This is a genomic window from Marinimicrobium locisalis (assembly GCF_039822625.1).
Lineage (GTDB): Bacteria > Pseudomonadota > Gammaproteobacteria > Pseudomonadales > Cellvibrionaceae > Marinimicrobium > Marinimicrobium locisalis.
Window position 1 is genome coordinate 57,672 of sequence record NZ_JBDLLG010000016.1, and the last position, 57,671, is coordinate 115,342.

Here is a 57,671-nt window from a genome sequence, read left to right on the forward strand (position 1 = left end):
AGGCGAATTCGCCAGAATCACTGCCCTTGAAAACTCATCCGGCATGGGAGCGCCCTCAACCGCACCGCTTTGGTGCAAAATATTAAATGAAACCATGAGCGATAATAGAATCAGAAAGATTGTGATCCTCGGTGGCGGCACCGCCGGGTGGATGACCGCCGCCGCCCTGGCGAAGTTTATGGCACCTCAGTTCTGCAGCATTGAGCTCGTCGAGACTGAGACCATTCCCCCCGTTGGCGTGGGCGAAGCCACCATCCCCCAGGTTCAGGTGTTCAACCAGACCCTGGGCATCGACGAGGATGACTTCATCCGAAAAACCCAAGGCACATTCAAGCTGGGTATCGAATTTCGGGATTGGGGCGCGTTGGGCGAGCGCTACGTCCACGGTTTCGGCGGATTGGGGCGCAATATGGAAGCCCTGCCGTTCCACCACTTTTGGTGCAAAATGCAGCGCGAGGGAAAAGCCGAACCATTGGGCCAGTACTGCCTGAGTGCGTTGGCCGCGAGTCAAGGGAAGTTCATGCGTTCGATTAAGGCCGGAGACTCCCCCTTATCCACTATTCAATACGCCTACCACTTCGATGCCGGCTTGTATGCGCTCTACCTGCGCGAATATGCCGAAGCGCGGGGGGTCACGCGCACCCAGGGGGTTGTGGAACGCGTTGAAAGCGATTCAACCACCGGGCATATTACCGGCCTCACCCTTCAGGACGGGCGCTTTGTGGAGGGAGAGCTTTTCATTGACTGCTCCGGCGCCAAAGGCCTGCTTATTGACGGCGTTTTGGGCGCGGGCTTTGAAGACTGGAGGCACTGGTTGCCCTGCGACCGGGCCTGGGCCCTGGCCAGCGAAGTCGCCAATCCCTTGCCGTCACATACGGTATCGCAGGCTCAAGGGGCCGGCTGGCAGTGGCGCATTCCCCTCCAGCACCGCACCGGGAATGGTCACGTTTTCAGCAGTGCGTTCATGGACCCAGAGGAGGCGCGCTCAGTACTGCTGCGCCAACTGGGGACCAGCGCGACCGGCGAACCGAGACTGCTGAAGTTCAGGGTGGGTAAGCGGACCTCCTTCTGGGAGAAAAACTGCATCGCCATCGGCCTGTCTAGCGGCTTTCTCGAACCCCTAGAGTCCACCGGTATCCACCTCATACAGTCGTTTATCGGTAAACTCATGGCATTTTTCCCGGATCGGGCCTTCTCCGAGATAAACCGACACTATTTCAACCGGGAGGCCCACACCGAGTACGACCGGATCAGGGACTTCATCATCTTGCATTATCATGCGACGCGCCGCACGGATACGGAGTTCTGGAATTATGTCAGAACCATGCCCATACCCGACACCTTGCAGGAAAAACTGGCACTTTTCCGGGCCAACGGCTATGTTCACAAAGAGGGGAACGAGCTGTTTAGTGGCGTGAGCTGGGCGGAGGTCTTCATCGGTCAGGGGGTCCTGCCGAAGCGTTATCATCCACTGGTGGACACCATTTCCAGTACCGAGATTGAACAACGGTTGAAGCATATCGAAAGCGTTATCGCCCAGGCCGTTGATTACATGCCCTCCCACCGGGATTTCGTCGCCGCCCACTGCCAGGCGTCTTCCGCCTAAGTCCTCGGATCAGCCCTCTGGGCTGGCGCCGGATCAGAGATCCTGGAACAGCCTTTACGCCCGGAGGGATTATGGTATTCTGCCGGCCCGAAACCGCGGGCGCCGGGGTCGCCTATGCCTCACCCTGCGTCAGCTCCCTAGCGGTATCAAAGCGATTCTAAGTAAAGTGAACCGGGGCCGATGGAGTCTGCAACGTTTAGCCACAATGCGGTGATTTTTAATATCAATGACCTGGTGCTGCTGATGGCCGCCGGTCAGTGCTTGGTGTTAGCGATACTGCTGATACTGGCCAAACAGAGCGCCAGTCGAAGCAATCAGCTATTGGGCGCTTTTTTGGTGGTTAAGGCCATTCAGTCCCTGGATATGCTGGTTATCTGGAGCGAGCATCTCAGAACCCTGGTTCTGCAGACCCACCCGGACTTACTGTTCACCGGTACCATTCTAAGCCTCCTTCAGGGGCCCTTGTTGTACTGGTACGTCGCCAGTGTGCTATACCGAAGTTTCCGCTTTCGCTGGCTTGACTTGCTGCACTTGATCCCCGTGCTTGTCGCAGGCATCGTCATTACCTGGAACTACTACTGGCTACCGGAGACCGAGCAGGTTCGGGCGATGACCCACCTGGAGTTTATGTGGTCTGCGGTCATGAGGGATCTCACCACGCTCTGGCACTTCAGCGTTATCAGCTACGGCATCTGGTCACTGGTTGCGATCACCCGCTACCGCGAGTTGCTCAAGCAACGCTACGCGAACGTGGAAGTTCGCAAGAAAAGTTGGCTGAAAGGTATCGTAATCGCAATGATTACTATTGCCGCCTGGCGGCTGGGGGTCCACCTCCTGGGGGAAAGCATCGGCTTCGCCCGAGCGGATATGCTGGGTGTTGTGGGGAACTATATTGAGCTGATTTTCGTGAATGTTCTGGTGTTTACCAGCATTCGCTACGTGCACCTGTTCGATCGCGTAGACGAACCCGCGCAAGAGCCCGCCCTCGCCCGAGGGTACAAGGACGAGCAGGTGTCCAGAGTGAGCCGCTTAATGCGGGAACAAAAACCCTACTTGCAGCAGGATATTACCATCGAGACCTTGTCCCGCAAGGCCTCCATCCCAGAACGGACTCTGTCCCGGATTCTGAATCAGCATTTTGAGAAGAACTTCTTTGAGTTCGTCAACAGCTACCGCATAGAAGAGGCCAAGCAGCTGCTGTCAGATCCTCAACAGTCCGGTAAAACCATCCTGGAGCTGATGAACGACGCCGGTTTCACCAGTAAATCGACATTCAACACCCTTTTCAAAAAGCACGTGGGGCAAACACCGTCTCAGTTCCGAAAATCCCAAGGTCAATCATCAGCGTCTACCGCCTAGCCTTATTTCGTTTTAACCGGAATTTCGGCCACCTCGCTCACCAATACTTATAAGAGAGGGCCGAACTTACGTTCCCACCCATTCTCGAACGATCCATTCCCTCTTTGGCGCTAACTTATGGTCCCCTGAATCGATTTGGCGAGCACCCTCAACGGCTCGGTTCAGGGAAAACCCATAAAACGACTTATATCAATAACGAGAGGTCATAAAATGGTCACTTTCATCCGTCGCACTCTGGTGCTCACCTCCCTCCTGCTGTTAGCCGCGCCCACCTTTTCGCAGTCCGGCTACTTCAAGGACGACTTTTCCTGGGGTTTTAACTCCGGCATCTGGCAAGCTCGCAGCGGCAGCAACGGTACGCCCTTTGGCTGCACCTTCGACCCCAGCATGATTACCCCAAGCTCCCACGGCATTACGCTGGGCGTGAGCCCGGGGCAGTGCTCAGAGCTTCGAACCAACAGCCTGCTCTCCTACGGGCGCGTCCAGGGCAGCCTCAAAACCGGCAATGCGCCGGGAACCGTTTCCTCCATCTTCACTTACACCTCTTGGCACGACGTGCCGGGGCGCGCCTGGCAGGAAATAGATATCGAATTTCTCCCGACCCTGGGAAATGTGGTGCACACCAACGTGATCTACCAGCCCCAAGGAGGCACCTACGAAAGCTGGGAGCAGGACATTGACCTGGGGCAGTATGGCCTGAACATCACCCGGGATTTGGTCCACATCGGCTTTGACTGGAGCAGCTGGAGAATTCAATGGTTCGTCACCGACGCCTGGGGCAACCAGCAGGTTATTCGAACGCTCTACCGGGACAACGGCGACGGCTACGTGGCGAACAACGAAATCCCCCAGTACGCGTGGCCTTCAGACCCAACGCGGCTGATGATTAACCATTGGCATGGGGACAATTCCACCGACGGCTATTACTTTCCGGGCGAATACTTCTGGGAAAACACCTGGGCGTACTATGACTATATCGAGTACTCCCCCCACTAAACCACTTAGGCGGGCGCCTCGCGCCCGCCCTGAACCAAACTCTTGTCAGCAGGTATGTTCATGATGTTTATTTCTCGTATTTTGTTCGGCACCAGTGTTGTTTTGCTTACGGCCTGCGGCAGTAGCGGGGGCACATCACCCACCTCCGCCAGCTCGGCGTCCAGCGAGGCCTCCTCCAACTCGAGCAGCTCGGTCTCCACCGCCGCTTCCAGCAGCGCCAGCGCTCGTTCTTCGGGCTGCCCGAGCACGACCATTTCGGTAGAAACCACGCGGGTGGAGGCCGAATCAGCACTGGAGTGCGAGGAGCCTACCGCCTCCCCCATCACCGATGACTCACTGTCCGGTGGGGCCGCCATTGCTCCTGAAAGTGGCACCGTCCTTTACGAGCTTGATGTGGACACCTCCGGCCAGTTTACGCTGAGTTTTTATGCTCGCGCTGGCGAGAGCGCCGCCAAGTGGACGCTCGCCGTCGACGGCGAAGCGATTCCCCTAGCCGCCGTCGAACTAAGCGGCAGTGAAGCCGGGCAGTGGCAGACGCTAACCACCGAGGCTTTTTACTTGAGCGACGGCCCCCAAACACTGCAACTCAGGTTCGAAGCGCCGCCCGCCGCGCTGGACTATTTTGAGCTAGGTTACGCGGAACCTACCACCTTAGCCGCCCATGACACGGTGCTCGATATGGGCGTTGGCATTAATCTAGGCAACACCCTGGACGCCTACCCCAACGAAGGTGACTGGGCGCCCAAGGCCCAACGTTCCTACTTTGTGGCTTTTAAAGAAGCGGGGTTTCAGCACGTTCGCATTCCCGTCACATGGGACGACCATACCGCCGAAACGCCTCCTTACCGCATAACGGACGCCCGCCTGAACCGAGCCGAGCAGGTGGTTGACTGGGCCCTCGCCCAAGGCTACCCGGTCATACTCAATGCCCACCACGAAATCTGGTTGAAGGAAAACTACAACGACCCAGAGGCGAGAGCGCGCTTTGATGCAATCTGGACGCAAATCGCCCAACGTTTCTCGAACAAGTCACCGCGGTTGCTGTTTGAGATGCTCAATGAGCCCGTGGGCATGACGGCCGAACAAGTGAATGATTTGAACCCGCGAATACTGGAGATCATTCGCGAGCAGAACCCCACGCGCTTAGTGGTTATTGCGGGGAATGACTACACACCGGCCTCTAGCCTCAACGACATCACCCTGCCGCAGGATGATTACTTGATTGGAAACTTTCACTCCTATGACCCCTGGCCCTTTGCGGGAGAGTGCACCCGGCGGTGGGGCAGTGACAGCGACAAAGCGGAACTGAGCGCTATTTACGAGAGTGCGAATGACTGGTCCATTCGCACCGGCGTGCCGGTCATGGTGAATGAGTTCGGAGCCCCTCACTACGACTACAACAACCCGGAAAACGAATGCAATGCGAGCGACCGCCTGGATTACCTAAGGACCCACGTCAATTTGGCGATCGAGCACGGCATGGCGGCCACCGCGTGGGACGATGCCGGCGCGTTTCAAATCTACGATCGCGGTCAGGACTCATGGGATGCGGCAAAAGATGTTCTGGTGGCCCCCAACCCCTAAGCCGCTACGGGTTTCCATCACCTGCGCCCTGGCAGCCTCTGGTTAACAGAAGCTGCTGGGCCAGCGCCTCTTATTTTACGAAAAGGTACACGGTCGCTATTTTTAAGGTCGGCAACAATGGTACGGTAATAGTACTTAATAAAGATTTGGCGCAAATTTCCCCAACAATTCGCAGATAACAACTCCAATAAAATGCTGACATTTTATCGCAAGGCTTTGGTTACCCTACTGATGCTACTGGTGCTGACGGCCGTCGTAATGTACGGCGGCTTTCTGCAATCCCGGCTGAGCCTTTCGCTCTTCCCCGCACGAGACGAGGCACTGCCGTGGGCGCCGGCGATTGAGCCGTCATCCCCCGTGGGCGATACCCAACTGACCGTTAAGAGCGAGGTGGGGACCATCGATTATGAGTTTACCCTCGACTCCGAGCAGCTGTTCCCCTATACGCACTATTCCTTTTACTTTATTCAGCCCGAACTGGCGTATCGGGTGGTGGACCTGACGGATTACAGCCACGTGTCGTTCCGCATTCTGTGCGACCCGCGCAACGTGCTGCTGTTTGTATTGTTCAGCTTTGACGAGGAAGTCACCGACCCCTTTAAGCCCCCGACCCGGCGGGTCTCTTCCAAGGCCTTTTCGTGCAGCGCCCACTGGAAAGAGATGACCATTGATTTTGCGGACCTGGCCACCCCCCACTGGTGGTTGGATGAGCATGGCTACGAACTCAGCAATCAGGATTATCGGCTCGATAAAGTGATGGGGTTGGCATTTGTAAACTCCCTACAAAGCCCGATGGACCAGACATCGAGAGTAAGAATCACGGACGTGACGCTTAAAGGCACAAAACCGATGTACTTCTATAGCGCCGCGGGCATTACCGCAGCGGGCTGGGTACTCTTTTTTGTGTGGCTGGTCCGACTTTATGTTCGTGCCCTCACCACGGGACTGAAGGAGAAGGTCAAGCTGGACCAGCCGTTGATGGCGTATAAAAAGCTCTCTATCGAGCCTCAAAAAGACAAGGAAAAAGATGCCTTACTCCGCTATATGGCCACCGAGTACGCCAACTCCGAGCTGAACCTGGACACCACCGCCGCGACGCTCGGCATCAACCGCACCAAGGTGAATGAGCTTTTAAAAGAGGAGCTGGGCCTAACGTTCACCGCCTACCTGAAAAAGCTGAGGCTGACCGAAGCCGCCCGATTATTGTCCGAAACCAGTGAAGCCAACATTTCCGAAATTGCCTACTTGGTGGGTTATAACAACGTGTCGTATTTCAACAAACTCTTCAAAGCGGAATACGGCTGTACGCCCAAAACCTTCCAGACCCTGTACCGCACAGAGAACGAGCCCTAGTGGGCCACCCGCCAGACTGACGCTTAATAATACATGACTGGCGGATTTTTCCTTGAACATCCTGCAGAATCCTTTCAACTTCCTGCATCGTGCTATAAACCTGCCTAAAACTTCCATCGACTTGGAGCGGCTTTCCCTATGCTGTCTGGCTCACAGCCAGTGGCCTTGGGCCACGCCGATAACAACGTTTAATAACCAATAACCTTCAACAAGAGGTGGAAAGATGAAGCTGACACGCACGAGGTTACTGACCTCGCTTCTGCTGTCCGGCCTGTTCACGACAGCGCCGCTAACAGGGTACGCCGATAACCCCATCGTCTCGCACGTTTACACCGCCGACCCGGCGGCCCGGGTCATCGACGGGCGGGTGTACGTGATGGTCACCCACGATCAGGATGACCAATCCGACTACAGCCAGCTGGTGGACTACTACCTGTTCTCCTCCGATGACATGGTGAACTGGCAGGACCACGGCATAGTGTGGAATTCGCAAACCGACAGCCCCTGGGCGAGCCTGGCCTACGCGCCGGACTTTATCGAGCGCAACGGCCGTTATTACCTGTACTACCCCGACGGCGCCAATGCCATTGGGGTGGCCGTGGCCGACAACCCCGAGGGCCCCTACACGGATCCCTTGGGCGAGCCCCTGGTGGACCGCAACACCCCCAACGGCAACGTGGACTGGGTGTTTGACCCCGGCGTATTTATCGACGATAACGGCCAGGCCTATCTCTACTTCGGCGGTGGTGGCCCCGGTAATGCCCGGGTTATTCGACTGAACAACGACATGATCAGTACCGATGGCGCGGCCATGGCAATCGATGCCCCCAACTTTTTTGAAGCGCTTTATATGAACAAGCGCAACGGGACTTACTACCTGACCTACTCCACCGACACCTCCGGTGGGCTCAGCATTGATTATATGACCAGCGACAACCCCGCCACCGGGTTTGCCCATCGGGGCACCATTCTGCCCAACCCCTGGGAGAACAATAGCAACAATAACCACCAGTCCATGGTGCAGTTTGATGGCCAGTGGTACATGTTCTACCACAACCGGGCCGTCGCGAACGAGCGAGGCGACAGCACCTATCAGCGCTCCATCAACGTCGACCGGCTTTACTTCAATGGCGATGGTTCCATTCAAGAGGTGAATGCGGGCCCCGCGGGCGTACCGCAGCTGCAGTTTGTGGACGCCTTTGCCATTAACGAAGCGGAAACCTTCGATACCGAGAACGGCATTGAAACCGAACCTGCCAGCGAAGGTACCCAGAACATTCAAATGGGCCCCGGCGACTGGGTGAAAGTAACCGGCGTTGACTTCGGTTCAGGCGCGACTGGCCTAGACGCGCGCGTAGCCGCCAATATTAATTCCAGCCTGGAAATTTTGCTGGACGATGTGAACAGCCAGCCCATCGCCACGCTTCAGGTGAGCAATACCGGCGGTTGGCAGACTTGGCAAACCCAGTCCGTCTCCTTTAGTGAGGTCACCGGCACCCACGATGTGTACCTTCGTTCCACCGCCGGCCACAACCTCAACTGGTATCGGTTTACCGGCGGTTCGGGCAACAACGCTTCCAGTAGCGAGAGCCGCAGCGACAGTTCCAGCAGCTCGGCCCAAACCTCCTCTGAGGACGGTGGCGATAGCAACGTCGCGGGCAGCATCGAGCTGACGAATGACTGGGGCGGAGGCTACTGCGCTACCCTAACCGTGACCAACAATACCGCAAGTGCGGTGGACTGGAACCTGAACATCACCGTTGAAGGTACCGTCACCAACCTGTGGAACGGGGAGTGGAACCAGAGTGGTTCAACACTGCAAGTCTCCGGCGCGGGCTGGAACAGCACGCTGCAACCGGGCCAGAGCGATTCCAACATCGGCTTTTGCGCCGACCGGACCACTCCACCGGCCACCTCTTCAAGCTCATCCAGCCAGCAATCTTCCAGCGAACAGTCCTCCAGCGTACCCGATGGCGATGGCGATGGCGACAACCTTGCCACCAACGGCGGCGTGGAAAGCGGACTGACCCACTGGTCCACCACCGCCGGGGACGTTACCCGCAGCACCCAGGAAGCGCGCAGCGGTTCGGCCAGCGCACTGATCTCCGGGCGCACGGATACCTGGCACGGACTGACCTTCGCCCCCAGCGGCGTGGCTGATGGCAATGAGTACGACGTTTCGGTGTGGGTGAAAATGGCTTCGGGTTCCTCCAGCGCCACGGTATACCTGACGGCCAAACGCGAGGAAGACTCTGACTCTTCCACCTACGAAGAGTACTCCCGCGTGGCGGAGGCCACCGTTTCCGCCAACGGCTGGACCCAACTGAGCGGCACCTATACCCAGAGCGGGACACCGTTCCAGCATTTCATTATCGAATCCGAGAGCAGCGGCGCCAGCTACTATGCCGATGACTTTTCAGTCATGGGAGAAGCCGGTGATGGTGGTGACGGCGGCAATGGCGGCACCATTGATCACGACTTCTTCGTGGGCAATATCACCACCTCCGGCAGCGTTCGCTCGGACTTTGTTCAATACTGGGACCAGATTACGCCCGAGAACGAGGGCAAGTGGTCCTCAGTGGAAGGTACGCGCGACCAGTACAACTGGAGCGGGGTGGACGCCGCGTACAACTACGCTCAGCAGAACAACATCCCCTTCAAGCAGCACACTTTCGTTTGGGGCAACCAGTCCCCGAGCTGGATCAACAACCTGAGCCCGGCCGAGCAGCGCGCCGAAATTGAAGAGTGGATTCGGGATTTCTGCACCCGTTACCCCGACACGGAAATGATCGATGTGGTTAACGAATCCACGCCCGGCCACGCCCCGGCGCAGTACGCCGAGCAGGCCTTCGGCAGTGACTGGATCATTAACGTGTTCGAACTGGCGCAACAATATTGCCCCAATTCGATTTTGATTCTGAACGACTACAACGCCCTGAGTTGGAACAACAGCGAGTTCATCGAAATGGCCCGCCCGGCCGTGGAAGCGGGCGTGGTGGATGCACTCGGTTTGCAAGCCCACGGCCTGGAAGACTGGTCCCTGAGCGACCTGCGCAACAATTTGAACAACATTGCCGACCTGGGCCTGCCGATTTACATCTCCGAATACGATGTGGCCGAGCCCAACGACCAGGCGCAACTGCAAATCATGCAGGAGCAGTTCCCCATGTTCTATGACCACCCCTCCGTGGTGGGCATTACGCTCTGGGGTTATGTGGTCGATCGGACCTGGGTCGAAGGCAGCGGGCTGATTTACGACAACGGTACCCCTCGCCCCGCCATGACCTGGTTGCTGAACTACCTGGGACGGTAGGGCCCCCTGAGCCATAATGATTGGGGAGACGGACCTCCCCTTTTTTGCTCCCTCCGCTTTTTTATTCCTTCCCCGCGAAAGTGACCAGCTTCGCCAATGTCATCAGCGCCCGCTCCACGCTCGCGTCCCACCTCACCGCGCAGTTTAACCGCAGACAACTGGAAAACTTGCCCGTGGCCGAGAAGAGTTTACCCGGGGCAAAGCTCACCCCTGCGTCCAAAGCCGGTTCAATCAGTTCCGATGTGTCGATTTTAAAGGGCAGTTCCAGCCACAATACAAAACCACCGGTGGGCCGGCTGATTCGGGTGCCCTCGGGAAACAACTGAGCCACCTTATCGGTAAAGCGGGCCACGGAGCTCGCGTGCTCGGAACCGGCCTGGCGCATCAACCGATCATAACGCCCCTGTTTCAAAAGGTGAGCCAGGGCCAGTTGCGCGGGCGTATTGACGCACACCGTGTTAATAAACTGAAGGTACTCCGCCCGCCCCGGGTTTTGTCCCGCCACCATCCAGCCGACACGCAAGCCCGCGGCCAGCGTTTTGGAAGAGGAAGAGCAGTAGTACACCAGGCCGTGAGTATCCCAGCTCTTCATGGGCCGGGGGCGCGGACCATTGAAGGGCAGGTCCCCGTATATGTCATCTTCCACCAGCGGAACTTTGTGTTGGGCCAGAATTTTCAGCAGCGCCTGCTTGCGCTCGTCGGACAAACACACCCCCAGCGGGTTGGAGAAGTTGGTAACCAGTATGCAGGCCGCAACGGGCCAGCGCTCCAGCGCCAGTTCGAGGGCGCCGAGGGAAATTCCCTCTTCCGGATCCGTGGGAATTTCCAGTGCTTTCAGGCCCAGCGCTTCCACCACTTGAAGCAAGCCGTAATAGGTGGGCGATTCCAGTAGCACAATGTCACCGGGCTTGGTGACTTGCTTGAGCGCGATGGCGATGGATTCCTGACAGCTGTTGGTAATCAGCACCTGGTCCGGGCTGACGTCGCAGTGCAAGCTGGCCAGGTTGCGGGCAATTTGCGTTCGCAGCTCAGGCGCTCCGGGCGGAAACTCGTAACCGATACAACGGCGCCGCTGTTCCCGCCAGACGTGACGAAAGGCTTTTTCGATCGCGGCCGCCGGCATAAAGCTGGGATCGGGTATGGCCGCGCCCAGGTTGACCATCTGTTTGTTATTGGCGGCCTGTATCAATTGCAGTACCCGCTCCTGCCCGGTCACCGCTTTTGGAGAGCGGCTCGCGGTTCGGGTGCGCGGCGGTTTGGTAGAGCTCGGGGGTGTTTTCACAAAGAAGCCGGAGCGGGGCCGCGCTTCCAACAGCCCCAACCGCTCCAGTTCCTGGAGGGCATTCACGACCGTGGAAACGCTGACGCTGTGTTGCTGGCTCAACCGACGAACGCCCGGCAGGGCCGTACCCGCTGGGTATACCTGTTCGTCAATCAATCGCTGTAAACGGCTGGCCAATGTTCGGTAAAGCATTCGCACTCTCCTCCTGGCCTCAGGGTAAGCCGAACGCCCCGGGTAAACACGGTACAGTTGTTTTCCAATCGGGCAGTACAGTTTATTCTAAAGCACAACTGTACCGCTTCATTTTCCTTTTTCTGAATCTGTATCGTTGGGCATTGTGCGCTTACTCTGAGCATGACTCAAGCAAGGAGTAAGACCATGCAAAGTGAACTCGTTTTATCCACGGCCGGCATTGTGCTGGTAATGGTCGGCCTGCCCGGCCCCAACAACCTGATGCTCATGGCTTCCGGCGTGAACTTCGGGGTGCGCCGGTCCATTCCCCACATCACCGGAATTGTGCTCGGCTGCCAAGCCCTGCTGGTGGCCATGACGGTTGGGCTCGGCCAACTGTTGGTGATATACCCTCGGGCGGAATTGGCTCTTAAAGTCTTGAGTGTGTTATTTCTCTCTTACGTGGCCGTGCTGTTGTGGCGGGCCGGGGGACGGACCGCTCAGAGGCGTGCCGAAGCCCGCCCCATGTCGGTCTGGGAAGCGGCGGTGTTTCAGTGGGTAAACCCGAAGGCGTGGATGATGTGTTTGACCTTGGTCGCGGCCCTGGGACAAACCGCCCTGAGCGATGGGTCGCTGCTCTGGGTGGCACTGACCTTTGCGCTACTGTCGACCCCACTACTGGTATTTTGGAACGTGGGCGGACAGATGCTTAACGCTTGGTTACAGAAAGGCACCCGATTGCGGTGGTTCAATCGGGTGATGGCCTTACTGCTGCTAGCGTCGATGGGGTTGATCGTCGCTTAACGGAAGTCGCCTCCGGCGAGCTGGTTTGAGCCACCCTCTTCCCGCGGTTCCGGAATTGACAGAACGCTTTGCGAGGTAGTGGCCGCCTCCTGGCGATTAACCGTTAAGGTGACGGTGTAGTCACCCGGCGCCGAATAAGTGTGGTAAATGTGGGGCTGGCGCTCGTCGGTGGTGTAGACGGTGCCATCGCCCATGTCCCACTCGTAGCGAAGAGACCGGCCCTCGGCAGGTGGCAGGCACGAGACCAAGCCGCTCACGGCGGGGTTGATCAAGCAATCAAATTGATCGAACGATCGGTGGCCCTCCTCGCTGGAGGTTTGGGCTCCGGCCAAGGCCGGCACGACGAGCAAACTCAGGCACAAACGGTGGAACAGTGATGTAGGCATGGCGCATCCCTCCTGACGAGCATGACGGGCGAGTCGCAGAGCAAGTCAACTCCGTCAATGCTAGTGAAAAATGGTCGGCAATATCGTGACGGGCCCCACAGAATGATCAGTAAGGGGTCACGTTTTTGCTCAATACCAGGGAACTATGTGCTATGCCGGTGAAAAATCGGTGAGTCACTCGAAAAAAGTGGGCCGTGGCCCACTTTTTTGCTCGTTTAGAGAATGGCTGAAAGGAATCAGACGTCCGCCACCGCTGGCCTCTTCAGCGGGGGGTAATCCACATAGCCCAAAGGGCCGGAGGCATAAAAGGTTTCCGGGTCCTGTTCGTTCAGCGGCGCGTCTTCCGCGAACCGGCGGGGCAAATCCGGGTTTGCAATAAACAGCCGGCCGAACGCCACCGCATCAGCCTTGCCTTCCGCCAGCCACTGGCTTGCCTGTTGTTTATTGAACCCTTCATTGGCGATGTAGACGCCACCAAACTGCTCCTTGAGCTTGGGGCCGAGGCTGTCTTCACCGGCATGCTCGCGGGTGGCAATAAAGGCGATACCCCGCTTGCCCAGTTCCTTGGCAAGGTAACCAAAGGTTTGCGCCGGGTTCTCGTCTCCCATGTCGTGGCCATCTCCACGCGGCGCCAGGTGCACACCGACCCGGCCCGGTGCCCACACGCTAAGCACGGCATCGGTAATTTCCAGAATCAGCCGGGCACGGTTTTCCAGTGAGCCACCGTACTGGTCCGTGCGTTGGTTGGTGCTGCTTTGCAGAAATTGGTCGAGCAGGTAACCGTTGGCACCGTGAATTTCCACTCCGTCAAAGCCCGCCTTTTGGGCGTTTTCCGCGCCTTTGCGGAAGGCTTCAATCAGCGCCGGGATTTCCTCGGTCTCCAGGGCACGGGGCCGGACGTACTCTTTCTGGGGGCGAACCAAACTCACGGTGCCCTCGGGTTTGATAGCGCTGGGGGCCACTGGCGGTTCGCCGTCCAGGTAAATAGGGTCGGAAATCCGGCCCACGTGCCACAGCTGCAGGAGCATTCTGCCACCGCGCTCATGGACCGTTTTGGTGACCTTTTTCCAGCCCTCCACCTGGTCGTCGGACCAGATGCCGGGGGTGTTGGGGTAACCTACGCCCATGGGCGTCACCGAGGTAGCCTCGCTGATAATCATGCCGGCGCTGGCGCGCTGGGCGTAATATTCGGCCATCATGTCGTTGGGGACCCGGCCAACGCTGGCGCGACAGCGGGTGAGCGGCGCCATGATCATACGGTTGGGCAATTCCAGGTCACCGACCTGAATGGGGTCAAATAGCGTGGGCATGACAATCTCCTGGGGTGACAAAGGGCTCAAACCTGGCCGAAGTTTGAGCAACTATTCAAATTCTAACACGTACGTATAGAAGGATAAATTAGATGACACCCCTCGCTCTGTGTAAATACCCCCTAAGGGGGGACTCGTCGCTTTGAGGCCCCGCAACCAGCGTTAGCCCACCGGTGATCCCTAAATCTGCTATCGTTACCCACCAGCAACAATAATGATGATTGAAGGAATCGGTAAAATGAAACGGTTGTTAATGAGACAGTGGGCAGTGGGGTTACTCTGTGCGTTCGCCGCCCTGGCCAGCGCCCACGAGATTGATGTGCGCACAAACGTCGGCCTCACTCCCGCCCACTCTGCGCAGAACGGGGTACCGCGCGGCACTTTAAAGGGCCCATTTGAGTTTCACAGTGAGATCTTCGAGGGGACTGTGCGGCGCTACTGGGTGTTCGTGCCGGCCCAATATGACGGTAATACCCCGGCAAGTCTATTGGTTTTTCAGGATGGCCAACGGGCCACCAACCCGGATGGGTCACTGCGTGTGCCACAAGTCATGGAAAACCTGATCGCCCAGAGGGCTATGCCGGTCACCATCGGCCTGTTTGTCACGCCCGGCCACCTGGCGGATGACTACCCCACCGACCTGGGCATGAGCAACCCCAACCACCGGGCGGAAGAGTACGATGCGCTGAACGACCGCTACGCCCGAATGCTGATCGATGAGCTGATTCCGCTCCTCGAGGCGGACTATCGTTTAACCGATGACCCCCAACAGCGCGCCATCGGCGGCACCAGCAGCGGGGCCATCGCGGCCTTTACCGCCGCCTGGGAGCGGCCGGATTACTTCCGCAAAGTGTTCAGCGGCATCGGCAGTTACGTTTCCATCGGGTTTAAGCCGCACGCCGACCCCATACGGCTGGGCGGACAGGACTACCCCGCGCTGATCCGGCGCGAGCCCATTCGCCCGTTGCGACTGTTTTTCCAGGATGGCACCAATGACCTGGATAACGAGTGGGGCAATTGGTTCATGGCAAACCAACGGATGGTGGCCGCACTAGGCTATGCCAACCGCACCGCTGAGACGCAAGAGGAAGAAGGCCCACGCTATGAATTCACCCACGTCTGGACCGACGGCGGTCACAGCGACGAGCACCCCGGCGCCCTTCTTCCCGAAGGGTTAAGATGGCTATGGAAGCAAGAAAAAGGAGCGACGCAATGACAACTCTAGCCCCACAACGACTCGCTCCCCTCTTGCTGCTGGCAGTGACCCTGGCCAGCGGTTGCGGGTTTACCCACCGCGAGGGCTATGACGGCAGCCGACAGGCCAAGATTGAGGAGTGCAACCGCTTGCCTCACGGCCAGAAGGAGGTTTGCCTGGAGCATGTACCGAATAAAGGTGACAAACGCCAGCCCAACAAGGAGGCGCCGGGTGAGGGGTGAGCCGCCGATCAGCAAACGGAGCGTTCTCCCCGCCCAAGCGCCACTCGCCTTGTCATCCGGCTTCACTGCGGTAAGTGGTGCGGGCGGAGGTCAGAACACGCGCCGCCGAGCGCAGAAACAGGAGTGCCAGCAAAAAGGCCACCAGCAAATCGGGCCAGGCCGAGTCGGTTAACCAGACGCCGGCCGCCGCCAGAAACACCGCGAGGTTGGCGGCCACATCATTGCGGCTGCACTCCCAGACCGAGCGCATATTCACATCGTCTCCACGATGACGCCACAACAGCGTCAGGCAGGTACCGTTCGCCACCAGCGCCAGCAGACTGAACAGCCCCATGATCTCAAACAGGGGCACCGCCGGGTGCACTAATTTGTAGCCAATTTGCGCCAGCACCGCCAGGGCTGCCAACAGAATCAGGCCGCCTTTAAAGAAAGCGACTTTCGCTTTGGCCCGGGCACTCAGGTGCACGGCCCACAAACTCAACGCGTAGGTGAACACATCGCCGAGGTTATCCAGACTGTCCGTCAACAACGCGGAGGAGCTGGCGTAAAGCCCCGCGCCAACAATCACCACAAACATCACGGCGTTAATGCCGAGAACGATTTTTAACACTCCGCTTTGACGTTCCCGCAGCGCGGATAGCTCTTCCCCATCGTGTTCACAACAGCCCGCCATTTACGACTCCCGTTCCAGTAACATTTTTTTGCGTTCCACCCCCCAGCGGTAGCCAGACAAGTTTCCGTCATTGCGCACCACCCGGTGGCAGGGGATAACCACGGCCAAGCGGTTGGCCGCGCAGGCACCGGCGACGGCGCGAACCGCCTTGGGGTTGCCCAACCGCTGGGCGACTTCAGTGTAACTCAAGGTTTGGCCCGCCGGTATTTGCCGCAACACCTCCCATACCCGCTGTTGGAAAGCCGTGCCGCGAATATCCAGCGGTAAATCCAAGCCCAGCTGGGGGGCTTCCACAAAGCCAACCACCTGGGCGACCAGCCCCTCGAAGCTCCGGTCGCCAGCCATCAGGTGGGCGGCGGGAAACTGATCCTCCAGTGTGCGAACCAGCAGGTCTGGGTCGTCTCCCAAATAAATCGCGCAAACGCCTTTCGCGCTTCGCGCCACCAGGATACTTCCCAGAGAGCACTCCCCCACCGCAAAGTGAATATCGGTCTGCGCCCCACCCGCCCGATACCGGCTGGGGGTCATACCCAGCATTTGGTCAGAGGCCTCGTAAAAACGGCCACTGGAGTTGTAGCCGGAGCGATAAATGACCTCGGTCACCGAGTCTCCCGTTTTCAACGCTCGCCGGACCTTACCCGAACGCACGGCCGCCGCATAGCCGCGAGGGGTTAAGCCGGTAATGGCCTTGAACTTGCGCTGCAGGTGGTAGCGACTCCACCCGGCGCGCCGGGCCAGCTCCTCCAGCGTCGGGGGCTGCTCCGAGGCTTCGATGTAGCGGCACAGGTCGGTGACCACGGCCGTCCAGCGGGGCAGCGGGCGTTCACTGGTGGTCATGTTCAATACCTCTATGTAACCCTGGAAACGGTTATAGTGCCCTCTGCTCCGAAGGGCCGACACTCCGCTGATTGCGCTTTCACGCTCCGGCATTCATCAGTGTACCACCGCCCCAAACGCCCCTTGGCACTCCGTCCGGCGGTACTCGGTCACACAAAGGTTTTGAACTTGTCAGCAGAATAGAGATTTATGCGCCACTACTATGCCAGGGTGTGGCGCCCTACGCAGTTTTTTAAGCAAAAGCGGTTCACACTCTCGTTCATTGATTCCCTTCACAGAGTGGACTACGGGAGAGCACGCATGGGAGCCATTTTGGCCTTCATTTTGGGTATTTTGCTGGGGACGGTGGTCACCGCCGGCCTGTTACGCACCAGCGAGGCCCGCAATGTGCGCAATGCCGTGGCCAGTGTGCAGAGGTATTTGCTCAGCGACGATGGCGGCAAGCCCTTGGGTAAAATGACCACCAAGCTCAAGCTGCATCTGGATGTGATCAACGAAGCGGACGAGTTGGTTGCCCGCAGCCCGTGGGCCAGGCGCCAGAAACACCGCTTTGTGTCGTTGGCCGTGCAGATGATCCGGGCTCGGAACAAAGCCACCAAAGGTTTGAGCACGGTCCAGAAAATGCAGCTGGAGCAAGCCCAGGAGCGGCTGAAACAGTCGGGGGATTATTTGCTGGGCTACTGGCAGTTCCCAAGCTGGCTGTGGGTGCGGGCCACCATCGCGCGCGCCGTGGCGGCATTGAAGGCGCGGCAGGGGAAGCCGGCGGCGAAGCAGCAGGCCGGGGCCTGAGGTAGCGGAGAGTCATTTGTCAGGTCGCGCTTCGCTTATTCGACCGATATCTCGCTGACGATCAACGACGCATTCACCCCGCCAAACCCAAACCCGTTGCACAATACGTGCTTCGAGGCCCGCTGTCTGGCCGACTTGGGCACCAGGTCTAAATCCTTCACGACCTCATCCGCCTGGCTCAGGTTCAGTGTCGGCGGCAGGGTGCCGCTGCGCTGGGCCATAACGGAGAAAATGGCTTCGATACCCCCGGCGGCCCCCAGCAGATGCCCGGTGGCGGACTTGGTAGCGGAGATGGGAATGTCCCGCAGCTGCTCACCGAACACCCGCCGCAGGGAGGCCACTTCGGCCCGATCCCCCACCGGGGTGGAGGTGGCGTGAGCGTTGATGTGGTCAATCTCTTCGGGCTGCAAACCCGCCATCGCCAGCGCTCGCTCTATGGCCCGCGCCGCGCCCGAGCCGTCTTCCGGGCCGGAGGTAATGTGATGCGCGTCGGTGCTGGTGCCATAGCCGCTGATCACCGCCAGGGGCGTGGCGCCCCGGGCTTGAGCATGCTCCAGGGTTTCAATAACCAAAAGCCCGGCGCCCTCGCCCATCACAAAGCCGTCCCGGTCCCGGTCGAACGGCCGGGAGGCTTCCGAGGGGGCTTCGTTGTGCGTGGAGAGCGCCTTCATGGCATGGAAACTGGCCAGGGACAGCGGGTCCACACAGGCCTCCGCGCCACCGACCAGAGCCACTTCCGCTTCGCCGCTGCGAATCAGGCGCATACCATCGCCAATGGCTTGCAGGCCGGCGGCACAGGCGGTGACCGGACAACCCATGGGGCCCTTGAGGCCATGGCGAATGGAGACATTGCCGGCGGCCAAATTGGCCAAAAACGCGGGCACGGTAAAGGGCGAAAGCCGCTTGTACCCCCGCTGATTCATGGTGGTTTGCGCCTGGGTGATGGTGGGAAAGCCACCGATGCCGCTGCCAATCAAGGTCGCCGTATTTGCCTGATCGTGCTCGGACTCGGGGGCCCAACCGGCTTGGGCCATGGCCTCCTGAGCGGCCGCGAGCGCATAGACGGTAAAGCGGTCCATCTTCTTGCGCTCTTTGGGGCTGATTACCGAGGCTTCATCCAGTCCCGCCTCCTCGTCCTGTTCATGGCTGGGCACCATGCCGGCAACGCGAATAGGGAAGTCTGCCGTATCAAAGTGGTCAATGAGGCGCACGCCGGATTCAGCGGCCGTCAGCCGACGCCAAACCGCCTCCACACCGCAGCCCAGTGGGCTCACAAGGCCCATTCCGGTAATAACAATGGGTGAGTTCGCTTTCATTTTTCCTACCTCTAACACACGGGAATAAAGAGTAATGGAAAGCAGGCTACGCCAAGTTAATATATGATCAAGATAATATAGTTCGTCCCTGTTCGCCTCCCAGCGCCCAACGAGAGCCCTGACATGCCCTATTCCAAAGCGCACAAGTCCCGCTCAAAAGATCGTATTTTGAAATCCGCCAGCGAGCTGTTTGCCCGCTACGGTTTCGACAAGGTCTCCATCGGGCAGATCATGAAGCTGGCACGGATGACCCATGGCGCCTTTTACGGGCACTTCGAGTCGAAACAGGCGCTGTTTAAAGCTTACTTGGCCGATGCGTTTCAACGAAGCCCGCGCGAGCGGCTCGCCAAGGAGCCGTTTTCCGTCAAACACCTGACTGCGCTGGTGACCGACTATCTCAACCTTGGTGCCCTGAAAGATAGCACCGAACCGGGCCCGGAGTCGGTGCTGTTTAACGAAATCAGTAGCGATAAACCGGAAATTCGCCTGCTTTACGAGCAAGCTTACGAGCGAATGAAGACCATGCTGGAGCGGCGCATTACCGCCCTCAGTCGGCTGAAAAAGCTGCCATTCAAACCGGAGCCGACCATCGTCACGGAGAAGTCCCGATCCATTCTGGCGGCCATGGTCGGGGCGGTGGCGATTGCCAAAAGCATTTCCGCCGAGGAGGAACAGCAGCGCGTTCTCGATGCCGCCCAGCAACAGATTTTGACAATTTTGGGGCTGCAGGGCACCGCGGCAAGGCTGCAGGGGTAGCGGGAAGCCCAGCGGTGGTAGAATTGTCAGGGTATTTTGTCAGGTGGCGCTTCGCTTACCTGACCTACGCGGTAGGAAAGTACGTAGGTCAGGTAAGCCTAAGCGCCACCTGACAATCAGCTCATGAGCTAACTTCGGGTTGCGCACGGGTTCGCTGTACGGCCGCGTCCCAACCTTTGACCATTGCACTGCGCTCTTCTTCTGAAATCATGGGCTCGCAGCGGCGGTCCAGGGTCCAGTGTTGGGCCAAGTCGTTCAGGTCGTCAAACAGGCCCAGTTGAAGCGCCGCCAGCCGGGCGGCGCCCAAAGCGGTGGTTTCGATGATCTCCGGCCGCTCCACCGGCACGTCGACAATATCCGCCAGTGCCTGCAACAGCCAGTTATTGGCCACCATGCCGCCGTCCACACGCAAGGTTTCCGGCCGCTCGCCGGCGTCCTCCTCCATGGCTTTAAACAAATCCCGCGTCTGATAGCAGACTGCCTCCAACGCCGCCCGGGCCAGCTCCGCACGGCCGCTGTCGCGGGTCAGGCCGCAGATAACGGCGCGGGCGTCGGGCTCCCAGTGGGGCGCGCCCAGGCCGGTAAAAGCCGGCACGAGATACACCCCTTTGTTGGAGATCAGGCTTTTCGCCAGGGCTTCGGTTTCCGAGGCCTCGCCAATGACGCCCAGCTTATCTCGCAGCCACTGCACCGCGGCCCCGGCGACGAAAATGGCCCCCTCCAGCGCGTAGACCGGTTTGCCGTCAAAACGGTAAGCGATGGTGGTCAGCAGCCGGTGCTGAGAGAGCCGGGGCGCATCGCCGATGTTCATCAGCGCAAAGCAGCCGGTACCGTAGGTGCTTTTGATCATGCCCGGTTCAAAACAGGCCTGGCCGATCATGGCCGCCTGCTGGTCCCCGGCGACCCCTGCGATGGGTAGCTCGAAACCGTTTAGCCCTTCTATGGCCTTGCCGAAGTCGGCCGCACAGTCTTTGACTTCCGGCAGCATGGCTTCGGGCACGCCGAAGCGCTCCAGCAGTACCGGGTCCCAGCACTGGTCGTTGATGTTGTAGAGCATGGTGCGGGAGGCGTTGGTGGCGTCGGTGGCGTGCACCCGCCCCCCGGTTAACTTCCAGATCAACCAAGTATCCATGGTGCCGAACAACAACTGACCCTGTTCGGCCTTGGTGCGGGCGTTTTCGACGTTATCGAGTATCCAGCCAATTTTTGTGGCGGAGAAGTAGGGGTCGAGCAGCAGCCCGGTTCGAGCCCGGGTATCGTCTTCCAGCCCTTCTGCCGCCAGTGCCCGGCAGCGCTCGGCGGTGCGCCGGTCCTGCCAGACAATGGCCGGGTAGGCGGGCGTGCCGGTGTCCTTATCCCAGACGACGGTGGTCTCCCGCTGGTTAGTGATGCCAATACCCGCCACTGTCTGGCCTACAGGGAGCTGCTCCAGTACCTCCTGGCAGACGTCACAGGTGACCTGCCAGATTTCTTCCGGGTTGTGCTCAACCCAGCCATCATCGGGGAAATGCTGGGAAAACTCCTGCTGGGCCCTGGCCACCATGCGACCGTTCGGGTCAAAAATGATGGCTCGGCTACTCGTAGTACCCTGGTCAATCGCCAGAATCAGTTCGGACATATCAGGCTCCCTTTGGCTGTGCTTATCGTTGCCCTAAGCATAGCAACCCTTCACGTCGGTCAGGTCTCCCGCAAGGCAGTGGCAACCGGCAGGCGCGCCGCACGAACGGCGGGGAAAAAGCCCCCAACCAGGCCAATAAAAACCGCAGCGATAATGCCCTGAACGAGTAAATCCCCCGTAACGGCAAAATCAAAGACCACCTGACTAAAACTGGTGCTATTAATGGTGGAGACCGTGTAGCCGTTGAAGATCAAGTACACCACCACAGCCCCAAGCACCCCGCCAATCAATGCCAAAATCAAGGACTCAAGCAGCGTGGAGAACGCCACGGGGAAGGCCCCAAAGCCAATTGCGCGCAAAGTGGCAATTTCCCGTGTACGGGCAGAAACCGAAGCGTACATGGTGTTGATCGCTCCAAACACGGCCCCGAGCGCCATCAGCATCGCCAGGGGGTAGCCGACACCCTTGATAAACTTGCTGAGCGGCTCGGCCTGATCGGAGAGATAATCCGTTTCCCGTTGCACATCCATATCCAGTTGGGGGTTACCTGCGACTTCGGCCTGTAGCGCTTCCAAAGCGTCTTCCGAAGCGAGTTTGACCCTGAGACTTTGGAACGAGTTGCCCCGCCGGTAAGCCGACTGCAGCACCCGGACGTCGGTCCAAAGCTCGGACTCGGAGAGCCCGCCCCGGTCGGAGAAAACCCCAACCACGTCCCACTCCATTTGTCCGAAACGTATGGTGTTGCCTACATCCAGGCCGGCAAACTGTTGTTGGGCCGCACGCCCGACGATCAACTCATTGCGACCGGTTTCAAACCGACGCCCTTCAATGATTTCAATGCCGTCACGCACTTCAAACGCCCCATCCTCCACGCCCCTCAGCGGCACGTTGGAGGAGTTGTCGGTGCCGCGCTTGGGAATATCGACAATGACATAGAGCTCGGCGGAGGCCACCGGCTCGCCGGCGTCACGGCGCACCTGCGGCAACTGAGTGGCAACCTGGATTTCCTCAAACCCGAGGCCGCTGCTCATTTCCGAGGTGGCACCGGAGCGCATCAGAATCGCCGTGTCCGGCGAGCCGGCGGAGATCATGGTGCGCTGAAACCCGGAGGCCATGGACAACACACCGATAAACACACCCACCACACATGCCACCCCGAATACCGCCACAGAGGAGGCACCCAAGCGCTGAGGCAAATTGCGCAGGTTCATGGCACTGACGGTAAAAATTTGCGTAAAACCTTTCATGGTTACCGCCTCCCCAATGCTGTGACAATATTCAAGCGCATTCCCTGTATTGCGGGTATCGCGCCGGACAACAGGCCGAGAACCACAATGGCGACCAGCCCGTTGATCCAGACTTCAGCCGGCATGGCAAAACCGGGCAAAAACGCCTCCACTTGGCTGGCCGCGGCACCAATCATCAACCAGGCCAACCCAAGGCCGATCAACCCACCGATCAACGCCAATAGAATGGCTTCCGCGAGGATCATGATCAGCACTGATCGATCGGTAAAACCGAGGGTTTTCAGAATCGCCATTTCCGGAATGCGCTCGCGCACCGCCTGCGCCATGGTATTGGCGGTCACCAATAGCATGGTGAAAAAGACGGCCGCCAGAATCAGCCCAGTGATGGTGCCGATATCCCCGAACTGTTTCATGAACGATTCCATAAACGCTTTTTCAGTACTGGTTTTGGTTTCCGCCGGAGAGTTGGCGAACATGGCGTCGATACGGTCCGCCACCTCGCCCGCATTCTGCGGGTCGCTCACCTTTATCATCAACCAGCCCACCGTGCCTTTATCCCACTGGCGTGCTTCATCGAAGTACTCATAGTGAAAAAGTAGGCTTCCGCTGTCGGCGCCGGAGCCCTCAGCGGAAAAAATGCCTTCGACTTCAAACTCCCAGGTGCGGTTGCCGTTTTCCTGCGGAAACATGGAGGTCACCGGTACTCGGTCCCCCACTTCCCAGTCAAAGCGTTCAGCCAAAGAGGTCCCGATGACGGCGCCGATACGGTTCTTCTTCCAGGCCTGCATCTGCTCCTCGGGAAGACTAAGCAGATCGGAATACATTTCGAAGTAGGAGTCGGCCTCTACGGCAAACTGGGCGAATTGGTTTTTCGGGTCCTGATAGTAGCCACCTAACCAGTTGGCAAAGGTGACGGCTTCCACACCCTCGGTATTGCGCACCCGATTGACATAGCTATAGGGCAGGCTTTGTATCAGGGACACCTTGTGAATGGTAATGAGTCGATCCGCTCCCGCGATCTCCGCGCCCTGAGTAAACGCCGCATTCAACGAGCCCAGTGCGCCAAAGAGAATAAACGCCACCACAATGGACATGACGGTCAGCCACGTTCGTAGCTTCTTGCGCCCTAGATTTTTCCAGATGAAATAAAAATATTTCATGCCATCACTCCCCCGCCATCAGGGTACCCTTGTCGAGGTGCACGGTACGCTGGGCATACTCGGCGGCCAAGGGGTCGTGAGTGACCATGACAATGGTTTTACCCTGTTGCTGATTGAGCAACTGCAACAGAGACAGAATTTCATCCGCGGTCGCGCGGTCCAGGTCACCGGTGGGCTCATCGCACAGTAGCAGGTCTGGGTCGGACACAAGCGCCCGGGCAATCGCCACCCGCTGCTCCTGCCCACCGGAGAGTTCACCGGGCTTGTGTTTGGCCCGGTCTTTCAAACCTACCAACTCCAAGGCGGTGGCCACATGGTGTTTCCGCTGTTTCGAAGAGAGTTTGGTTAACAGCAGCGGCAGCTCGACATTGCGCTCCGCACTCAGTACGGGCATAAGGTTATAGAACTGAAAAATAAACCCGACGTGGCGCGCTCGCCAGCGGGTGAGTTGGCCGCGGCTGAACCGGTCGATACGCTCCCCGGCAATTTCCAGGGTGCCGTCAGTGGGGCTGTCTAGCCCACCGAGCAAGTTCAGAAGAGTGGTCTTACCGGAGCCGGACGGCCCCATTAGCGCGAGGAAATCGCCTTTGGGAATAGTCAGGCTCAGGTCGGATAAAACGGGCACGGACTCCTTGCCCTTACGGTAACTCTTTCCCAGGTTGCTACAGCGAACCAGCGCCGTGTCACGACCGGCGGCAGTAGCCGACGCTTGCGGATCGAGGGCCGCTTCATTGGCTTCAGACATAAGAGACTCCTTTACATTATTAAGGGTTAATTCGTGCTAACCGCCGCGCCTTCAACCAACCTGGACGGCGGATCCACGACATAGTGCTCGCCCGGCTCGAGGCCGGAGAGCACCACCAACTCCCCACCGGACCGCTCGCGGGCTTCAATCACACGTTGATGCGCCACCGCATCTTTTACTACAAACACCACGGGTTGACCGTTGCGCTCAACCAGCGCACTGCCGGGTATCAGCAGTGCGCTGTCTGATGAGCCCTGGCGGCGTTCTTCCTCTTCGAGAAAGGCCACCCGCACTCCCATGTCCGGCAGCACGCGCGAGTCCAACTCTTTAAAGCCTACACGCACTTTCACGGTGGCTTTTTGTCGGTCGGCGGTGGGCACAATGGCAATCACTTCAGCGGGGATAATCCAGTCCGGATACGCTTCAAGCGTGGCCTGCACCGGCTGACCGGAAAACACCCGCTGAATGTAGGCTTCGTTGACGTCGACTTCGATTTCGAGAGAGCCCATATCCACCAGACTGCAAATCCCCGTGCGGGTAAAGCCACCGCCGGCGGACACCGGTGAAATCATTTCCCCTGGTTGGGCGTCTTTAGAAACCACCACACCAGAAAAGGGCGCTCGCAGCACCAAGTCTTCCAGGTGTTGCTGTTGCAACTCTACCCTGCGCCTGGCGCTCAACACATTGGCGTCACGGGCAGAGAGCTGAGCCTTGAGAGAGTCGTAATTGCTGGTGGCTACGTCCAATTCGGATTCGCTGACGAGCTCGCGCTGGTGCAACGTCGCCACCCTATCCCGCACTCGGCGGGCTTCGATCAAGCGCGCCCGGATTTCTTCCAGTTGTGCCTGGGCAAGCGTCAGGTTGGCCTGTTCCACGGCAAGGCTCTTGCTGGCATTGGAATCATCAAGGCGGGCCACCACTTGGCCTTCGTCCACCGACATGCCCTCTTCCACGAGTACTTCCACGACTTTCGCGGTTACCTTGGAAGAGACGGTGGCATAGCGGCGCGCCGTCACATAACCGGTGGCGTCGAGTACGCTGGCCGCACTATTGCGCGCCTGGGTCACTTTGGCCATGCGAGTCTCGACATTGATGGGATCGGGCCGAGTCAGGGCCCAGCTAGCGCCAACCAGCAGCAGCAACAGAAGCGCCCCCCCAAGCACCCATGGCCATTTGGGAGAGGCGGAGTCGGCGTGCTCGTCGCGGTCAATCCGTAGCTGGGAAAGCAAGTCGCTTTTGTCGTTCATCCAAACACCGTCCCGGGGCTCATCGTTCTTATTACAAATAGGAATTGAGCGCCAACCCTTCGGCGCCCCGAAGCCTAGTGTCGCATTCCGCTTATAAATCCACAACGCTCAAAACGTACACAATTGTATTCACTGTTAAGTTCTTGTTTTTAAAAGAAAATGTGTGGATATACTGAAGGAGAGGAGCTAGGCGGGAAAACGCTTTGCCGGAATGTTTTAGATTGGATTGCGGTGAGGCATGAAACGCCGCACCTCGGAGGGGCGCGGCAAAGGAAGGCGAATCAGGCAAGCTCTGCGAGCACGGACTCAGTACTATCCAGGCCTTTTCCGGCGACCGCCCTCTGCCCAGCCTCTATATCCAAGACCACCCGAGCGCTTGTGTTGACGCGAATCCATGACGCCACAAAAACACAACTCGTATGCCCGATACAACCCCAAATATTATGCATAGTGTTCACTTCAGTCCGTCAAATCGTTTAGTTCTTTCACTTCATCGCTGCAGCAAACTTTTAAGCCGGAAATGTTTGCCATTTGATGGGCCAGGGATTGCATCTTCGCGAAACTATGAGGGTGGCCTACATCGTTTCTGAATCGTACAAAATCAGTAACACCCAAACGTTTAGAACCACCTACAAAACCAATATTATAATGACGAGTAGACCCTTGACCTTCCGACACAAGGGACCAACTAGTTTCAATGTATATTTTTTCGAAGTCACTATAGTTAAATTTATCTTCCCGAAAAACAAAGCCCAGCATTTTTCTGACAAACACGCCATAACCCCGATGTAAATACAGGCATGAGCGGTAGCCGCAGGCAGCGATGCCAATAATCGAAAACACCACCCCCATTACCAGCCAAGAAATCTTGAACCCCTCATCAAGATGTGTGATCACTTTGGTTAAACCTGCCACTCCCACTACAAGAGGCGTGATGCCGACCAACGTAAGGGCTATGGCGATATTAGTGCATCCAACTTTCATATTTTTATCACTCATTTTTATACATCGGCCCTGCTATACAATAATTATTAAGTGACGTGGATCATGATTTCTTTATAAAGCCAACTTCTATGTGGCCTTCAACACTAATATCCGCCTCGATGACGCCATCGCCGGTAGCCGGCCAACACTTAAGCTCTTGCAAGCTTTTGTTGACTCAAGGCCATAGTACTCCAAGTGCACAATATTGAAATTTTATACAACCAAACAATTACCTATAAACGTTACTTCAATCCGTTAAATCGTTTAGTTCTTTCACTTCATCGCTGTAACAAACCTTTAGGCCGGAAATACTTGCCATTTGATGGGCGAGGGATTGTATCTTTGCGAAGCTCTTAGGGTGGCCAACATTCTTTCTGAACCGAATAAAATCACCAATATCCACAGATTCGGACCTTCCAACAAAAGTAATGTCATAAAAACGCATAGAGCTGCTTCCCTCCGACACCATGGACCAAAAGGTTCCCACATATATGTGATCGAAATCGCTGTAGTTAAACGTTTCTTCCTTAAAAGTAAACCCCAGCATTTTCCTGACAAACACGCCATAACCCCGATGTAAATACAGGCATGAGCGGTAGCCGCAGGCCGCAAGACCCAAAACCGTCATAAGTAGAGCTGTCGCCAACTGAACGTGGGTCAGGCCCTCACCAGGATCCACGATTTCTTTCGCCAATCCACTCAGACCAGCCAGCAAAGGTATGATGCCGACCAGAGTTAGAGCGATGGCAACATTAGTACACCCGACCTTTTTAATATTGTGAATACTCATTATTAGACCTAGGCTCATCTATACGATAACTTTCAATATTGATGGAGCACGCCTTCAACTTCATACCTGGAAGACAGAATCCTCTCTTCGACGACATGAAATACAAAATCCCGTAGACGTTGAGTCACTGTCGCCCCGCCCATTGTCTTTGGGAAGAAGTGGGAGCCCCTGTCTTTGTCGCGAAGCTCTGCAAATTCTTCACCAACCCGAACGCACCCTACAAAACAAAAAAGTAGTAAGCGACACCACCAGTGCCATCCATTTCAACCAACTCCTCACTTTCACAATCGAAGTGCGCAACTTTTGACTCAACAAATAAGGGGTTATGGTACATAAACTCCAAGAAGCAATCACTGCCACTTGCGACAACGGATTTTACCTCAACCTCAACCTCATCCGCCCTGCGATCCAGTGACTGATACTCTTTCTCATCACTCGCCAACTTGGCCCGAAGATTGTTCAACAACCTCTCTTTTTTCGAACTTGATATTATATCTTTAAAGACAATGCCCTCTTTAGTGGAGCAAAACGAGAAGCAGCGAAAAATATCGTAATAAATAAAGTCTACAAATCCTGCTCTTTCAACTGAAAAATTTCCGTTGTTTCTGCAGTCGTTAACTACGGCCCCTGCAACGCCGTGGACGACCAACGCCGAACTGTCAACGAATTCATAGCCTCCGCTCTCCAAACGGTATCTCAAGACAACACACTGAAACCTTCCGTTGAGATCGCCCGACATAACTAGCGCCCTCCCAGCTCCAGCCTCCAAATCTAAGACATTGTTCGCACCAGACATGTCTCGGACGTAGTCGTAGGTCTGATGCTCAACCGAATATTCGTCTGCTTGGGATAACTCTTTTAAAGAGTCAGAAAACCAAGGGTTCACCTTTTTGAACTCTTCTAGAGACTTTGGAACCTTCTCCATGTAGTAGCGCGTATAAAACGAGCTCCAGTGCACGCCAGTCTTATCAAGATAGGGCAAATATATAGGCTGTTTTTTACTAAACAACAACCAACTGACCCCCAAAAAAATTCCAATCGTGATAATACAACAGATAACAAAGTAGCTATATTTTTTCATTATAAGAAGCCTTTAAAAAATTTCTGTTCCCCAACTACACTCTACTTTTCGAAGATGCACCATCCCTATACTGAAGTCTTCAACCCCAGCGCTTAGCTGGCCCTTGTCTATTTTAAAGCACCCCCCGCCAGCCGGTACATCGGGAGTTGAGCTCTGTTCTGGATTGAGGGTTGGCTTTTCAAGATTGCGCGGATATTCAAGGAAAGAGAACGCCGCGCCTCGAAGGGGCGCGGCAAAGGAGGCGAATCAGGGAAGCTCTGCCAGCACGGACTCAATAATATCCAGGCCTTCTTCCAGCACGTCGTCTTCGATGGTGACGGGCATCAGGAAGCGGATGGAGTTGCCGTACATACCGCAGCTGAGCAGGATCAGCCCTTTTTCCTTGGATTTCTTTAACAGCTCCGCCGCCAAATCCGGACGTGGCTTGCGGCTCGACTTGGAGTCCACCAGTTCAAATGCGGCCATGGCGCCGGCGTTGCGGGGGTTGTCCACGATGCTGTAGCGGTCCCGCCACTGACCCATTCGGTTGGCCAGTTTCTCACCCAGGCGCTGGCTCATGCCTAGAATGTCTTCCTCTTCGAACACCTCGAGCACGGCCAGTACGGCGGCACAGGAAACGGGGCTGCCGGTGTAGGTACCGCCCAGGGAGTTGGGGCCGGAGCTGTCCATGATTTTGTCCGTACCGACCACGGCGGAAATCGGCATGCCATCGGCCATGCTTTTGGCCATGGTCATCATGTCCGGCTCGATACCGCTGTGCTCAACGGCGAACATCTTGCCGGTGCGGCCGAAACCGCTTTGCACTTCGTCCACCACCAGGAGGATGCCGTGCTCGTCACAAATTTTGCGAAGCGCTTTCATAAAGCTTGGCGGGGCGGGGTAAAAGCCCCCTTCGCCGAGAACCGGCTCGATGAAGATGGCCGCTGTGTGCTCGGGGCTGGAGTCGGTCTTCAGAGTCATTTCCAGGCCGCGCAGCGCCTCTTCTTCGAAAACGCCATGGTAGGGCACCGGGAACGGCGCGCGAAATACCATGCCGGGCATGGGGCCGAAATCGCCCTGGTACGGATTGACCTTGCCGTTCATGGCCATGGTCATAAACGTACGGCCGTGGTAACCACCGTCGAAGCAGATGACGTTGGTGCGACCGGTGGCGGCGCGGGCAATTTTGACCGCGTTCTCCAGCGCCTCGGCCCCGGAGTTGGCCAGCATGACTTTGGCGTGACCGCGTACCGGGGTGATTTGGCTCAGTTTTTCGGCCACTTTCACGTAGCCCTCATAGGGCATAACGGTCTGGCAAGTGTGCATCAGTTTATCGAGCTGATCCTTGACCGCTTCCACCACTTTCGGGTGACGATGGCCCAGGTTGAGTACACCGATACCGCCGGCGAAGTCGATCATGCGATTGCCATCGGCATCCCAGACTTCGGCGTTTTTGGCATGATCGGCAAACAGGTTGTTGGGGCTGGCCGCGCCGGCCGCCACGTAGCGGTCCTTCAGGGCTGCCAAGCTCTCATTGCTTACGTTGCTGTCTTTACTCACTAGTTAATCTCCTGTTGTCGCACGTCGAGCAGAGGCGTAAAGCGCCTGCCCTAGGTGGGTAAAATAATCGGTAAAGGCGGCGTTAATGCGCTCTCGCTGCGCCCCCATTGGGTAGAGTCCGAGTTGTGCTTCCTCGGTCTGTCGGGTGCCCTGCACTAGAAACGAATTTTTAATCGGGGCGTCCTGTACATACGCCTCAAAGGCCCGGGCGCAAAGTTCCTCGGGCAGGGCGTAGTAAACGGTGCCAAGGCGCTGGTCCTGCGCGGCGGATTGCTCAAACAGCGCGCTCGGAGCGGTGCCTTGCTCATTCAATAACACGGCTTGGTAACAATTACGCAAATGCTCATTGAGCGGATGACTGACCGCTTCGGCATTGGCCAGCCAGGCTTTGGAGCCGAAGCTCCGCCCGGCGTGAAACGCTTTATCGCCAATATAGTGATCAAAAGCGTGAAACCATTCGTGGGCAATACTGCCCGGACCGGCGTTTTTGGCAAGCGCAAAGGTGTGAGTAGCGGGCTCGTAGTGCGCCGCGACCCCCCGCTGGCCGCCCTTGCCGTATTGCAGGGCCAGAGAGCCGCGCAGGGAGATGAGCGCCTCCGGCCCCTTCAGTATAGCCATCAAGTCACACAGGGCGCCGTAAAACAGATCCGCCGCACGCTGCTTTTCAGCCTCGGAAACCCAACGGCCCAGCGCAATGGAGCGAAACTGAAAGCGACGACGGATATCCAGAAAGGTGCGGCCGGTCTCGCCGTAAGCCGGCGCGGCACTGCGGTGAAAACGACGTGTCAGCAGCGAGGAGCCCGCCCGAGCGGTACTCTTATCCTCATTACATGCGGTCATGAAGTTGGTTTTTTCAGCAAAACAGGCGGACAGTATGACCGAAATCGCCGCAATTCACCAACCGGACCGGCTCACAGGGGCCAGACCCACAGCAATACTGGTGTGCCCACCGCCACCACAATAATCTCCATGGGCAGGCCCAGGCGCCAATAATCCCCAAAGCGGAAACCGCCCGGCCCGAGTATCAGAGTATTGTTCTGGTGGCCAATGGGCGTCAAAAATGAGCACGAAGCGCCGATGGCCACGGCCATCAGCAGCGTATCGGGGTTCACCCCCAACATCTGGGCGCTACTGATCGCAATTTGGCACATCACCGCCGCCGTGGCGGCGTTGTTCATAAAGTCGGAGAAGGTCATGGTAATGACCATGACAATCACCACCGCCGCCACAGCGTTGCCCTGGGCCAGGTTTTCCAGCAGCAGCCGCGCCATTAAATCCGCCGCGCCGGTGCTGGCCATGGCCCCCGCCACGGGAATCATCGCGCCCAGGAGCACAATGACCGACCAATCCACCGCTTGGTAGACGGACCTCAGGGGCACCACCCCCGTGGCCATAAACGCCAGCACGCCGGCGGCGAACGACACGGCCGCCGGCACCAGACCGAAGGCGGCCGCCAGGATCGCCACTGCCATGATGCCTACCGCCAGCGCCGCCTTGCCTTTGTCCGGCACGCCGATGGAGCGCTCGGCCAGGGGGATGCAGCCAAAGCTCCGGCCAAAGGCGTTGATGGCCTCACTGCCGCCCTGTAACAGCAGCACATCGCCCGCGCGGACCCGAATGGAGCGCAGTCGCTTGACCGAACGCTGCCCCTGACGGGAAAGCGCAAGAAGGTTGATGCCGAAGCGGCTGCGCAGTTGGATATCGCTGGCGCTGCGCCCCAGCAGGGTGGAGTCGGGCAGCGCCACCCACTCTTGCAAGGTGATGTCGCTCTCATCCTTTTCCGGCTCTTCTTCCGGCTCGGCCTCGTTTCGTAGAGACTCCGCCTGCTCTTCCTTGGCCGCTTCAGCTTCTTCGGCCGCTTCCTCGGCCTCAACTTCCTCTTCCAGCGCCAGACCTAGGCTGGATAACACAGAAGAGAGCGCTTCGGGCTCCGCTTCCAGCACCAGAACGTCCCCCTCCCGTAGTACCCGGCCGGGGTGCGGTGCCTGAACTCGCAAGTCATTGCGCACCAAGCCGAGAATCTGGGCTTCCTCTTCGTTGAGCAGGGCTTCAGCCTCCGCCAGGCGTTTGCCCACCACTTTGTTTTTGTCAGTGACCCGCACTTCGGTCAAGTATTTGCCGGTATCGAAGCTGTCCGCACCGGCCGGCTCCCGGCGCGGTACCAGTCGCCAGCCGATCAGGGTAATGAATACCACCCCCGTGATGGCCACCATGGCGCCCACCGGGCTGTAATCGAACATGCGAAAAGGCGCCTCGCCAATTTCGGCGCGGAAGCTGGAGACGATCAGGTTGGGCGGGGTACCAATAAGCGTGGTCATGCCGCCGAGGATGGTGCCAAAGGCCAGGGGCATCAGCACCCGACCCGCCGGCACTTCCTGCTTGCGAGCCAGTTGGAGCGCCACCGGCATCAGCAGCGCCAAGGCTCCTACGTTATTCATAAACGCAGAGAGCGTCGCCCCCAGGGCCGTCAATGAGGCTATGCCCACCGCCAAGCCGGCCTTTTGCGGCAGCAGCTTTTGCGCCACCACGTCAATGGCACCGGTGGTTTGCAGCCCCCGGCTCAAAATCAACACACAGGCGACCGTCACCACCGCGCCGTGGCCAAAGCCGGTAAAGGCTTCGTTGCCCGGTATCAGACCGGCAAACACACAGGCGAGCAAAGCCGCCAGCGCCACCATGTCGTGTCGCCAGCGGCCCCACAGAAACAGCCCCATGCTGGCGCCGAGAATGGACAGAATCAATAGCTGTTCGTGGGTCATAGCGGCTTTCTCGGAAGGCTCTTCGTAACAATTTGTGGCATGTTACGACAGCATATCAAGCTTTCCGAAGAAAAAAAGTAGGCGAGCGACGCCAGCTTTGCGACTGCGCTGGATAAGCCCGGGGCGTGATGGCCCCGGGTTACTCGTTTCTCCCCGTTACGGCTGTAGATTTAGTTCGTAAACCACCTCACCTTTTTCATTGACCTCCAAGACCAGTGCGCTGGGGGCTTGGTCGGCCACGAAATTGCGCGCACGCTCAGTATTTGGGACGCTGAAAGTGAGCATCAAATCGGTGCTGCTCTCAATGGGCGCAAACGACCAGTTCCCGTCAGCGGTAGGGGTGACTGGGCTGTTATCCCGAATATAATTAGCCAGCACGGTGCGGTTGGCGTCAGGGGAATTAATTACCACATGGTCGCTACCCGTACCGGGAAAGGTGCCGCCGTTTGCGCGGTAGTTGTTCGTGGCGATAATAAACTCTTGGTCATCCGCCACGGGTTCATCTTCGTACCGAAGGCTAACAATACGTTCGGCGCCCTCGTTAACCAGGCTGCAACTGCCGTCAAAACGTGGCGGCTGCGTGACATCTATTTGGTATTCCACCCCATCAATGACATCGAAATTGTAGGTGGGAAACCCCGTGTAATTGACCAGGGCTTGACGCTCGGTTTCCGTGGGGTCTATTTGGTGAAACTGCGACGCCGAACATTCCAACCAGCCTTTTAACTCCTGGCCAGTGACCCTTACCGCCACCAAGGTGTTGGGGTACAAATACAGGTCGGCGGCATTTCGCAGCGTTAGCTCGCCCCTGGGGACGGTCGTAAAACTGCTTTCTTGGCTACAGTCGCCCTCTCTGTCGCAGGCTTTAAAGGGAGCGGCGGCAGACAGCACTGGCAGATCCTGCAAGTTGACATCACCCTCGATGAGGTCTTCCACATAAGCCTTTTGCGCGTCGCTGACAATCTGAATCGACGGGTCGTCCTTCACCAGCGCCAGGAAGCTAAACATATCGTCAGTTGACTCACCGATAGGCGTGTTCACATAATCGCGAGTGGCCCTGTGGTCGTCTGCCAGCTTGGTGGCTATTACGCCATCGGGCTCCACCGTAGGCTCACCATCCGCCATAATGGGGCGCGCTTCGACCTGAGAACCAATGACGCTCCAGGTATCCGTCTCAATATCATACTCCAATTCAAGATCGACAATACCGAGATGACTGCCCCAGTAGCCGGGCATTACCGCCGGCACTCCTCGAATGGTGCCGCTCTCAATATCGACGCCGGGCGTTTCAGCGAAACTATCTGAGGGGAAAACCAAGTGGCTGTGACCGAACATAATGGCATCGATACCGGTCACATCGGCCAAATACCAACTGCTATTCTCCGGCAGGCTCTCTTTCGAATACTCTTTAGTGCTAATGCCTGAGTGTGCAATCGCCACCACCAAGTCGGCGCCTTCTTCTTTCATTTTCGGCACGTAGCGCTCGGCCATGGCTCTAATATCCTTGGTGGTTACCCGGCCCTCGAGGTTGCCTTTATCCCACTGCATAATTTGCGGCGGAACAAAGCCGATAAAGCCAACCGTAATCCCGTGGGCGGCTCCCTGCTCATCTTGCACCGTTTTATCGACGAGCTTATACGGCTCAAAGTACAGTTCATCATTTCTTGGATCATCGTCGCCATCGTCTATAAATATATTGGCACTGATATACGAAAAATTGGCGTCGTTAACACTTTCAGCCAAAAATTCCAGTCCGTAGTTGAACTCGTGGTTGCCGTAGTTGGCGACATCGTAGTCCAATTCGTTCATAGCCTTATAGACCGGGTGTACCTCACCGGACTCAATGCCTTTGGCGCGCCGCCAATCGCCCATCGGGCTACCCTGAATCAAGTCGCCATTATCGACCAGAACTGAATTACCCACACCGTCCATTTCATCCCGCGCCTGGCGAATCAAGGTCGCCGTGCGCACCAATCCGATGCCTGAATCTTGCTGTCCGCTGTAATAGTTGTAATCCACAACGTTCGCGTGGATGTCTGTGGTTTCCATAAGGCGGAACGTCACCGCGGCCGTTTTCTTTTCCGGTGTTGGCCGGTCGCCACTTTTGTCGCTTTCGTTGTCATCGTCGCCGCCGCAGGCCGTCAGTAGCAACGTGCCGAACAATGATAGTACGACGAGTGTCTTATCGATGCTTATCATAAGTGTACCTTATCTATTAGCCGTATTTAGGGGCAGCCACTGGCCACAGCCAGGTTGCTGACTGACTCGATACTGGGGTAGTTCATATAATCATCCCGAACGCCCTGAACCTCTATCACTTCCTCGATAATCTCTGGATTGTTCGCGGGACTGAATTCGGCACGCTGCGCGGATTCGAGTTTTACATACACGGTGGTGCTCGAGTTTAGGTCTGAAAGCTCTAACGCATACGGGTCGTTTACCCCACCGATAACTTCACCCATGACCGACAGGGGCGTGCCGATGGAGCTGGCATACGCCTCACTCACCGAAACAGAAGTGGAGGAAGCACAACCGCTTCCCTCCGGTTGCACGAGCTGCATGTGAGTCACCGCCTCGATACTCGGCTCGGTCATATAGTCATCCCGTGTACCGGTCACCTCCAAGGTCTGGCCGATGACGCCCGGGCTGTTTTGGGGGCTGAACGGGTCGCGGTACTGACTTTCGAGCTTGATATACAGCGTGCTGGAGGCGCTGTGTTCATCCGCCACTTCCAGTGCGTACTCACCATTGATGGCTTGAGTGATAACGCCAACAACGGTCAGTGTTGTGCCATTGGGTTCGGCCAGGGCGTCGCTCACGCTTTGGCCGCCCGTCGGAGCAGAGGAACCACCCCCAACCGGGTTAGGCGCCCCATAAGCACCATCGGCAAAACTGGCCGGACTCCAAGGTTGGTAACCACCACTGGGGCTGGACCAGGGTTGACCGTTGTCGGGGTCGCTTTGCTCCTCCTGGGTTTTGGGATTGGGCGTGGCGGTACCGGCCGGATGCGCGCTGCTGCCGAAGTGGGTATAGTTCTCTGGCGTAGCCAACCAGTCGACCATGTTAATCGATAGCTGCGCCGCATTGCCCGCATCGGTCCAGCCGGGGTAAGTCGTTTTCACACTGCCACTGTCTTGACGCCGGTAGCGAGGCGAGTTGTCCTCAATAGGGCTGGAGTCACCGATGAATGCCGCTTTACCCGCACCCGCTTTGGCGATAGCAACGTAAGGCCCTTCGGCTTGACCGCCAAAATACAAGCCCGAGTCCACCGCATGAGCCCATGGCGAGGGGTTGTCCGAAGGCGAGAAACGCACCAAGCCTTTGGCCTTGCTAGGGTCGGTAATGGCCAGGGTCCCTCCGCCGGCCATTAGCACAGGCGTAACGCCCTGGGTAATGCCCTCGCTTTGCGCGAGGGTAACAATGTCGCTCACGCCCGACTTATAGTCCACTGCATTAAAGCGAAAGCGAATACCAAAGTTCTGGGCCAACCAACCCGTCGTTCCACTGCCTGGGTTGCGCAAGTCGCCGTAGGCGCCGCCAATATTAAATTGGCTGAGGGAGGAGCGATTATATCCGTTGAATACTTCAGTGCTATCCCAGCTATTTAGGTTGCGATCGGCGTTGTAGTGATCGCTGATAAAGAATATTCCCTTGCCATTTTGAACAAACGCCTCGAGTGCCGATTGCTCGGCCTGCGTGAAAGGCCGATTACTCTCGGCCAATACCAGCACATCGGCATCCGCTATGCCGGCTGAAGTAATTACCGCCTCATTGGCGGCGCTGCTGGAGGGGCTGGGATTGGTGTAATCATCGACAAAATCAATCACACCGTCGGCGTCTTTATCGACCCCGCGATACTCCTTCACCGTATAGCCGGCGGACACCAGCGCATCGGCAAAATCTGAAAAGGCCCCGTCAATGACCCAGTCGGCATTGCCTTCAGTCCCCCCGTGAGAGACGTCAAACAGTACCATTTTGCCATTGTCGCTGCCTGGTGCGGGGGTCTTTACCGGCGCCGGATAGTTCCATTGATAGGCAAATGCGTTTGCGCAAAAAGCCCACACTAGTGCCGCTGATACCAACGACATTCTGAAGCCGTAACGTTGAAACATACATTACCCTTGCTATTGGTCGAATCAATGAATAGGCCACCGTAGAGCAACAATGTGAATGGTTTGTGAAGCTAAGGTTATCGTTGGTTTACTGGGCCGGTACGATGGCGACAGTTTCAACGTGGGGACTATTATGCAAAGGCGGGACTCGTTGAATAGTGCGATAAAAGCTAGCCCCAAAGGCGCCTCGATCGGGCAAGGGCCGCTACTCCAGACGCAGGTTATCGAGGTATATCCAGCGGCTGTGTTCAAGGCCCGAAGCAAAGAGCATCAAACGCTCAACACTGGCCATATTCATGGCTCGCTGCTCCGGCGCCCGCTCAACATCGCGCAGGGCAATCCGAAATTCATTCCACCCCGGTTGCAGCAATAGTCGGCCGTTATAGCGATCCTTAAAAGCGCCCTCCCCTCGGTCGTGCCGGGTATCGTTAATGCGGAGCGTGAGTGCCAAGGGGGATTCATCGGGGTTATACAGCGAAAGCTTGAGCGCCTGGTAGCCTCGCCAGTTGCCAACCAGCTGCTTGAGGTGAACACCGGAATAGCGGGTATTGGGGTCGCCTCCAAGCTTTACCGCCAAGCTGTATTGGCCTTCGGCCACCGGGGCGGGCACGCGCTCGACCGCCCCCTCCCAAAAGGGCAGTGCCAGGCGGCTTTCGAAGTTACCCAACACCGGAAACTGATGTTGCTGCTGCCACTGTGCCAACCCCACCACCAGCACCACCTTCACTTGCCAGAGCACCAACCCGGCGGCCAGAATCCGACCCATCCAAACTCGCCGACTGGCATGCTGCCCCCAGAAGAGGCCGAGCCAAGTACCGGTGACATTGCACAGCACGTCATTCCAACCGGCCTGGCGCCCCACCAACGTCTGAGCGCCTTCGATCACGGCACTCATCACCAGTACCACCAAGGTCACCAACAGCCACTGCCGGGGGTGGGGCAAGGGCCAGCGGGCCTGCCACCAGAAAAACAGGCAGCTAAAAAACAGCCAATGCCCTTGATTCCAAAGCTCGCGCACCACCGGCGGGGAAAGCCAGTCCGGCCCGCCGATGAAAAACAAAGGGGAAGCTGCCAGTACCAGCAACAGCAGAGCATCGCGGGGGCGCCAGCGCGAAGCCGCAGAGGCGGGACCCATTCAGTACCGCACCTCACCCATGCCGTTGAACTGCTTTGCCAAGTTGGTGGCGTAGTTGTCGGTCATGCCGCTGATGTAGTCGATCACCGCCATCAGGGCCTGATATTTGTAACGACCGGTTTTAGCGAAGACCGAAGGGTGGAAGTTGTTGTCGCCGATCAGTGCAAGGACTCGGTTGTCCTTGTAGGTCGCCCGACCGGGATCACCCAGCAAGGCATCCACCGCGCCACACAATGTGCCGAGCAAAGTGCCGATGGTGTTGTAGGCCCCGATCTCCAGCTCGACCCGCTTGGCGTGGTTGAAAATACGCTGTTTTGCCAAATCTTTCGCGCCCTGCACCGCCTCGCGGACGTTGTCCTCGCACAGAGAAATCAAGTCGCCCTCAATACGGCCGGCGAGGAAGTCCGAGCGGTGTTTCATAAATGCCTCGGTGCCCGCATCAATCAACGCTTCAATAACCTTGCCTCGCAAAATCGCCGGTTTTCGGCCATCATCCACCCGAGCCAGGTTACGCTCGAGGTCGGGAATCTGAGCCGGTTGAATCACTTTGCGGAGAATTTCATAAATTTCCGGCCAGGCGAGGATGCCCATTTCCAAGCCGTCTTCCAGGTCCAGAATGCCGTAGCAAAAATCGTCGGCGGCCTCCATCAGGTAAACCAGCGGATGGCGGCAGTACCAATTCTCACCCACGGGTAACAGTCCGGTTTCATGGGCGATCTCATGAAAGTAATCAAGCTCGGTCTGAAATACACCGTACTTGTTATTCTTGGGCCGCCGGTTCTGCACGCTGGGCGTGGCCGTCCAGGGGTATTTGATGGAGGAGGCCAGGGTGGCGTAGGTCAGCCTCATGCCTTCTTCGTATTGGTAGTATTCTAGGGTGGTCAGCACCCGAAGGCTCTGGGCGTTGCCCTCGAACAGGCGGACATCGTCGCGCTCGTCTTCACTCAAATCCCTGAGGTAGACTTGGCCTTCTTTTTGAAACCAGTTGCGAATGGCCTCTTCCCCGGTGTGGCCGAACGGGGGGTTACCAATGTCGTGGGCGAGGCAGCTCGACTGGACAATGTCCCCGATATCGGTCGGCACCAGCGGTTTGGGTAGCTCGCCCCTCGCCTGCAACGCATTGCCCACCCGCATTCCCAAGGTGCGACCGACACAGGCCACTTCAAGGCTGTGCGTTAGGCGATTATGCACATGGTCGTTGGCGGCCAGCGGATGCACCTGGGTCTTGCGAGCGAGCCGACGAAACGCCCCGGAGAAGACAATCTTGTCGTGGTCGGAGTAGAAAGGGGAGCGCCCCTCCTCGCTTTTGGCCGGGCGACGCCCCAGCCGTTGTGCGCACAACAGTTGTTCCCAATTCATCGCCATTGGCTAATCCCCGCCTACTGTCTGGGCTAATTTAGTAAAGTACTCGCAATGTAACCTAGCACGCTGCTGAAAAACTACCCGAGTCGGTCACTTTCGCCGCCCCTCGGCCGGCCTGCCATTGACCACAAGGAACCACAGTGGGTTCGCCGAGCCTTGCACCAACATTGCCCGCCCGAGCGCCTCGCTGCCCAAGCGACGCGCACCCAAGCCATGATGCTGGGCCCGCCCGCATCCTCCACTTTCCCCAGAAGCCTGGCTAACCCTCTGTTTTTACAGAACTTTCCTAACCCTCGCTGGTAAGCAATGGGCGCTGGCACAGTTCCTGCTGAATACCATCTTGCATACAAGATGGTATTTTGAGGAGCCGCAATGACGCCACAAACCGGCTGGACCCTGAGCGACTGGCAAAAAGCCTACCGCGACGACGCCCTAGACCCGAGCGCTACGCTGCACGCGCTGCGCGAGCAATTCTCCCCCGAGGACCCGGCGTGGATTTACATCCTCACCGAGGCCGAAGTGGACGCTCAGCTTCAGACGCTCACCTCCCCTGAGGAGCAACCCCTGTACGGGGTGCCGTTTGTGATTAAGGACAATATCGACAAAGCCGGCGTGCCGACCACCGCGGCCTGCCCCGCCTTTCGCTATACCCCCGATGAAGATGCCACCACCGTGGCAAAGCTTAGGGCCGCAGGCGCCATCCTGCTCGCCAAAACCAACCTGGACCAGTTCGCCACCGGCTTGGTCGGCACCCGCTCCCCTTACGGCGCGGTGCCCAACAGTTTTGACCCGGCGTATGTCTCGGGCGGCTCCAGCTCTGGCTCGGCGGTGGCGGTCGCCCGGGGCCTGGTGCCCTTTGCCCTGGGGACGGACACCGCCGGTTCGGGCCGGGTGCCCGCCGGCTTTAACAATATTGTCGGGCTCAAACCCACCAAAGGCCGTTTCAGTATCAAGGGCGTGGTGCCGGCCTGCAAAAGCCTGGACTGCGTTTCAATTTTTGCCCTGAGCGTGGACGATGCCGAAACAGTGGCCACACTGTTGGAAGGGTTCGACCCGGAAGACGGTTACTCCCGCGCCCAGCCCCGCCCCGCCCGCTATTGGCCCAAGGCTCTGCGCTTTGGCGTTCCAGACAGGCACGACTGGTTCGGCGATCACAGCGCCCAGCTGGCTTGGGAGAAAACCCTCAAACAAGTGGAAGCCCAGGGTGCCGAGTTGGTGCCCATGGACTTCACCCCCATGCAAACCCTGGCGCAGCTGCTCTACGGCGGACCCTGGGTGGCCGAACGCCACGCCGCCATTGCGGAGTTCATCGCCGAGCACGCCGAGGAAATGAATCCGGTGGTGCTCGGTATTATCGAGCAGGCCTCCACGTTCAGCGCCACCGACGCCTACCGGGCGGAATACCAGCGCGCCGAGCTGGCCCGGCGCATTCAACGGGCCATGGCCGCCGTCGACGCCCTGCTGGTGCCTACAGCGCCGCGCCTGCCCACCATTGAGCAAGTGGAAGCCGACCCCGTACGCATTAACAGCCAGCTTGGCACCTGGACCAATTTCGTTAACCTGGCCGATTGCAGCGCTCTGGCTCTACCCGCCGGGCTTCGCGGTGATGGCCTGCCCTTTGGCATCACCTTAATCGGCCCGGCCTGGCAGGACGCCGCCCTGGTCGACTTTGGCCGGCGCTGGCAGAGCGCCGTCGCCGGAAAACGCGGCGCCACCGACCTTCCGCTACCCGACCCCGCAGCCCATTATGAACCCCCGGCCGGCCACCTGCGCCTGGCCGTGGTGGGCGCGCATTTGAGTGGCATGCCCTTGAACTACCAACTCACCGAACGCGGCGCCCGCTTTGTTGAGACTACGGCGACCGCCTCTCATTACCGCTTGTATGCCCTGCCCGAAACCACCCCGCCCAAGCCCGGTCTGGTTAAAGCCGAGAGCGGCGGCGAGCTGATTGTCGAGCTTTGGGATGTGCCGCTGGATCAATTCGGCTCCTTCGTTGCACTGGTCCCCGCGCCCCTGGGCATCGGCACCCTGACGCTCAAAGACGGGCGCGAGGTGAAGGGTTTTATTTGCGAAACCATCGCCACCGAGGGCGCCGAGGACATTACCGAGCTGGGGGGCTGGCGCGCCTACATGGCCCAGCGCTAGGCGCACAACGCTAACGGGCCACAAACAACCATTTTCCGATGAATGACACGGAGAGAAAGAAGATGTTTCAGACCGTCCTTATTGCCAACCGCGGGGAGATTGCGGTTCGCATCGCCAAAACGCTCAAGACCATGGGCATTACCTCGGTTGCGGTTTACTCCGACGCCGACCGCAACAGCGCCCATGTGGATGCGGCGGATATCGCCATCGCCCTCGGGGGTGAAAGCGCGGCGGACAGTTACCTGAAAGTGGATAAGATTCTCGCCGCCGCGAAAGAGACCGGCGCCCAGGCCATTATTCCCGGCTACGGTTTTCTGTCGGAAAACGCGGAGTTCTGTGAGCAATGCGAAGCCGCCGGTATTGCTTTCTGCGGCCCCACGCCGCAACAGATTCGTGAGTTCGGCCTAAAACACACCTCACGCGAAATCGCGCAAAAAGCCGGCGTACCCTTAACGCCCGGCACGGGTTTGTTGGAATCGCTGGAGGAAGCCAAAGCCGCCGCGGCCAAGATCGGCTACCCGGTGATGCTCAAAAGTACCGCCGGCGGTGGCGGCATTGGCCTGACCCGCTGCGACAACGAACCCGCCCTGGTGGAGGCCTTTGAAAGCGTCAAGCGCCTCGGGCAAAACTTCTTCAGTGACAGCGGTGTGTTTCTCGAGCGCTTTGTCGACAACGCCCGCCACGTAGAGGTACAGATTTTCGGCGATGGCAAAGGCAAAGTGCTCGCCCTGGGCGAGCGCGACTGCTCCCTACAACGGCGCAACCAGAAGGTTGTGGAAGAAACCCCCGCGCCCCATCTGCCCGCCGCCACTCGGGACAAACTGCTGGCCGCCTCGGTCAGCCTGGGCGAGGCGGTCAACTACCGCTCCGCGGGAACCGTGGAATACATTTACGACCCCGTTCGCAATGACTTCTACTTTCTGGAGGTGAACACCCGGCTGCAGGTGGAGCACCCTATTACCGAAGCCTGCACCGGGGTGGACTTGGTGGAGTGGATGATTCTAACCGCCGCGGGCGAAGCCCCGGATCTGGAGCAGACCATTGAACCCGAAGGGGCCGCCATCGAAGTGCGCGTTTACGCGGAAGATGCCGTGCGTGACTTTCAACCCTCCCCCGGCACCTTGACCGATGTGCAGTTTCCGGAGAACGCCCGGATCGATACCTGGGTTGCCACCGGCACCGATGTTTCTCCGCATTACGACCCAATGATCGCGAAGATCATCGTCAAAGGTAGAGACCGGACCGACGCCATCGCCAATATGATTGCCGCGCTGAACAGCACTCGCATGGCCGGCATCGCCACCAATCTAGACTACCTTCGCCAAATCGTTTCGGCCGACTTTTTTACCAAAGGAGAGGTGACCACCAACAGACTGGCCAGCTTTGATTACCGCCCCCCGGTAATGGAAGTTATGCAGCCGGGCACCTACACCAGCATTCAGGACTATCCCGGCCGTGTGGGTTACTGGGGCATTGGCGTACCGCCCTCCGGTCCCATGGATGATTATGCCTTTCGCCTGGCCAACCGTATTGTGGGCAACCATGAACGGGCCGCCGGCCTGGAGTTCACCATCGTCGGCCCCAAGCTCAAGTTCCACACCGATGCGGTCATCGCCCTGACCGGCGGCCGCTCTCCCGCCACCCTGGATGGCGAGGCCATTGAGTTTTGGCAACCGGTGGGCGTGAGAGCCGGCCAGGTGCTGGAAGTCGGCAAAGCCGTTAACGGTTGCCGCACCTACCTGGCCGTACGTAACGGTTTCGACGTGCCGGAGTATTTGGGCAGCCGCTCCACTTTCGCGCTGGGTCAGTTCGGTGGCCATGCCGGGCGTGTCTTGCGCGCGGCGGACATGCTACGGGTAAACGACCCCGAACTGGCTGCGTGCGAAACCCCCGCCCCCACTCACACACCGGCGCCCTGCCCCGGAACATTAGTTCCGGACTACGCCGCAGAAACCAACGATGGCCCACGGGAGTGGGAAATTGGTGTGCTCTATGGCCCCCACGGCGCGCCGGACTTCTTCAAGGAAGAGTCCATCGAGATGTTTTTTAACACCGCCTGGGAGGTGCATTACAACTCCAACCGACTGGGCATTCGCCTCAATGGCCCCAAGCCCAGTTGGACACGCAGCGACGGCGGCGAGGCCGGCCTGCACCCGTCCAATATTCACGACACCGAATATGCGGTGGGCTCCATCAACTTCACCGGCGACATGCCGGTGATTCTCACCAAAGACGGCCCCAGCCTGGGTGGCTTTGTCTGCCCAGTCACCATTATCAAAGCCGAGCTGTGGAAAGTCGGTCAGGTGAAACCCGGGGATAAGCTGCGTTTCAAACAGCTGAGCTTTGATGAAGCGCTCGCGCTGGAAAACGCTCAGGATAAAGCCATTGCCGAGCTGAAAACGCCCGACCCCATCGGCGAGTTTCCGATTCCAAAGCCGGCGCACGAGCGCTCGCCCTGCATTTTAGCGGCACTACCCGAAGCCGAGGGCCGACCGGAAGTGGTCTACCGCCAAGCGGGTGACAAGTACATTCTGATGGAGTATGGCCCGCTGGTGATGGACCTTCGGTTCCGCCTGCGGGTACACGCCATGATGGAAGCGCTCAAAGCCAAACCCATCGAGGGCATTATCGAGCTGTCCCCCGGCGTTCGTTCTTTGCAGGTCAACTACGACAGTCGGGTGCTGCACCAACGCGAGTTAGTCAAACAGCTCCTGGCCATCGAAGAACGATTGCCGCCCGTGGACCAGATGCGGGTGCCCAGCCGCATTATTAACCTGCCCATGGCCTTCGAAGATTCCGCCACGCTGGAGGCGGTGGCCAAGTATCGGCAATCAGTGCGCGATACCGCCCCCTGGCTGCCGAGCAACACCGAGTTCATGCGTCGTATCAACGGCCTGGACTCCATCGACCAGGTGCGTGAAGTGTTGTTCAACGCGAGCTACCTGGTACTTGGCTTGGGCGACGTTTACTTGAGCGCGCCCTGCGCCGTGCCCGTGGACCCGCGTCACCGGTTGCTCACCTCAAAATACAACCCGGCCCGCACCTATACGGCGGAAGGCACCGTGGGGATCGGTGGGGTGTACATGTGCATCTACGGCATGGACTCCCCGGGCGGTTACCAGTTGGTGGGACGCACGCTACCGATCTGGAACAAGTACCTAAAGAACCCGGTGTTTATCAACAAGGAGCCCTGGCTGCTGCGTTTTTTTGATCAGGTGCGCTACTACCCGGTGAGCGAAGCAAAGCTGACCGAAATGCGTGAAGCGTTTCGTGAAGGGCGCCTGCAAATCGACATTGAAGAGTCGTATTTCGACATCGCCGAACACGAGCGCTTCCTGGAAGAGAACGCCCGTAGCATTGCCGCGTTCAAAGAAAAGCAGCAGGCGGCATTCACCGAAGAGGTCGCGCTGTGGCAAGCCGATGAAGAAAAACAGGTGGAAGCGGCGTTACAGGCCGGGCCCACAGTGGACCCGAGCGATGTGGACGGCCATGCGGTTACCGCCGATATCAGCGGCAACATCTGGAAGCTTTTGGTGGAGCCGGGCCAGGAGGTGGAGCCGGAGCAGCCACTGCTGATTGTGGAGGCGATGAAGATGGAGTTCTCCGTCTACGCCGACCGCAAGGGCAAGGTCAGCGCCGTACACTGCGCCGCCGGCAAGCCGGTCAATGCCGGCGACATTCTCCTGGTGCTGGAAGAGTAACGGTAGCCGGGCGGAAGAGCGCCCGGCTATTCCGAGCGGGCCGTCTTCGCTCGCTCGGGTTCCACGCTGACCAGCACCCGGTTGTTGGCCCGAGCCGCCTCATTCCATCGCCCGGCGTTGGTGGTGGGCGTCATCGGCGGGTAACTTTGGACCGGGTCAACCATGGGTTGAATCGCCACCTGAATCCGGCCCTGGCTGAGCATCGCCGCCTCGCGCATAATGGGCTCCAGCCGCTCGGCCATTAGTTCAGTGGGCTCCGCCCCATGGAACTCGCTCATCAAAATACAGCCCCCCAGGGCGGTATCAGCGGCCGGTAGCTGCGCTTCACCACTCATGTTGGTGACGACACAGAAATCCCCGCCCATCACGCTTAGGCGTACATCGCCCTGAAAGTGCCGGCTGTCCAGCCGGGCCAGCAGCTCGCGCAGCCGGCCTTCCAGTTCGGGAGACACAATTTCCTTATGAAAGGGTTGAGCGCTGCTCTGATTAAGGGCCCAGGACAGATCGGGCAAATACTGGTTGGCCTTCTCTTCTCGCCCATCGGCCCCATTTCTATCCATCGCCGGCACAGTCGTCGCCCGCGCAACCGCTTCGTTGCCGGTGGGCATTTGTTCCGCCAACTGCCGAAGGCTGTCGGATTGCTGCTGGGCTAACTCATCAATGCGCTGATTCACTTGCCAAATACCCACGCACACCACACCGGCAAGCACTAAAACCAACGCCGTGGGCCAGAGGCGGCGCGTGGGTTCGGGCGGCGGTGGCGGCTCGTCGTAGCGGGGTTCACGCTCGGCTTCCGTGCGGTTTTTCATATCCGTGAGATCGGTCAGCACCTTGCGTACTTCGTGGCGCACCCCCTGGACTTCCCGCACCAGCCGCGAGGTAATAATGCGGCGACTGTCATCAATACTGTGTTCCAGGTCACGCAAGCGCAGCTCAGTCGAGAGCGTGCCCTGACGGCGGTCGTACTGGCGGCGCTCTTCGGCCGGCTTTTCCGATAACTTCGCCAACGGCTCGGTCTGGGGCTCGCCCTGAGATTCCGAGGTCTGCTCCGGCGGTGCGGCCTGGGGCGAGGGAGCGTCGGCGCTCTCACGCGGATAGATATGAATCGCCTTTAGAACGTCCCGAAGGTCCGAGGCGTTGATGGTGTCCTTACTGACCACATCCAGGGCGCCGAGCGCGCGCGCCTGGCTGGTGTACACATCGCCACTTTTGGAGGTGTACATAATGACCGGAATAGTCGCCGTGGCGGGATGGGATTTTATGATCTGCAAGGCCCGGAAACCGTCCATCCCCGGCATTAGGTGATCCATGAACACCACATCCGGCACGCTACTGGACAAATAGCTCAAGGCCGACTCCGCGGAGTCAACCGCGACGATGTCGAGCTCGTACTTCTTGAGCATCCGTTTAAGCCGGTGCTGGGCGGTTTTGGAATCGTCAACAATGAGCGCGCGTTTTATGGTCATAGCCTTTTGGATCCTTGGTTCTTATCTGGGCGGACCATATCAAAGATGGCGCCTACTAACGCGGTCACAGGTCACAGGGTAAAGGGCGACTGTTTCACTGTTTTCAACGTCTGTCGCATTATTCAACATTAAAGCGGAACAACCACCCCTCCTGGCGGTCCGGCGCGAACAAACATGAGGCAAATAACGTATTGCTCGCTTCATAAAAGTGCACCCTCCCTCAGCAAGCCAGGCTCACCCTTCTGCCTTTTTCGACGTAAAAAACCCGAAAGTTCCCGCCATTTCAAACACTTAGGTTGCTTTAGCGGCACGCGGCGCGCTTTGGCACAGTTCCTGCTGAATACCGTCTTGCATACATGATGATATTCAAGGCGGAATGCTCGTGACTAAAAAAGCGGAACGAATGAGTTTAACCGAGCGCGTTTACAGCGCATTAAAGCAGGATATTTTCGACTTTGCACTGCTTCCCGGCGACCGCTTTACAGAGAAAGAGGTGGCCGAGCGAATGGCCGCCAGCCGCACCCCTGTGCGCGAAGCGCTGACATTGTTGCAGCGTGAAGGTTTTGTCGACGTGCTGTTTCGCTCCGGCTGGCAGGTTAAACCCTTCGACTTTCACAAGTTCGACCAACTCTACGAGCTTCGCATCATTCTCGAACAAGCCGCCGTTCGCAAGCTGTGCGAAATGGAAGGCAAACCCGACCTGGATGCCTTAACGGACTTCTGGCTGGTTGCGGCCAGTGAACGCCTGGAAGACGGGCCGACCGTGCGCGAAGCCGACGAACGCTTTCATCTACACCTGGTGGCCGCTTGCGGTAATGAAGAGATGGTCCGAGTTCACCATAACATTACCGAGCGCCTTCGAATCATTCGGCGCATCGACTTTACTCAGCGTCCCCGAATCGAGGCGACTTACCAGGAGCACGCCAAGATTCTGAAGACCATTATCAAACGACGAGTCGATGAGGCCCAACGATTGTTAAAGAACCATATTGAGGAAAGCCAGGCCGAAGTTCGAAAAATCACCTTGCACATGTTGCACGAAGCCCGGCAACCCCACGGTCCGCCGCCTTCGGTTTAACAACGGCTGCCCCCGATTTCAGGAAGAAGTACTCCACCGACAGGAGGTTAATGAAGAACGATGCACGTTAACCCACGGTACACAGACTAAAGACCATCTCAACGGAGATTGACCCATGAAGCTAATCCACTTAATGAAGAAAATCGGGACATTCGGTGCCGCCTGCACCCTGGCGCTCGCCGGCATGTCCGCCCAGGCCCAGGAGGAAGAAGACACCATTAAGGTCGGTGTCCTGCACTCGCTGTCGGGCACCATGGCCATATCGGAAACCACGCTGAAAGACACCATGCTGATGCTCATCGAAGAGCAGAACAAAAAAGGCGGCCTGCTGGGCAAAAAGCTCGAGCCGGTCGTGGTCGACCCTGCCTCGGACTGGCCTTTGTTTGCGGAGAAAACCCGCGAGCTGATCACGCAGGAGAACGTCGATGCGATTTTCGGCTGCTGGACCTCGGTTTCCCGAAAGTCCGTATTACCCGTCATCGAAGAGCTGAACGGCATATTGTTCTACCCGGTTCAGTATGAAGGAGAGGAGTCCTCGCGCAATGTGTTCTACACCGGTGCGGCTCCGAACCAGCAAGCCATTCCGGCCGTGAACTACCTGATGAACGACGTGGGCATCAAGCGCTGGGTCCTGGCCGGAACTGATTATGTTTACCCTCGGACCACCAACAAGATTCTGGAAGCCTATTTAAAGGCCAATGGCGTCGCTGATGAAGACATCATGATCAACTACACCCCGTTCGGACATTCCGACTGGCAGAATATTGTGTCCGACATCAAGCGCTTCGGTAGCCAGGGCAAAGCCACCGCCGTGGTGTCCACCATCAACGGCGACGCCAATGTGCCCTTCTACCGCGAGCTGGGTAACCAGGGCATTTCGGCCGAAGACATTCCGGTGGTGGCCTTCTCCGTGGGTGAAGAAGAGCTCTCCGGCATCGACACCAAGCCCCTGGTCGGCCACCTGGCCGCCTGGAACTACTTTATGAGCGTCGATACCGAGCAAAACGAAGCTTTTATCAAAAAGTGGCATGACTTTATTGGCAGCGAGAAACGCGTGACCAATGACCCGATGGAGGCGCACTACATCGGCTTCAATATGTGGGTAAAAGCCGTGGAAAAGGCCGGCACGACCGACACCGACGCCGTGATTGATGCCATGGTGGGCGTAAAAGTCCCCAACCTAACCGGCGGCACCAGCGAAATGCTTCCCAACCATCACATCGAGAAGCCGGTCCACATTGGGGAAATTCAGGACAACGGCCAGTTCCTGACCGTGTGGCAAACCGAGGACCTGGTATCCGGCGACGCTTGGTCCGATTACCTAGAAGGTAGCAAGAACCTGATCGCGGACTGGACCGATCCGATCAACTGCGGCAACTACGACACCAAAGCCAAAGAGTGCCTGGGCGCGACCGACGCCGAGTAATAAGCACAACAGGCCACAGGAAGAACCACCGCCCGGCCCCTGCTCGGGCGGTGTACCGATTCTGGCAATAAGAGCACCACGTTATGAATACCACCGGTCAACCAAGGACCCTTTTTGGGCGGCTGCTTCTGAGTGTCTTAGCTCCGCTATTGTTGTGCGTTTGCTCGGCGGCAACGGCTCAGGAGGAGGAGACTCTAGCTCAACAAACCCGGGCCATCGCCCAAGCCAGCCTGATGAAACGGGACGAAGCCATTGATGCCCTCTCTCAGGTATCCCATCACCGGGTTTCGATCATTTTGTCCGCCTTGCTTGAGGGCGACTTGTACAGCGACGAGGCCGATGAACGCCGCATCCTGATCGAACGGGCCGACGGCAGCCTGGAGAACGCCCTCACGGGCGAGAGCCTGGAGAGCGACATCGACACCAAACGAATACCGGTCACCACGCGGATGCGCAGCCAGATTCGCAACCTCCTCGCTCGCCTGAACCTCGATTCCGAAAACGCTCAAGTTCGCTATGAGGCGGTTCAGCGGATGATCAAAGAAGGAATCGATGAGAACAACATCGGTTTACTAAAAGCCCGCGCCGAGGTGGAAGACTCTCGCCTGGTCAATGAAACCATTGAGAGCGCGCTCTCCCTGTACGACTTAAACAGCGGCAACGAGCGGGTGCGCTTGTCCGCGATCAGTTCTTTACGCGGTTCCCTGGTGGGCGAAGCCCGCAATGAACTGCGCCGCCTGCGAGAATACGACCCGGTGCCGGCGGTACAGGAAGCCGCCGCGGAGGCCCTGGAGTCCATACAGACGAAACTGAAATTCTACGAATTCGTTGAGAATGTTTTTTTTGGGCTAAGCCTAGGCTCTGTCCTGTTACTCGCCGCCATCGGTTTGGCCATTACTTTCGGGGTGATGGGTGTCATCAATATGGCTCACGGCGAGCTGATGATGATCGGCGCCTACACCACTTGGGTGGTTCAGCAGCTCTTCCCCGACCAAATTGCGTGGAGCTTGGCCATAGCGATCCCAGCCGCCTTTCTGATTTCCGCGCTGGTGGGTATCGCCATCGAGCGAGGGGTCATTCGTTTTCTTTACGGTCGACCGCTTGAGACGCTGCTGGCCACCTTCGGCTTGAGCCTGATTCTTCAGCAAGCGGCCCGCACCATTTTCTCGCCACTGAACCGCAGTGTGGAACTGCCCGTTTGGATGAGCGGCTCGGTGCAGCTAAACCCGGCCCTCTCCTTTACCCTGAACCGGCTCTACATTTTGGCCTTCGGTCTGATCGTCTTTTTTCTATTAATGGCCATTCTCAAACGCACCTCTCTCGGGCTGAAAGTTCGGGCGGTGTCTCAGAACCGTTCCATGGCCCGCGCGGTGGGCGTGCGCGCCAGCTGGGTGGATGCCATGACCTTCGGCCTCGGCTCGGGCATTGCCGGCATCGCCGGAGTGGCGTTATCGCAGCTGACCAATGTGGGCCCCAATCTCGGGCAGGCCTACATCATTGACTCGTTTATGGTGGTCGTTTTTGGCGGCGTCGGCAATTTGTGGGGCACCCTGGTAGGTGCCATGGGCCTGGGCGTCATCAACAAGTTCATGGAACCCTGGGCCGGCGCCGTTCTGGCCAAAGTGCTGGTGTTGGTGATGCTGATTCTGTTTATTCAAAAACGGCCCAAAGGGTTGTTCCCACAAAAAGGACGGGCCGCTGAATAGGCCGGCCCCTGGAAAGCGATCGAGAGCTACTTATGTTGACACAACGTTTATTACTGAGCGACCGGGGCGGCATGGCCGTGCTGGGGCTCATCGCCCTGATGGCCGTCGTGGTCCCGGTGTGTAATCTGCTAGTCCCCAGCGATTCGGCCTTTCACGTGTCCACCTACACGGTGACCCTCCTGGGGAAATTCCTCTGCTTTGCCCTATTGGCGCTTTCGGTGGATTTGATCTGGGGTTACGCCGGCATCTTGTCCCTGGGCCACGGCGCGTTCTTCGCTTTGGGGGGCTACGCCATGGGCATGTACCTGATGCGCCAGATCGGCGACCGGGGCGAGTACGGCCACCCCGTCCTGCCGGACTTCATGGTCTTCCTGGACTGGGAGAGTCTGCCTTGGTACTGGCACGGTTTTGATATGTTCTGGTTCACGGCCCTGATGGTTTTGCTGGTGCCCGGCCTGCTGGCGCTGGTGTTCGGCTGGCTGGCGTTTCGCTCCCGCGTTACCGGGGTGTATTTTGCGATTATTACCCAGGCGCTGACTTACGCCCTAATGCTCGCCTTCTTCCGCAATGAAATGGGCTTCGGCGGCAACAACGGCCTGACCGACTTCAAAGACATTCTCGGCTTTTCCATCACCGCCAAAAGCACCCGAATTTCACTGTTCGTCGCCTCGGCGTTGATGCTGATCCTGGGGTACCTGGCTTGCCGTTATATCGTCACCTCCCGCATGGGGCGAGTAATCGTCTCCATTCGCGATGCGGAGAATCGCACCCGTTTTTGCGGCTATAAGGTGGAGTCCTACAAGCTGTGGCTGTTTGTGTTCTCCTCCATGCTGGCGGGCATCGCCGGCGCGCTCTACGTGCCCCAGGTAGGCATTATCAACCCCGGTGAATTCTCCCCATTGAACTCCATTGAGTTTGTAGTCTGGGTTGCGGCCGGCGGGCGGGGAACACTGTTCGGCGCGATTGTGGGCGCCTTCTCGGTGAACTACGCCAAAACCCTCTTCACCACCTGGTCCCCCGAAAGCTGGCTGTTCGTGCTCGGGGCGCTGTTTGTCATTGTCACCCTGGTTCTGCCTCAAGGCCTGGTGGGCTTGTTTGACAAGCTCAAACGCAAGAAAACAAACGAAAGCGACACCCTCGAGTCAGCCAGTGACCAGACCGCACCCAAGGAGGCCCCGTGAACCTGATTAAGAATGCCTACCCGTTCAGCCACCGGGCCCTGCCAGTAAGGGACCCGAACTTTGGCAAGCCGCTCGATACCAGCCACGGACCGATTCTGTACGTCGAGGGTGTGACAGTCAGCTTCGACGGTTTCAAGGCGCTGAACAACCTGAACCTCTATGTCGACGATGGCGAACTTCGCTGCATTATCGGACCCAACGGTGCCGGCAAGACCACCATGATGGACGTAATCACCGGCAAAACCCGCCCGGACGAGGGCAGTGTGTACTTCGGTCAACAAATCGACCTGCTGGGGCTATCCGAACACCAGATTGCTCGCGGCGGCATTGGTCGGAAGTTTCAAAAACCCACGATCTTTGAGGCGCTAACGGTTTACGAGAACCTGGAGTTGGCGACCGATGCCGATAAGCGGGTTTGGTTTACGTTGAGCCAGTCCCTCAGTGGCGAGCAGAAGGACCGAATCGGCTCGGTGGTGGAACAAATCGGCTTAAAGGCCGAACTGCAACGCCCCGCCGGACTACTCTCCCACGGCCAAAAACAGTGGCTGGAAATCGGCATGCTGCTGATGCAAAGCCCCCGGGTGCTGCTGGTGGATGAACCGGTGGCCGGCATGACCGGCGAGGAAACCGAGCGTACGGCGGAGCTGCTCACCTCACTGGCGGGAGATCATTCGGTCATTGTGGTGGAGCACGATATGGCGTTCGTTCGCTCCATCGCCCGCCAAGTGACGGTATTGCACCAGGGTTCGGTTTTGGCCGAAGGGACCATGGACCAGGTGCAAAACAACCCCAAGGTCATTGAAGTGTACTTAGGCGAATAGTTCGACCACCAACGATCAAATGTAGTCGGAGACAAACGTGCTAACCATTGAAAACGTTAACCAATTCTACGGTCAAAGCCACATCCTTTGGGACCTTTCCCTGGAAGTGCGCGAAGGCACTTGTGGCTGCCTGCTCGGGCGCAACGGCGTGGGCAAGACCACGCTACTCAAATGCATCACCGGCATGCTCCCGATTAAGGAAGGCCAGATCAAACTCAATGGCAGAGATATCAGCAAAATATCTACCGAAGCCCGCGCTCGTGCCGGTATCGGGTACGTGCCCCAGGGCCGGGAGATTTTCCCGCAGCTGACCGTGGAGGAGAACCTGAAGATTTCCCTCGGCGCCCGCGACGATAAGATTACGCGGGTGCCAGATCATATTTATGAGCTGTTTCCAGTATTGCTGGATATGCGCCACCGTCGCGGCGGAGACTTATCGGGCGGCCAGCAACAGCAACTGGCTATCGGCCGGGCTTTGGTGTTGGACCCGAAAGTGCTGCTATTGGATGAGCCGACCGAGGGGATTCAGCCGAATATTGTTCGGGATATTGGAAACGTGATTCGCAAGCTGAACAAGGAGCTGGGCTTAACCGTCCTTCTGGTAGAGCAGAAACTGCCCTTTGCCCGCAAAGTGGCGGATGACTTCTTTATTATGGAAAAAGGCCACACTCAGGCATCCGGCGCCATAGCCGAGCTTAGCGATGATTTGGTGCAAAAATACTTGAGCGTTTAGTCGTATTCGACACCTCGACCCCCAACGCTACCAATGTAGCCTTTCAATACGTAGGGTGGGCAAACCGAAGGCACCACCCACCCAAAAAGCGTGACGTTCCTTTCCCGGCGCGAGCTCTTCCAAGCTCCACCCACCGGCCGCTCTTAAAATTTTTTTTACTCACAGTAATCCGACTGGGTGTGACTAGCGTAAGAATCCTCCCAGTCAGGTTTGCTCGCTGGCACTTTCAAAAATTCACAAGCGACACAATGGCTCAAGTCGTGGACTTCTCTGCCATAAACCGAGCGCCTCATCGAGTCCGCCCCTTGAACTTTTAGCCGCCAACCATCACTAAGGCTACCAGAAACGACAAAAAGGTCGCGAAACCTGGATCTACGTTGTCTACAATACATTCACATTCGCCACGGAAACTTTAGGAGAGTCACAATGGCTTTAAAACTCGGAACCTCCCTTGCTGCACTAACCCTCGCTTTATCACCGACTTTCGCTAGCGCCCAAGAAGAAGGCCCCATGTTTGAACTGCATGGCGGCGCTGGGCGTACGCTATTCGGAAACACCCTCAATGACTCCGAACATTACAACCTCGGTTTGGGCATGAACCTGACCAACCGCTGGGGCGTGGAGGTCATGGGCACCTATTTCGAAACCGCCTTCGACGAAGGCGCCGGCTTTGAGGCCGAAGGCCAGCAATACAGACTGGACGCGCTCTACCATTTGGCCGATCTTGGAGAAAAAGCGCGCCCCTATCTCGCCCTGGGCGCGGGCCATCAGATCCTGGACAGCCAGCAACTAATGGGGGGTGAAGAGGAAGACACCCTGATTAACGCTGGCATTGGCATTAAATACCAGTTGGCCAAGCGCCTGAGCTGGCGCACGGATATGCGCGTAATGAATAGCATGGATAACGAGTACACCGATGTGGCCTTCAGCACCGGGCTGAGCTTCCTGTTCGGTTATAGTGGCAGCAAACCACAGCCCGAGCCGGAACCCCAGCAGCCACTGGATAGCGACAACGATGGCGTGATTAACGAGCGGGACAATTGTCCGAACACGCCTCGCGGCACTCGCGTGGACAGCCAGGGCTGTGAGCGGGACAGTGACAATGACGGCGTAGTGGACTCCAAGGACCAGTGCCCCGGCACCGCCCGTCAATATAAGGTGGACAACACCGGCTGCCCCATTGAACTGAGCGAGAACGTCTCCATCGAGATGCGGGTCGAGTTTGCCACCAACAGTGCCGAAGTTCGCGAAGCCTACATGTCGGAAGTTAAGAAGGTGGCGGACTTCATGAACCAGTTCGACAAAACCCAGGTGACCGTGGAAGGCCATACGGACAATACCGGCGCCGCCGCCTACAACCAGGATTTGTCCCAGCGCCGCGCCGAGTCGGTTCGCGAAGTACTGATTGAGCGCTTTGGCCTTTCTGCCGACCGCGTTAAGGCCGTGGGCTATGGTGAAGAGCGCCCCACCGCCACTAACGACACCGCCGAAGGCCGTGAACTGAACCGGCGCGTGGTGGCGGAAATCAGCACTGACGTGACCCGCACCAAGACCCGGGACTAAGGGCGAAACTACCGCTTTGGATGGCGCCGGAATACTCCGCGCGCCGTCTTCCAGGCACTGCCGGCCACGTTGCGCAACTGACGACCGGCAAGCTCGCGGTTTTCCGCCCGGCGCTGGCGGTGCAAGTAACGCCAGTACTGGCAGCGCACCACCTGGGAGTAGTGGTAAACAAAGGCGGCGTGCAGCGGCTCGCGCCTCAGAACCGCTTGAGGACTGGTCGCTGACGCCTCCGACATTGTTGGCTTGGCTGACAGGGCCACAACACTCTCCTTCGCAACGGCAAATGCCTCGGCAGTACGCTCCTTCCGCTCCACGGCATCCACTTGTTCGCTGTGCGTCAAAACCACCAAAAGTGGCGGCTCGGGCTGGCCTACGCGGCTCGCCAACCAGCGTTTTAGGCGGGAAACCTGTTCCGCTTCATATTTCACATCCGCCGTAACGGCGTGACTCACCCAGATAATCAAATCGGCTGAGGCCACCGCGCGGCGGGCCTGACGCCGGGGTAAACCCTTCCAGGCGGCAGTATCCCACAGTTCCAACTCCCCCCAGTCGGACGAGTTGAGCCGGTGGACACTGACCCACTTATTCCCCCTCTCCGGCACCGGCTCCGATTCCTCTCCGGCAAAGGTGTCAACAACGGTCGTTTTTCCGCTCTGGGCGGGACCAAAAACCACGACCTGAATGGGATGGCCGCTACCGCTGGTCAGCTCGCCGCTCAACAACAGGTTGCCGCTGTAGAGCTCAATGGCGTAAAACCCCACCTTCCGGACATACTCCTGCAGCAACCAGCGCTGCAGCCGTTCGCTACCGTAGTCCAGAATATGGCCCCCCACCGCCCGATTGAACTCTTTATAGAGGGCCCCCGCCGGGCTCAACAGCGCCCGCCCGAGGCGGTAGGCGTTATGGTAGCGGGTGGCGGTTTGCTGCCAGGAGCGGGCCCGCACCAAGGTGCCGACGCTGAAGCGGTGGCTGAACGGCAGAGTGTGGACGATCTCCTTGCGCAGCTCACGGCTGGCCCGCTCCACAATCAACAGCGCGTGGGGCAGCGTCAGCTCCAGCAGCGGCCGCTCCTTGTCGGGGAAGAAGTGGTGGGCCACCTGCTCCAGGGTCTCCTGCCCCAGCGACCAAAGCGGTGTGCTTTCCTGCCACGAATACGCCTGGGGCTCCACACTCTGCGCCAGCGCTTCCACCTTCGTCCAGGCGGCCTCGGCGGTGGCGGACCAGTTGCCATCCGGCCGGGTTCGCGTCTCAAGCATGCGGCGCCTGTCCTTGAAGGCCAGCCAAGCCTGAAGAAGCAGTGCAAGGCCGGCGCAGAGGGCGAGCAGAAGCAGCCAGTGAAACAGGTAGCCGGTTTGCCACAACCAAACCACCCCGGCCAGCGGAATCGCGGCCAGGGGCAAGAACGTCAGCGCCAACGCCAGTAGGCGCAATCGGCCGAATTGGTGGATCAGATCTTTCATGGCCCTACTATAGAACAAACCGGTTGTCTTGAGTGCAAGACCGTCCTACAATACGCAGTCAGACGGAACTTCCGGTGTAGACCGAAGTCCCAGAAGGTGCCCGGCATTATTGCTCGGGCCCGGTAGATCACAGATTCCCCCAGTTTCGGGGGCGATTTGGATTCGACGCCGGTAACGAAACTCAAGGTGCATGTCGTGATGGCAGCCAATCACGTTAATCCAAAGCTGCAACTTAATAGTTGCCAACGACGACAACTACGCTCTAGCAGCCTAAAAACCTGCTAGCGGTCAATAGCAAGGTGCCAGTACCGCGTTATTGACTGTCAAATAGAACTGGATCGCGGTGAAGCTCGCCTGTGGCGGATCCGTTAAAACCTAAACAGGATCGCGTCTTACGTCCTGCCCGTTGGGCTGTAAGAGGCTAAATCAATAAACGGAAACTAAGCATGTAGAGCCGAGAGCGGAGTACCGGCGGACGGGGGTTCAACTCCCCCCGCCTCCACCAATAAATGACCCTCAGATCGCAAGATCTGGGGGTTTTTTATTTCCTACCCGCCTTATGTATCGAAAAAATTGCTAATGGGTTTCCCCGTGAGCTTGTCCGGTAGGGCCGCTCGCGTCCTCGCTAAAAACAATACCA

45 protein-coding genes and 1 other RNA gene (1 of these 46 only partly in view) are annotated in these 57,671 nt (G+C 58.0%); 21 read left to right on the forward strand and 25 right to left on the reverse strand.

Going from position 1 to position 57,671, the window contains the following annotated elements:
- Positions 1–94 precede the first annotated feature (94 nt).
- The 3 genes from AAE514_RS11410 to AAE514_RS11420 all read left to right on the forward strand — a co-directional run bounded on the left by AAE514_RS11410 (position 95) and on the right by AAE514_RS11420 (position 3,961).
- A complete protein-coding gene (locus AAE514_RS11410; RefSeq protein WP_347331669.1) occupies positions 95–1,606 on the forward strand; it encodes a tryptophan halogenase family protein in 1,512 nt (503 codons plus the stop codon).
- Between the two features lie 180 nt (positions 1,607–1,786).
- A complete protein-coding gene (locus tag AAE514_RS11415) occupies positions 1,787–2,965 on the forward strand; it encodes a helix-turn-helix domain-containing protein (protein ID WP_347331670.1) in 1,179 nt (392 codons plus the stop codon).
- A gap of 210 nt (positions 2,966–3,175) precedes the next feature.
- The gene (locus tag AAE514_RS11420; RefSeq protein WP_347331671.1) at positions 3,176–3,961 is read left to right on the forward strand and encodes a family 16 glycosylhydrolase; all 786 of its coding nucleotides are present in this window, start codon (positions 3,176–3,178) and stop codon (positions 3,959–3,961) included.
- Positions 3,962–3,966: 5 nt separating this feature from the next.
- On the opposite strand, the gene AAE514_RS11425 is transcribed toward AAE514_RS11420, so the two are convergent.
- Entirely contained in the window at positions 3,967–4,230 is a 264-nt protein-coding gene (locus AAE514_RS11425; protein ID WP_347331672.1) for a hypothetical protein, read from the reverse strand.
- A gap of 4 nt (positions 4,231–4,234) precedes the next feature.
- Between AAE514_RS11425 and AAE514_RS11430 the strand changes: the two genes are divergently transcribed.
- The 3 genes from AAE514_RS11430 (at position 4,235) to AAE514_RS11440 (ending at position 10,211) form a co-directional block, all read left to right on the forward strand.
- Complete coding sequence (locus AAE514_RS11430) at positions 4,235–5,545, forward strand: cellulase family glycosylhydrolase (RefSeq protein ID WP_347331673.1); 1,311 nt, start codon at positions 4,235–4,237, stop codon at positions 5,543–5,545.
- A gap of 192 nt (positions 5,546–5,737) precedes the next feature.
- The gene (locus AAE514_RS11435) at positions 5,738–6,898 is read left to right on the forward strand and encodes a helix-turn-helix domain-containing protein (RefSeq protein ID WP_347331674.1); all 1,161 of its coding nucleotides are present in this window, start codon (positions 5,738–5,740) and stop codon (positions 6,896–6,898) included.
- Between the two features lie 223 nt (positions 6,899–7,121).
- Positions 7,122–10,211, forward strand: a complete 3,090-nt coding sequence (locus AAE514_RS11440) for an endo-1,4-beta-xylanase (protein ID WP_347331675.1) — start codon at positions 7,122–7,124, stop codon at positions 10,209–10,211.
- A 61-nt stretch (positions 10,212–10,272) separates the two neighbouring features.
- Here AAE514_RS11440 and AAE514_RS11445 read toward each other — a convergent pair whose 3' ends face one another.
- Positions 10,273–11,685, reverse strand: a complete 1,413-nt coding sequence (locus AAE514_RS11445; protein WP_347331676.1) for an aminotransferase-like domain-containing protein — start codon at positions 11,683–11,685, stop codon at positions 10,273–10,275.
- A 186-nt stretch (positions 11,686–11,871) separates the two neighbouring features.
- Here AAE514_RS11445 and AAE514_RS11450 point away from each other — a divergent pair, with 186 nt between their 5' ends.
- Positions 11,872–12,468 carry a LysE family translocator gene (locus AAE514_RS11450; protein ID WP_347331677.1) on the forward strand — a complete coding sequence of 199 codons (597 nt, stop codon included), beginning with the start codon at positions 11,872–11,874 and terminating at the stop codon, positions 12,466–12,468.
- Here AAE514_RS11450 and AAE514_RS11455 read toward each other — a convergent pair.
- Both AAE514_RS11455 and AAE514_RS11460 read right to left on the reverse strand, forming a co-directional pair.
- Complete coding sequence (locus AAE514_RS11455) at positions 12,465–12,854, reverse strand: PKD domain-containing protein (protein ID WP_347331678.1); 390 nt, start codon at positions 12,852–12,854, stop codon at positions 12,465–12,467. The genes AAE514_RS11450 and AAE514_RS11455 overlap by 4 nt on opposite strands.
- A 236-nt stretch (positions 12,855–13,090) precedes the next feature.
- The gene (locus AAE514_RS11460) at positions 13,091–14,164 is read right to left on the reverse strand and encodes an alkene reductase (protein WP_347331679.1); all 1,074 of its coding nucleotides are present in this window, start codon (positions 14,162–14,164) and stop codon (positions 13,091–13,093) included.
- 238 nt (positions 14,165–14,402) lie between these two features.
- Between AAE514_RS11460 and AAE514_RS11465 the strand changes: the two genes are divergently transcribed.
- Entirely contained in the window at positions 14,403–15,380 is a 978-nt protein-coding gene (locus AAE514_RS11465) for an alpha/beta hydrolase (RefSeq protein WP_347331680.1), read from the forward strand.
- Entirely contained in the window at positions 15,377–15,601 is a 225-nt protein-coding gene (locus AAE514_RS11470) for a hypothetical protein (protein ID WP_347331681.1), read from the forward strand. Before AAE514_RS11465 ends, AAE514_RS11470 begins: the two co-directional genes overlap by 4 nt.
- A 52-nt stretch (positions 15,602–15,653) precedes the next feature.
- Here the strand turns inward: AAE514_RS11470 and AAE514_RS11475 are convergent, their stop codons facing one another.
- The gene (locus AAE514_RS11475) at positions 15,654–16,274 is read right to left on the reverse strand and encodes a cation efflux transmembrane domain-containing protein (RefSeq protein WP_347331682.1); all 621 of its coding nucleotides are present in this window, start codon (positions 16,272–16,274) and stop codon (positions 15,654–15,656) included.
- Complete coding sequence (locus AAE514_RS11480) at positions 16,275–17,111, reverse strand: bifunctional transcriptional activator/DNA repair enzyme AdaA (RefSeq protein WP_347331683.1); 837 nt, start codon at positions 17,109–17,111, stop codon at positions 16,275–16,277.
- A 300-nt stretch (positions 17,112–17,411) separates the two neighbouring features.
- On the opposite strand from AAE514_RS11480, the gene AAE514_RS11485 reads away from it, so the two are divergent.
- The gene (locus AAE514_RS11485) at positions 17,412–17,900 is read left to right on the forward strand and encodes a hypothetical protein (RefSeq protein ID WP_347331684.1); all 489 of its coding nucleotides are present in this window, start codon (positions 17,412–17,414) and stop codon (positions 17,898–17,900) included.
- Positions 17,901–17,935: 35 nt separating this feature from the next.
- Here the strand turns inward: AAE514_RS11485 and fabF are convergent, their stop codons facing one another.
- Positions 17,936–19,216, reverse strand: coding sequence for a beta-ketoacyl-ACP synthase II (gene fabF, locus AAE514_RS11490; RefSeq protein WP_347331685.1), 1,281 nt, complete (start codon positions 19,214–19,216; stop codon positions 17,936–17,938).
- A gap of 123 nt (positions 19,217–19,339) precedes the next feature.
- On the opposite strand from fabF, the gene AAE514_RS11495 reads away from it, so the two are divergent.
- On the forward strand, positions 19,340–19,972 hold the full coding sequence (locus AAE514_RS11495) for a TetR/AcrR family transcriptional regulator (protein WP_347331686.1): 633 nt from the start codon (positions 19,340–19,342) through the stop codon (positions 19,970–19,972).
- 121 nt (positions 19,973–20,093) lie between these two features.
- Here AAE514_RS11495 and glpK read toward each other — a convergent pair whose 3' ends face one another.
- From glpK to AAE514_RS11570, 15 genes are all read right to left on the reverse strand, one after another.
- A complete protein-coding gene (gene glpK, locus AAE514_RS11500; RefSeq protein ID WP_347331687.1) occupies positions 20,094–21,590 on the reverse strand; it encodes a glycerol kinase GlpK in 1,497 nt (498 codons plus the stop codon).
- Between the two features lie 59 nt (positions 21,591–21,649).
- Positions 21,650–22,837 (reverse strand): ABC transporter permease, encoded by a 1,188-nt coding sequence (locus AAE514_RS11505; protein ID WP_347331688.1) that lies wholly within the window; start codon positions 22,835–22,837, stop codon positions 21,650–21,652.
- A 2-nt stretch (positions 22,838–22,839) separates the two neighbouring features.
- Positions 22,840–23,997, reverse strand: coding sequence for an ABC transporter permease (locus AAE514_RS11510; RefSeq protein ID WP_347331689.1), 1,158 nt, complete (start codon positions 23,995–23,997; stop codon positions 22,840–22,842).
- A 4-nt stretch (positions 23,998–24,001) separates the two neighbouring features.
- Positions 24,002–24,742, reverse strand: coding sequence for an ABC transporter ATP-binding protein (locus AAE514_RS11515; RefSeq protein WP_347331690.1), 741 nt, complete (start codon positions 24,740–24,742; stop codon positions 24,002–24,004).
- A 26-nt stretch (positions 24,743–24,768) separates the two neighbouring features.
- Positions 24,769–25,989, reverse strand: coding sequence for an efflux RND transporter periplasmic adaptor subunit (locus tag AAE514_RS11520; protein ID WP_347331691.1), 1,221 nt, complete (start codon positions 25,987–25,989; stop codon positions 24,769–24,771).
- A gap of 459 nt (positions 25,990–26,448) precedes the next feature.
- Complete coding sequence (locus AAE514_RS11525) at positions 26,449–26,988, reverse strand: hypothetical protein (protein ID WP_347331692.1); 540 nt, start codon at positions 26,986–26,988, stop codon at positions 26,449–26,451.
- A gap of 232 nt (positions 26,989–27,220) precedes the next feature.
- Positions 27,221–27,763 (reverse strand): hypothetical protein, encoded by a 543-nt coding sequence (locus AAE514_RS11530; RefSeq protein ID WP_347331693.1) that lies wholly within the window; start codon positions 27,761–27,763, stop codon positions 27,221–27,223.
- 217 nt (positions 27,764–27,980) lie between these two features.
- Positions 27,981–28,844 carry a hypothetical protein gene (locus AAE514_RS11535; RefSeq protein WP_347331694.1) on the reverse strand — a complete coding sequence of 288 codons (864 nt, stop codon included), beginning with the start codon at positions 28,842–28,844 and terminating at the stop codon, positions 27,981–27,983.
- A gap of 246 nt (positions 28,845–29,090) precedes the next feature.
- A complete protein-coding gene (gabT, locus tag AAE514_RS11540; RefSeq protein WP_347331695.1) occupies positions 29,091–30,383 on the reverse strand; it encodes a 4-aminobutyrate--2-oxoglutarate transaminase in 1,293 nt (430 codons plus the stop codon).
- Between the two features lie 3 nt (positions 30,384–30,386).
- The gene (locus tag AAE514_RS11545) at positions 30,387–31,223 is read right to left on the reverse strand and encodes a CLCA_X family protein (protein WP_347331696.1); all 837 of its coding nucleotides are present in this window, start codon (positions 31,221–31,223) and stop codon (positions 30,387–30,389) included.
- Positions 31,224–31,294: 71 nt separating this feature from the next.
- Positions 31,295–33,142 (reverse strand): SLC13 family permease, encoded by a 1,848-nt coding sequence (locus AAE514_RS11550; RefSeq protein ID WP_347331697.1) that lies wholly within the window; start codon positions 33,140–33,142, stop codon positions 31,295–31,297.
- 156 nt (positions 33,143–33,298) lie between these two features.
- Positions 33,299–35,341: a bifunctional 2',3'-cyclic-nucleotide 2'-phosphodiesterase/3'-nucleotidase gene (locus AAE514_RS11555; protein WP_347331698.1), complete on the reverse strand. Its 2,043-nt coding sequence runs from the start codon at positions 35,339–35,341 to the stop codon at positions 33,299–33,301.
- 26 nt (positions 35,342–35,367) lie between these two features.
- Positions 35,368–37,230, reverse strand: a complete 1,863-nt coding sequence (locus AAE514_RS11560; RefSeq protein ID WP_347331699.1) for a hypothetical protein — start codon at positions 37,228–37,230, stop codon at positions 35,368–35,370.
- A 229-nt stretch (positions 37,231–37,459) separates the two neighbouring features.
- Entirely contained in the window at positions 37,460–38,389 is a 930-nt protein-coding gene (locus AAE514_RS11565; protein ID WP_347331700.1) for a hypothetical protein, read from the reverse strand.
- Positions 38,390–39,754: a deoxyguanosinetriphosphate triphosphohydrolase gene (locus AAE514_RS11570; RefSeq protein ID WP_347331701.1), complete on the reverse strand. Its 1,365-nt coding sequence runs from the start codon at positions 39,752–39,754 to the stop codon at positions 38,390–38,392.
- A 369-nt stretch (positions 39,755–40,123) separates the two neighbouring features.
- On the opposite strand from AAE514_RS11570, the gene atzF reads away from it, so the two are divergent.
- Positions 40,124–41,896: an allophanate hydrolase gene (gene atzF, locus AAE514_RS11575; protein ID WP_347331702.1), complete on the forward strand. Its 1,773-nt coding sequence runs from the start codon at positions 40,124–40,126 to the stop codon at positions 41,894–41,896.
- Positions 41,897–41,958: 62 nt separating this feature from the next.
- The gene (uca, locus tag AAE514_RS11580) at positions 41,959–45,597 is read left to right on the forward strand and encodes an urea carboxylase (RefSeq protein ID WP_347331703.1); all 3,639 of its coding nucleotides are present in this window, start codon (positions 41,959–41,961) and stop codon (positions 45,595–45,597) included.
- 26 nt (positions 45,598–45,623) lie between these two features.
- Here uca and AAE514_RS11585 read toward each other — a convergent pair whose 3' ends face one another.
- On the reverse strand, positions 45,624–47,063 hold the full coding sequence (locus AAE514_RS11585; RefSeq protein WP_347331704.1) for a response regulator: 1,440 nt from the start codon (positions 47,061–47,063) through the stop codon (positions 45,624–45,626).
- A gap of 403 nt (positions 47,064–47,466) precedes the next feature.
- Here AAE514_RS11585 and AAE514_RS11590 point away from each other — a divergent pair, with 403 nt between their 5' ends.
- The 7 genes from AAE514_RS11590 to AAE514_RS11620 all read left to right on the forward strand — a co-directional run bounded on the left by AAE514_RS11590 (position 47,467) and on the right by AAE514_RS11620 (position 55,571).
- Complete coding sequence (locus AAE514_RS11590) at positions 47,467–48,141, forward strand: GntR family transcriptional regulator (RefSeq protein WP_347331705.1); 675 nt, start codon at positions 47,467–47,469, stop codon at positions 48,139–48,141.
- A 115-nt stretch (positions 48,142–48,256) separates the two neighbouring features.
- Positions 48,257–49,567: an urea ABC transporter substrate-binding protein gene (urtA, locus tag AAE514_RS11595; RefSeq protein ID WP_430623898.1), complete on the forward strand. Its 1,311-nt coding sequence runs from the start codon at positions 48,257–48,259 to the stop codon at positions 49,565–49,567.
- Positions 49,568–49,650: 83 nt separating this feature from the next.
- Entirely contained in the window at positions 49,651–51,273 is a 1,623-nt protein-coding gene (gene urtB / locus AAE514_RS11600) for an urea ABC transporter permease subunit UrtB (protein WP_347331706.1), read from the forward strand.
- A gap of 32 nt (positions 51,274–51,305) precedes the next feature.
- Positions 51,306–52,454 carry an urea ABC transporter permease subunit UrtC gene (urtC, locus tag AAE514_RS11605; protein ID WP_347331707.1) on the forward strand — a complete coding sequence of 383 codons (1,149 nt, stop codon included), beginning with the start codon at positions 51,306–51,308 and terminating at the stop codon, positions 52,452–52,454.
- 38 nt (positions 52,455–52,492) lie between these two features.
- Positions 52,493–53,275, forward strand: a complete 783-nt coding sequence (urtD, locus tag AAE514_RS11610) for an urea ABC transporter ATP-binding protein UrtD (RefSeq protein ID WP_347331719.1) — start codon at positions 52,493–52,495, stop codon at positions 53,273–53,275.
- Between the two features lie 37 nt (positions 53,276–53,312).
- A complete protein-coding gene (gene urtE / locus AAE514_RS11615; RefSeq protein WP_347331708.1) occupies positions 53,313–54,008 on the forward strand; it encodes an urea ABC transporter ATP-binding subunit UrtE in 696 nt (231 codons plus the stop codon).
- A 426-nt stretch (positions 54,009–54,434) separates the two neighbouring features.
- A complete protein-coding gene (locus AAE514_RS11620; RefSeq protein WP_347331709.1) occupies positions 54,435–55,571 on the forward strand; it encodes an OmpA family protein in 1,137 nt (378 codons plus the stop codon).
- 8 nt (positions 55,572–55,579) lie between these two features.
- On the opposite strand, the gene AAE514_RS11625 is transcribed toward AAE514_RS11620, so the two are convergent.
- The gene (locus AAE514_RS11625; RefSeq protein ID WP_347331710.1) at positions 55,580–57,031 is read right to left on the reverse strand and encodes a GTPase domain-containing protein; all 1,452 of its coding nucleotides are present in this window, start codon (positions 57,029–57,031) and stop codon (positions 55,580–55,582) included.
- A 147-nt stretch (positions 57,032–57,178) separates the two neighbouring features.
- Here AAE514_RS11625 and ssrA point away from each other — a divergent pair.
- Positions 57,179–57,536: a transfer-messenger RNA gene (gene ssrA / locus AAE514_RS11630) on the forward strand.
- Between the two features lie 71 nt (positions 57,537–57,607).
- Here ssrA and AAE514_RS11635 read toward each other — a convergent pair.
- Positions 57,608–57,671 carry the 3' end of a hypothetical protein gene (locus AAE514_RS11635; protein WP_347331711.1) on the reverse strand. The gene runs 620 nt beyond the window's last position, so 64 of the gene's 684 nt are visible here — the last part of the coding sequence; its start codon lies off the right edge, out of view — the gene reads right to left on this strand; it ends in the stop codon at positions 57,608–57,610.

Bases quoted from the DNA above. Each gene is read 5' to 3' on its own strand.
- AAE514_RS11410 (WP_347331669.1), top strand. From the start codon at position 95: ATGAGCGATAATAGAATCAGAAAGATTGTGATCCTCGGTGGCGGCACC.
- AAE514_RS11415 (WP_347331670.1), top strand. From the start codon at position 1,787: ATGGAGTCTGCAACGTTTAGCCACAATGCGGTGATTTTTAATATCAAT.
- AAE514_RS11420 (WP_347331671.1), top strand. From the start codon at position 3,176: ATGGTCACTTTCATCCGTCGCACTCTGGTGCTCACCTCCCTCCTGCTG.
- AAE514_RS11435 (WP_347331674.1), top strand. From the start codon at position 5,738: ATGCTGACATTTTATCGCAAGGCTTTGGTTACCCTACTGATGCTACTG.
- AAE514_RS11440 (WP_347331675.1), top strand. From the start codon at position 7,122: ATGAAGCTGACACGCACGAGGTTACTGACCTCGCTTCTGCTGTCCGGC.
- AAE514_RS11445 (WP_347331676.1), bottom strand. From the start codon at position 11,685: ATGCTTTACCGAACATTGGCCAGCCGTTTACAGCGATTGATTGACGAA.
- AAE514_RS11450 (WP_347331677.1), top strand. From the start codon at position 11,872: ATGCAAAGTGAACTCGTTTTATCCACGGCCGGCATTGTGCTGGTAATG.
- AAE514_RS11455 (WP_347331678.1), bottom strand. From the start codon at position 12,854: ATGCCTACATCACTGTTCCACCGTTTGTGCCTGAGTTTGCTCGTCGTG.
- AAE514_RS11460 (WP_347331679.1), bottom strand. From the start codon at position 14,164: ATGCCCACGCTATTTGACCCCATTCAGGTCGGTGACCTGGAATTGCCC.
- AAE514_RS11465 (WP_347331680.1), top strand. From the start codon at position 14,403: ATGAAACGGTTGTTAATGAGACAGTGGGCAGTGGGGTTACTCTGTGCG.
- AAE514_RS11470 (WP_347331681.1), top strand. From the start codon at position 15,377: ATGACAACTCTAGCCCCACAACGACTCGCTCCCCTCTTGCTGCTGGCA.
- AAE514_RS11475 (WP_347331682.1), bottom strand. From the start codon at position 16,274: ATGGCGGGCTGTTGTGAACACGATGGGGAAGAGCTATCCGCGCTGCGG.
- AAE514_RS11480 (WP_347331683.1), bottom strand. From the start codon at position 17,111: ATGACCACCAGTGAACGCCCGCTGCCCCGCTGGACGGCCGTGGTCACC.
- AAE514_RS11485 (WP_347331684.1), top strand. From the start codon at position 17,412: ATGGGAGCCATTTTGGCCTTCATTTTGGGTATTTTGCTGGGGACGGTG.
- fabF (WP_347331685.1), bottom strand. From the start codon at position 19,216: ATGAAAGCGAACTCACCCATTGTTATTACCGGAATGGGCCTTGTGAGC.
- AAE514_RS11495 (WP_347331686.1), top strand. From the start codon at position 19,340: ATGCCCTATTCCAAAGCGCACAAGTCCCGCTCAAAAGATCGTATTTTG.
- glpK (WP_347331687.1), bottom strand. From the start codon at position 21,590: ATGTCCGAACTGATTCTGGCGATTGACCAGGGTACTACGAGTAGCCGA.
- AAE514_RS11505 (WP_347331688.1), bottom strand. From the start codon at position 22,837: ATGAAAGGTTTTACGCAAATTTTTACCGTCAGTGCCATGAACCTGCGC.
- AAE514_RS11510 (WP_347331689.1), bottom strand. From the start codon at position 23,997: ATGAAATATTTTTATTTCATCTGGAAAAATCTAGGGCGCAAGAAGCTA.
- AAE514_RS11515 (WP_347331690.1), bottom strand. From the start codon at position 24,742: ATGTCTGAAGCCAATGAAGCGGCCCTCGATCCGCAAGCGTCGGCTACT.
- AAE514_RS11520 (WP_347331691.1), bottom strand. From the start codon at position 25,989: ATGAACGACAAAAGCGACTTGCTTTCCCAGCTACGGATTGACCGCGAC.
- AAE514_RS11525 (WP_347331692.1), bottom strand. From the start codon at position 26,988: ATGAGTGATAAAAATATGAAAGTTGGATGCACTAATATCGCCATAGCC.
- AAE514_RS11530 (WP_347331693.1), bottom strand. From the start codon at position 27,763: ATGAGTATTCACAATATTAAAAAGGTCGGGTGTACTAATGTTGCCATC.
- AAE514_RS11535 (WP_347331694.1), bottom strand. From the start codon at position 28,844: ATGAAAAAATATAGCTACTTTGTTATCTGTTGTATTATCACGATTGGA.
- AAE514_RS11545 (WP_347331696.1), bottom strand. From the start codon at position 31,223: ATGACCGCATGTAATGAGGATAAGAGTACCGCTCGGGCGGGCTCCTCG.
- AAE514_RS11550 (WP_347331697.1), bottom strand. From the start codon at position 33,142: ATGACCCACGAACAGCTATTGATTCTGTCCATTCTCGGCGCCAGCATG.
- AAE514_RS11555 (WP_347331698.1), bottom strand. From the start codon at position 35,341: ATGATAAGCATCGATAAGACACTCGTCGTACTATCATTGTTCGGCACG.
- AAE514_RS11560 (WP_347331699.1), bottom strand. From the start codon at position 37,230: ATGTCGTTGGTATCAGCGGCACTAGTGTGGGCTTTTTGCGCAAACGCA.
- AAE514_RS11565 (WP_347331700.1), bottom strand. From the start codon at position 38,389: ATGGGTCCCGCCTCTGCGGCTTCGCGCTGGCGCCCCCGCGATGCTCTG.
- AAE514_RS11570 (WP_347331701.1), bottom strand. From the start codon at position 39,754: ATGGCGATGAATTGGGAACAACTGTTGTGCGCACAACGGCTGGGGCGT.
- atzF (WP_347331702.1), top strand. From the start codon at position 40,124: ATGACGCCACAAACCGGCTGGACCCTGAGCGACTGGCAAAAAGCCTAC.
- uca (WP_347331703.1), top strand. From the start codon at position 41,959: ATGTTTCAGACCGTCCTTATTGCCAACCGCGGGGAGATTGCGGTTCGC.
- AAE514_RS11585 (WP_347331704.1), bottom strand. From the start codon at position 47,063: ATGACCATAAAACGCGCGCTCATTGTTGACGATTCCAAAACCGCCCAG.
- AAE514_RS11590 (WP_347331705.1), top strand. From the start codon at position 47,467: ATGAGTTTAACCGAGCGCGTTTACAGCGCATTAAAGCAGGATATTTTC.
- urtA (WP_430623898.1), top strand. From the start codon at position 48,257: ATGAAGCTAATCCACTTAATGAAGAAAATCGGGACATTCGGTGCCGCC.
- urtB (WP_347331706.1), top strand. From the start codon at position 49,651: ATGAATACCACCGGTCAACCAAGGACCCTTTTTGGGCGGCTGCTTCTG.
- urtC (WP_347331707.1), top strand. From the start codon at position 51,306: ATGTTGACACAACGTTTATTACTGAGCGACCGGGGCGGCATGGCCGTG.
- AAE514_RS11620 (WP_347331709.1), top strand. From the start codon at position 54,435: ATGGCTTTAAAACTCGGAACCTCCCTTGCTGCACTAACCCTCGCTTTA.
- AAE514_RS11625 (WP_347331710.1), bottom strand. From the start codon at position 57,031: ATGAAAGATCTGATCCACCAATTCGGCCGATTGCGCCTACTGGCGTTG.